Below are 56,445 nucleotides of genomic sequence, written 5' to 3' on the forward strand. Positions count from 1 at the left end.
TTTAAAGAGCATTTCTGCGAGGACCCGGAGGCTTTCTCAGCAGCGCTGCGTTTTCAGCAGCAGAGAAGCGAGATTATGAACCGTCTTTTTCAGTTCGTCAACAACTTTTTAACTACTTCGTTGCGACGGCTGGGGTTCAACTTCCTGCACCGCCGAGGCCGCTACGACCCGCCCGACAGCACCGCTTCCCTTCTTCTCCCGCGCCGCGTTTCCGTTAGCGCGAAAGAGGCGTGATTCTAAGCACCTGCCCTCGTCTGCGCAACCCCCTTTGTGAAAATATTTTGAAAAAGCCCCGTGCGCTGCCGCGCTCGGGGCTTGGGGTGTCACGCTCAATACATACTGCAGCGCGAGAAGTCCACGGCGGATCCGGGACGCCGCCTTCTTTCCTCCTATATATAGGCGGTCGACGACATCCTCTGTTCCACCGCGCTCCGTATTGGCGTCGCGCTCTCGTCATCCTGCTGCGGAACAAACGAGGGGGCGCACGCCGTCGAGTATCATGCCGCGATCGAACAACGCACTCACACCGACGATGGACAGCACCACACAATCCGGCGACGCCGATCTCCGCGATGAATACGCCGCGCTGCGCGAGCGCGCCGTCATGCTCGAAGAACAGGCCCCGCCGCTCCTGCAACGCATCTCGGATGTACTGCCGCGCATCAGCGGCGAGTCCGAACTGGCGGACGAGCATCGTGAACGGCTCGTCGGCGCGCGCAACGCAGCGATGGTCTCGATCGAAAACTATCAACAGGCGATCCCGTTCCTGCAGACCGCCGACTCGATCATCGAGCAGCTCGACAAGACGCCCGAGCGCGACGAGGACATCGAGTGGCGCGAATCGCTGCTGCAGCGGCTCGACGAACTGATCGACGTCGCGGTCGTGATGATCGACGACGCGCAAGGCTACTTCGAGCAGGCAGATGCCTGCGATCTCTCCAGCGTACCGAAGTCCATTCTCGAAGACTGAGCATCACGGCCGTGAGGCATACGGTGCGTCGACTGCCTATGTCGATGCGCACGCCACCTGCGCCGCACATGCCGAACGGCCGTCCCTGCTCGACACCGTGACGTCGGCAGTCCGATGCGCCTCCCGAAAAAGCTCACCCCGCTGCCACGGGTTCACGGGTATCAGCGAACCGCGGCCCGTGACTGGAGCGTATCGAGAACGATCGTCTCGCCGACGACCGGTACACGGATATACCCGCCCTCCGCATCGCCATACGCGTGTGCGCTGCCGTCGATCACGTATTGCGCGGTCAATGCGCACAGCGTGGCGTCCCGCGCGTCGACCGATCGCAGCGTCGAAACATCGATTCCGAGTTGCGCGAGCAATTGCCGCCGCTGGTTGCGTTTCTGCTTCGCCGACGCAATCGACTTGCCGAGCATCGCACAGGTAATCGCGTACGGATAAGTCTCGAAGCTCACGCGCCCGCCGGCATACCGTGCGTCGGTCAGCAGCGGATAGGCGCCGGCCAGCGCGCGGTAGACGCGCTCCCCCATGAACATCCAGTCGAAAAAGCCCGACGTGCTGGCCACGGCCTGCTCGCGCGACGGCGTCGGGAAACATGAGATCCGTTCACGCGCGAGCGCCTGCTCGGCCGCCCGGCGCCCGCTTCCGGTCCACCACAGGCTCGGCGCGTCGACGCCGACCGCCACCACGTCATGCTCGATACACAGCGAAGGCAGCGCTTCGGGCGCGATCCGCGCCTCGCGCCGGACGATCGTCGAGCCGCGCAGGATCACGAGGTCGCACTGCTTCCTGTCGCCGCCCACGTCGACGCCCGCCACCGCAGGCAGTGACCGCGCGACGGATCGGGATCGGGCCGCCCGCATGGCCGCGCGTCAGTCGGCCGGCCGCGCGTCGTACGCGGCGTCGAAGATCCCTTCCAGACCCGGATGTACACCGCGCATCCGGTCGACGACCGACTTCGCCCAGTCGAAGTACGCCTGTTTGCGCTCGAGCGGCCAGTCCGCGGGCGGATGCCGGGCGATGTCGCGCAGGTTGCAGATCTTGTCCGCGAGCTTCACGAGCTTCGCGCGGCGGCTGATCGTCGCCGCATGCTCGACCTGCAGGCGCTTGCGCTCGTCCTTCGACAACGACTTGTCGTCGGTGACTTCCATCACGATGTCCGCGACGTCCTTGCCGAACAGCCGCAGCAGTTCCTGCTCGGTGGTCTCCGTGTCCTCGATCGTGTCGTGCAACACCGCCGCGACGATCACGCGCTCGTCCTCGATGCCGGCTTCGTTGGCCAGCACCGCGGCCAGCGCAATCGGATGATTGATGTATGGCGACGCCTCGTCGTCCTTGCGCCGCTGATTGCGATGCTTGTCCGCCGCGAACGCAATGGCAGCTACCAGCTTGTTCATATCGATCCCTCGTGTGGCCGGACCCGTGACCGGCAGAACCGGTCGCGTGCGTTTCGGAACCGCACATACTACCTGTACGCGATGACCATTCCCACGTATCGGGACATCGGGCCGCCCGGCGTCATGCGCCGGCTGCCTCGCGCTGCAGCGCGACCACGTTGACCTGCGCGCCGAACACGTCCCGCACGAGCGGCAGCAGGTGATCGTGGTGCGTCAGGAACAGCACCTGGGTTCGCGCCGACAGATCGCGCAGCGCCTCGAGCCCCGCCTTCGCACGTGCATCGTCGAAGTTGATGAACAGGTCGTCGGCAACGAACGGCAGCGCGGTCCTGCTGGCGAGCTGCAGTTCGAGCGCCGCGATCCGCAGCGCGAGGAACAACTGGTCGCGCGTCCCTTCGCTCAGGCCGGCGACCTCGACCGACGCGCCCTTCGTGCGCCGCGCATACAGCGCGGGCGGCGTCCGTTCGGTGTCGACGGTCAGCCGCGCGAATTCGCCCAGCGTGAGTCCCGCGAAAATCTCGCCCGCCCGGCGCAGCATCGGCCCCTGCTTCTGGTCGCGATAACGATCGGTCGCCCACTTCAGCAAGCGACTCGCGGTCGCCGCTTCCAGATACTGTTCCGCTGCATCGCCCATCGCCGCGAGCGCTTCCTGCCGCTTTGCTTCGGCCACGGCCGCATTCGCCTGGCCGTCGATCGCGCCGAATGCCTGCCGGGCCACCACCTGCTGCTGCGCGAGCGCGTTCAGGCGCGTGCCGACGTCGCCCAGCGACTGCTTCACCGCTTCGAGATGCGCGGGCACGTCGGCGATGTCCTGTTCAGCGACCTCGGCCTCGACGGCCGGCTGGGACAAGCCGTCGCCGTCGCGCACCAGCGCCTCCTTCGCGGCATCGACGGCCTGTCGAAGCTGGCGCTGCCGATCCGATTGCTCGGCCAGTGGCAGCGCCGCGTCGATCGATGCGACGCCGGCCAGTTGCAGCAACGGCTGAATGCGCGCATCCGCGCCTGCCACCGCGGCGGCGGCATCGGCGACCTTGCCGTCGGCCTGCCGCACCGCGTCGTCGGCACGACCGATCGCACGCGCGGTTTCCCGTGCGGCCGCAACGCGCATCGTCAACCGGCGCGCAACGTCCAGCCAGTCGCCGCTCGCCAGCCACGCGGGCTCGAGCGCTTCGGCCAGTCGCCGTGCGCCGGCCTCGAGCGCGGCCAGCTCCGCGCCGATCGCGGTCATCCGGTTGCGCGGCGCATCGGCGTCGGCCAGTTCGGCGGTCACCGTATTCGCGAGCGCGAGCGCACCTTCCGCGGCAGCCAGCGTCACCGCATGGGCGGACAGCTTCGCGTCGGCAAGCGCGTCGCGCCATTGCACGTGCCACGCATCGTAGGCGGTCTGGGCCTGGTCGGCGCGCGAACGAGCCGTCGCGCATCCGCGTTCGGCTTCGCGCGCCCGGTCCTCCAGGCTGTCCTTTTGCGCGAGCGTCTTCTCCGCCGACTGCACGAACGTCCCGGCGATCGCGATGAGTGCCGTCAGGCCGTCGGCGTCGCCGCCGCGCGATACCATGCGCAGCGCCGAACGCAACGCGGCTTCCGCACCGGCCCGCGCATCGCGGATCGTCGCGAATTCGCGGCGCAGGCGGTCGAGCTCGAGCTGCGCGGCAAACACCGTGTCGCGCTTGGCGAGCCAGTCGCCCATCGCCGCCAGCGGCATGCCGGGCACGCCGGCCGTCGTCGCCAGTTCGGCCCACGCGTCGCGATGTGCCGCCAGCTCGCGTTCGCGCTCGTCCACGGTCGCCTGTCGGCGCGTCAACACGACGCGCGCGGATTCGACCTGCTGACGCAGCGATTGCAGTGTCGCCGCCGCTTGCGTGGCGCCGAGCTGCGCATCGACGAGTTCGTCGGCAAGGCGAATTGCATCGTCGACGGCCGGCGCGCCGGTTGCCAGATCCACCGCGCCGCTGCGAACGTCGCCCCAGGCGCCATCGCGGCGAGCGCGCGCCGCCAGCACCTCGGCGGTCGTGACGACCTTGTGGGTCTGAGCGAAATGCTTCTCCTGCAGTTCGAGCCGCTCGTGTTCTTCCTGCGCGCCGTCCCGTGCATCGCGTGCGGCGGCGGCCGCGCTCGCGCGTTCGCTCGCTTCGGTCAGCAGCACACCGAGCCGAGCCGCTGACGGCACGTCGAGCGCACGCAGCGCGTCGACCGGCTTGCGCCACTGGCCGAGCGCATCGAGCGCGTCGGACAGCGTCTGCTCGGCGGCCGCGATGTCGCGTTCGAGTGCCTGTTCACGCTGCCCGCTATTGCGAAAGCCCTGCGCATCGGCGAGCGCCGCACGAAGCGCTTCAGGCACATCGACGGTCGACAGACGCGCCAGTTGTTCCTGTGCCTGCGCGAGTTCCTGCGTGCGCTCGTCGAGCGACTCGCGCGCGCCGGCCAGCGCCTGATGCAGCGCGCCGTGGTCGCGCAGCAGGTTCGCGACCGTCTTCAGCGACAGCGCGGTCGGCAGGGCCGCGCGCAGCGACGTCTCGTCGGTCGGCCAGCCGAGCTGCGCGGCGGCCGAACCCGCGGCGGACAGATGCCGCTCGACGTCCGCGCCGAGCAACAGCAGATCCTGTGCATGATTCATGCATGCGCCGCGCAGCCGGTCGAGCGCTTCGATATCGGCTTCGAGCGCGAGCGCGTCGGCATCCGGATCGATCGCATCACGCGCCTGCCGTTTCGCGAGCAGGTCCGCGCGCCGTTCCTCGAGCACCTTCTGTTCGGCCGCGAGATCGCCTTGCGCTTTCAGCAAGTCGGCATACGCGGTCGGCGGCAGCTCGACGACGGCCCCCAGTTCGGCCAGCGCCGCTTCCTTGATCGTCAGTTCCTTCAGGTACGGCGCCAGCCGCCGCACGCGCTCGAGCTTCGAGCGCAACGCTTCGAGGCGACGCTGCTCCACGCGCGCCTGCTCGATCTCCTGCTCGACCGCGTCGCGCGCCTCCTTGCGATCGACCCAGTCGCGCGTGCGCACCTGGACTGCCTTCAGTTCGCCAACTGCTTCGTTGAACGAAGTCTCGGCCTGCGCGAATGCGCTGCCGCTGCGCCGCGGCGCCCACAGCTCGGCCGCGCGCGCGTCGAGTTCCTCGCGCACGGGGCCGAGCGTGCCGACACCCGCCGCCGATTCGAACAGCACTTGGCCGAGCTTGTCGGACGCGTCGAGAATGCTCCGGCCGCCGTCGACGAGCCGCCCGTGGTCGAGCCCGAACATCTGCTCGAAGAACTCGCGCGTCGCGCCGTCGAGGATGGCGTCGAGATAGTCGTCCGGCAGCTTGTCGTCGGCGGGCGTGCGCAGCGGACTGCGCCCGCGGGCGCGATGAAAGGCGAGCGCGCCGGCGCCGCCCTCCAGCACGCCGCCGATCCGCAGTTCGGGCGTCGCATGCAGGAAGTCGAGCGGGGTCTGCAGTTTCATCCCGAACAGCAGTTCCGACACGGCCGTCCGGATCGTCGACTTGCCGGCCTCGTTCGGCCCCACGATCACGTGGAAATCCTGGCCGGCCGACGGAAAGCGCAGCGTCTCGTCGGTGAACTTGCCGTACTTGATCAGGTCGAGCTGGCTGATTCGCATCGCTTATTCCCCCCTCGCCAGCCGCGCGAGCAACGCGGGACCGACCTGCTCGACCAGCGCCGTGAGTTCGCCGGCGCGCGCCATCGTCAGCAGCGGCACCTCTTCCTTCACGTCGCTGCGCACCTTGCCGACGAACGGCTTCAGGTCGCGTTCGAGCAGCGCGAGAAAATCCGGATCGTGTGCGGCATCGGCCAGGATCTGCTTCAGATCCTCCAGCGCCTCGAGTTGCTCGCTCTCGCCTTGCGGCTGCACGGGCGCGGACGTCGCGAGCCGGACCTTCTCCAGCCACAGCCGTTCGTTGCCGATGATGCCGATCTGGTTCAGCACCTCCGCACGCAATTGCGGCGCACGGCCGAAGAAGAGACCGTGCGCGGGCGTGCGGCCCGTGACCGTCACGCGCACCGCGCGCGGCACGTGGCCATCGACGCTCAACAGCGTCTCCAGCGACTGGCCGATCTTTCTCGACAGGTCGGCGACCGTCAGGCAATCGGACGCGTCGACCGACAACGCTTCCCAGCGCAGCACGTCGAGGTACAGGCGCTCGACGTGCGTGCGGCCCTGCTCCACCGTCACGAGTACCGCACCACGGCGGCCCGTCTCGCGGATATGGCGCCCCTGCAGGTTGCCGGGAAACACGACGGTCGACGGCCCCGACCAATGCTGGAATTCGTGCACGTGGCCGAGCGCCCAGTAGTCGTAGCCTTTCGCATGCAATTCCGCCAGCGAGCACGGCGCATAGTTTGCATGCGCCGCATAGCCTTCGAGCGCGGTGTGCAGCACGCCGATGTTGTAATGGCCCGGCACGGGATCCGGATAGCCGATCGCGAGATTGTCGACGACGGCCTTGTCCTTGAAGCTCTGCCCGTGCAGCGCCACGTCGAATTCCGGCAGCTTGAAGGTTTCCGGCTTGCGGTGGCCGAACACGGTGACGTTGTCGGGCAAGGTCAGCTTCTTCGTCATCTCGCTTTCGGCATCGTGATTGCCGCCGAGCACGAATGCGCGAATGCCGGCCTTGCGCAGGCGGCCCATTTGCTGGCCGAAGAAAATGCCGGTGTTGTGGTCCTTCCAGTCGCCGTCGTACAGGTCGCCGGCGATCACGAGGAACGCGACTTCCTCTTCGATCGCACGATCCACGAGCTGCCGCAGCGCCTCGCGCGACGCGTTGCGCAACTGCGCGGCCGGCGCATCCGGATACGCGCTCAGGCCGTGCAGCGGGCTGTCAAGGTGAATGTCTGCGGCGTGGATGAACTTCACGAAGATTCCTCTGTTTCATGACGAAGGGGCGATGTCGACCGGCATTGTGCGCCGTCGAACGACGCGCGGCCGCTGGTCGCAGTCCGGACCGCCGCCGGATGCGCCGTCGCGGGTGGCGGCGCTCGCCCGCACCGATCGTGCCGCCCGTCGCCAGCGGGTCGGGATGGTACCTGAAAGCGGGCGCCGCGAATTCGTCCGGCCTCGCGCCCACCGTGCTCACGCCGCACGCGTCACTCGCCGCGCGGCATGGGCGGTGACACGCAAGCCGCGAGCCGCGGCACGCAAGCAAGCGCGAGAAGACGGAGCGGGATGGTCATGGTCGTGGTGCCTCGGAATGTTATCGGACCACGCCGGGCGGGCCGCGGCAGCGCTTTGGAGTCGTCTGTCGTCATGATGCCGATCGGACATGCTTGCCTGCATCGGCCGGTGCCGCGCAAGAACGACCGTCGACCGGGAGCCCCGCTATTTAAGCATGGCGGGCAGGCAATGGGCAGAGGGTGCGCGGCACGCCTGTTCCGGTTCGCGGCACACTGACGCGGCCGCGAAGCGCGGCTCGCGCCAAAAAAAAGACCCGGCCCGCATCGAAGCGGGCCGGGCCTTGGCTGAAAGCGTATCGCTTACAGCGCGCCGCCTTGTGCCGACGCCGAACCCTTCACGCCGACCGATGCGCCGCCCTGCACCGAGTTCGCCGCACCCTCAAGCGCTTCGCCGGCCTTCGCCTTCGCGCCGCCTGCGACATCACCCGCCGTCGACACCGCGCCTTGCGCGTGGCTCTTTGCCGAGGATGCAACGTGCTTCACGTGCGACTTCGTCGTGTGCACGGCCGATGTCGCGGCATCCTTCGCCGAACCTGCAGCCGAGCCGACCGCCTGCGTCGCACCGCCAACCGCATTGCCCGCTGCCGAGCCGACGCCGCCGACCGTCTTGCCCACGCCGTTCAGCGCACCGCCGACCAGGTTGCCTGCGCCCGAACCCGAGCCCGCGGCATTCGCGCCTGCACCCGCCTGCACGCCCACGCCGCCGCCGAGCAGCGGCGTCTGGACTTGTGCGCCGACGCCGGCGGAACCTTCTGCGCCCGTCTGGGCCGTTTGTGCGAAAGCGGCCGACGCGATTGCCGTCAGCGCGGCGCCAAGCAGAATCGTGCGAATCTTGTTCATGGTCATTCTCCCCAAAGACGTTGTTGCTGCGGGCCGCCTTCGTGCGGCTTGTCGCATGCCTCACCGCGACGTGCGGCAGGTGGAGCCAATGTAGCCGCACCCACGCCCGAAACCGTCGAATTGCGGGGACTGTTACTTCCGTTGCAAATGCTGACGATTGACTCACACTGTTTGACAATCATCGCGGCAGGCACGTGATTGGCATCGTCCGATCGCATGCATCGGCGCATCCGGTACGCCGCATCGGCTAGCAGGGAAACCGGCCGTTCCTGTAGGCATCCCAAAGAACGCGTGACGGCCAGCCGTCGGTGCGGCCCGACAGCCGGCTTCGCGCGATCAGCTCGATGTCGTCCGACACGCACGCCGCGATGTCGGCATTCCCCGATGCCCGGAACGCGAGCCTGAACGCCTTTTCCCTCAGGGCATCCACGGCCGGCTTGTCCAGCACGGCGCACGGATCGCCGTCGATTTCGTCGAATGCCGTCATCCAGCCGGCGTCGAACGGCTCCGCCTCGCGGCTGGCCAGCGCGCGATCGCAATCGACGTCGCCGAGAAAATCGAAAAACCCCGGGCCCGACAGGATGGCGTCAATTTCGAGCAGATGCGCGTTCGTCACGGCGCCCCCTTGCCACGATGCGTGGCCGTTCTGTTCATCGATCGTTGCTGCCATGTGCCGCCTTCATGTTTCGCATTGGTGACGTGCAGCACCCTGCCCGCCGCGACCGGCAGACCGGAGCCGCAGGCGAGCGCTGATCGGCGCGGTGCCGCGCGACGGCGCGCAATCAGCCCTATTCGCTCTTGTTCGACTGGATCAGCCGCAGAATCCGGCTGTCGTACGGCGACTGCATGACTTCGGCGATGCGGATCCCGGATGCGGCAGGGTGCAGCGGATTCAACAGGAAGTTGTGCGCGTGCGGCACGACGACGCTCGGTACGCGCAACAAGGCGCTCGGCTGCGTGTGCAGCCACTCGGTGCCGGCGCTGCGGGTCCAGTCGACGTCTTCTCGCCAGTCGGCCGGCGCATCGCCCTCCGCGATCTCGGCAACATCCACCGATTCAGGCACCTCGACCCGAAGCAGCTGGTAGCCGCTCGGCAATTGCGCAACGGTGGCGATTTCGAAGTGAACGAGCGTCTCGAGCAGCGCGAGCGCCGGATGCTCGGCGAGATAGACGACGGGCTGCCCGGCAAAATGCCAGCGCCCGCCGGCCCGCAATCCGCCGATGCCTTTCAGGTCCGCGTAATTGCTGATGCGCCACAGCGTCGTCAAGCGAAGTACCCCTCGTCGATCTGCGTGAGGGCTTCCTCGACGAGCCGCGCGCCATGCTCGGTACTCGCCATGTCGAGCGACGTGCGTCCGCCGAAGCGCTGGAGCCCGTTGCGCAGCCACGCCATCGCCTTGTCCTGGTCGCCGAACGTGGCCGTCGCCTGCGCGACGATGCGCGCCAGCCGGATCGCCTTGTCGGACTCCTCCTGCGACAGCCGTTCGTGCGCCTGGCGGCGATGGCTCAGCGTGCGCCGCGGGATGATGAAGGCGAGTTCGTCCGACTTCAGGCCGCGCTCCGACAGCCGGTCGATCACCGCGACGTCGACACGCGCGCTCGCCAACTCCGCGAGATCGGCGCCCGAGCGCACGCGAATCGCGAGCAGTTGCTCGAGGATCGTGAACTCTGCCTGGCGCGGGTGCGCGACGCCCGAAGGGTGAAACGCGATCGTACTCATGACTCTTCTCCGGCAATTTGCCCAACCATTATAGGCGTTTTGCCGAAGACGGGCGGATTCGGTCGTCAGGCGGTCGACGACCGGTCGACGGCGGGCAATTGCGGGTGTCGGCGAAACGGGGCTTCCCGCTCGCCGCGCCGGCACGCGCGGCCGGAGATGCGCGTCTGAAGCGGGATCGTGAAATTCACGTATATGAAGTCGCTGACTGACGTCATGAAGTTGTCACGTAACAACTTTTCTAATGAATATTCCATCGACGAAACGGCGCCCACCCCGTCTAGGCACCGAATGCGACATGCGTCGCACCGGTTGCCTTCCCCCCGCCCCGCCCGCCACCGACACCGATCAACCGGCCCACGCCGACGCTCGGATCACGCTGCAGAAATTGCCTGCATGGAAATGCGGATCCTTGTCGGCCAGCACATCGGCCTTCACGTTGCCGAACGTCGTGTCCGGCTTGTGCCGGATACCGTCGTAGAACGCCTGGATGATGTCTTCCTTGAAGCGCGGCGTCCTCGGATGCGCGCGGACGACGGCTTCTCGCTCGACGTCGCCGTACTCCGGATACGTGAGGCCCAGCACATCCATCTCGACACCGGCGGTGACGAGCGCGACGACCGGATGCATGTGCTGCGGAATGCCGGGGGTGGTGTGCAGTGCGATCGCGGTCCACACGAGGTCGATGTCCTGCTGCGAAATGCCCCTGCTCTTCAGGAAATCGCGGGCGGCATTGGCGCCGTCCACTTCGAATCGCTCACATGCGCTGCTGTGTCGATGCGTGAGCCCCATGTCATGGAACATGCAGCCGCAATAGAGCAGTTCGGGATCGTAGCTCAGCCCGCGGCGCTGGCCCGCGAGCGCACCGAAGTAGTACACGCGGCTGGAGTGATGAAACAGCAGCTCGGACTCGGTATCCCGTACGAGTTCGGTGATCTCGCGCGCGAGTTGGCTATCGGGAAGGGTGATGCCGGCGACGTTCACAGTCATGATCGATCTCCTTGGAAGACAGCATTCATTCTGCGGAGACCGTCGTTTGGCATCAATCGGCGTATTACGCCAAATCCTGCCATTTTGCTCGATCGACGGCCACCACTGCCGGAACCATCGAATCGCACCCGCGTAATGCGCCGATGCCCCGCCCGTCGCATCGCACCGCGCGTCTATACTGCTACGCGTCACATTCGACACATCGACACATCACGCAACCGAACATGCCGAAGGTCGTGGGTATTTTCGCGGTACCGGGCGTACAACTGCTCGACGTCTCCGCGCCGCTCGACGTATTCGCACAGGCAAACGCCGAAAGCGGCAAACCGTTCTATACGCTGCGGATCATCGCGAGCGAGTCCGGCCCGATCCGCACGTCATCGGGCGCGCAATTGCTGGCCGACTGGATCGCTCCCGACATTCCCGATCGCATCGATACGCTGCTCGTTGCCGGTGCACCGAGTGCCGGCCGGATCGCGCTGCGCACCGACGTGCTCGCGTGGCTTCGATCGGCCGCCGTGCAAAGCAAACGGTACGGCTCGATCTGCACCGGCGCATTCATCCTCGCGGCGACCGGCCTGCTGAAAGGACGACGCCTGACGACGCACTGGGCCGCGGCCGATGCGATCGCCGCCGCCTATCCGTCGCTCACCGTCGAAGCGGACGCGCTGTACGTACGCGACGGCAAGCTGCGCACCGGTGCCGGCGTCACGGCCGGCCTCGATCTCGCGCTCGCGCTGGTCGAGGAGGATCTCGGCCGGGAAATCGCGCGGCGCGTCGCCGCGCAACTCGTCATGTTCTTCAAGCGCCCGGGCGGGCAGCTCCAGTTCAGCCGCAGCGGCGCGGCGCGCCCGGCGGGGCGTTCGGTGCTGCAGGAAGTCCAGCGCTGGATCGCCAGTCATCCGGAACTCGAGCACTCGGTGGCGGAACTCGCGAAGCATGCGGGCATGAGCCCGCGCCACTTCGCACGGCTCTTTCGCGCGGAGGTCGGCATGACGCCGGCCGCGTGGGTCGAAGCGACCCGCGTCGCGGCGGCTCGCCAGTTGCTCGAAAACGGACATGACACGCCGAAGCAGGTCGCCGCGAAATGCGGCTTCGCGAATGTCGATACGCTCAGACGGTCGTTCGCACGGCATGTCGGGATCACGCCTGCCGAATACCGGAAACGGCAGGCGATCGTCGACGCGTGATGTGGTACGCGCGACGAGACGGCACGGGCATTCCGGTCGATGCGCGAAGGAAGGCTGGTCTCGATTTCAACGCGATGGGGCGTGCGGATTTTCCATGCCAACCATCAATACTTCGTTATCCGATTCAATTGAGCTTTCTATCGGTCAAGGCCGGCGTTCGGTCGCCATACGCTCCTGTCCTGTAGCGCGCCGGCCCGTCGTTCTTGCGTCGACATGCCATGCTCGACTCACCGCCGCCGCGACGATCCTGCCCCACCGCAACCCGTGACCGCCATCAGACACGCCAACAATCGTCCGACAAAACCCGTTTTTCCCGCGAATCGTTTACCCAGTTGCAATAATTATTCGCTGGAACGCCTATTTCCGACCGGTATCGCGATCGCTACGATGCAAATCAACCGCTCAACGCAACCAAGCGAAGCGCGAAATCTACGAAAACCGGAGGTCATCATGAAGTCGTTCATCTACGCAGTCACCGCTGCCAGCGCCCTGTCCGCATCGTTTGGCGCATTCGCTCAGTCGAACCCGTCGGACCAACTGACGCGTGCCCAGGTCCGCGCAGAGCTCGTCCAGCTCGAACAGGCCGGGTACAAGCCGGAAGTCTCCGATGTCCACTACCCGAACGCGCTGCAGACCGCGCAGGCGCGCGTGACGAACGGCGACGCAACGGGTTACGGCGCACAGTCCGCCGGCGGCGTGCGTGCCGGCCGCGCGATCGCGGTCAAGCAGAACGCTCGCGACTCGGTCTATTTCGGTCAGTAAGACTGCCGCACGCGACGCATTCCGCGATACGCCCGTTGCCGACGCAACACCCCGCTCCCGTCCATCGGGGCGGGGTGTTGTGTTTTCGGCGCACGCGACATGCGCGCCGCACGACGCCCGATCGATGCGCGCACGCGAATCGGCCGCCGCATCGCGCCGTTCACGCAGACCGCCGGCGTTTGCGCATAGAATGGCCGCGTGGTCGGCGCCGGCCGAAGCGAACGCGAGCGAGACCTCGACTCACCGGGCATACCGCACTCGCTGGCCGACCCGATGCCGCACTCATCGCATTTTTCGAAAAGGAGCGGTTTCATGTCTCAAACATCCGGTTCCATGATCACGTTTCGCCGTCCGGACGGCCAGGAACTGCAGGGCTACCTCGCCACGCCGGAAAAGACCGAAGGCGCACCCGCGGTCGTCGTCATCCAGGAGTGGTGGGGCCTGAATGACCAGATCCGCGGCGTCGCCGATCGCCTCGCGCGCTGCGGCTACTTCGCGCTCGTGCCCGACCTGTATCGCGGCAAGTCGACGGTCGAGGAGGAAGAAGCGCACCACCTGATGACGGGCCTCGATTTCGGCGACGCCGCGTCGCAGGACATTCCCGGCGCGGTGCACTACCTGAAGACGCACGCGTCGCGCGTGGCGGTCACCGGCTTCTGCATGGGTGGCGCGCTCACGCTGCTGTCGCTGCAGTTCGCCGAGGCGGACGCCGGCGTCACGTGGTACGGCTTCCCTCCGCTCGACTACCTCGACCCGTCGAAGATCAAGGTGCCGCTGATGGGTCACTGGAGTACGCAGGATGCGTTCTTCGCGATCGACCAGGTCGATGCGCTGGAGAAGAAGCTGACCGATGCAAAGGTCGACGTCGAATTCCACCGCTATCTCGCGCATCACGCGTTCGCGAACGAAACGGCCGTCGGCCCCGGCCGCATCGGCGGCACGCAGTTCGATCCGGTGTGGTCGCAGATCGCGTGGGATCGCACGCTCACGTTCTTCGGGCGCACGCTCTGGGACAAGCAGCAGTAATACCGCAGCAGGCATCCGCCACTGCCGTGCAGCGATGCACGTCAAGCAAAACGCCACGGACTTGCATCCGTGGCGTTGTCGTATGCGGCAAGGATTGCGTTACGCGAGCGGCGGTGGCGCGCGCTCGACGCTTCGCACCGAACCGACGATCTCCGATATCGAAAGCAGGTTTTCCATAACGGCGCGCATCGAGCGATGCAGCCGGTCGGTGAAGTCGTGCCGTGTCTTTTTCACCATCAATTTAGGTATGCAAAGTATATTGCGCAGCTAAACCTGGATTCAAGGACGATGCGTGTGCCGCATCATGCGATCCGGCACACGTCGTCCACCTTCGCTCAGGACTCGCAGGAACCGCGCAGCGCAGCCTCGTCGGCGGACAGCATTTCAGGCACGCATTCACGCAGGAAATCGACGAAGGTACGGATCTTCGCGTCGAGGTACTGGCGCGACGCGTACAACGCGTAGACCGTCAGTTTCTGCAGTCGGTACTCGGGCAACACGCGAACCAGCGCGCCGCTCGCCAGTGCGGGCACCGCGGTCGACATCGGCAACGAACCGATGCCGAGGCCGGCGCGCAACGCGGCGCCGAGCGCGTCGGCGATGTTGACCTGGAAATCCGCCAGCGGCAGTTCGAACGTCTCGCGACCGTCGGGGCCGTCGAGATGCCAGCGGTCGCGCGGAAAGATCGGCGTGACGATCTGCAGGCACGCATGCGCTTCGAGATCGCGCACGGTGCGCGGCGTCCCGCGTTCCTTCAGGTACGCCGGCGACGCGCACAGCACACTGTGCACATCGCCAAGCCGCTGCGACACCAGCCCCGAGTCGGGCAACTCCGTCGCGCTCAGTTGCAGCGACACGTCGTAGCCTTCGTCGATGATGTCGGGCACGTGCTGCGACAGCGTGAGCTCGACGGCCACCGACGGATAGCGCTGCCGGTATCGCACCACTGCGGGCACCAGGTAGGCCTGGCCGAAACTGGTCGTCGCGTGCACATGCAGGCGCCCCGACGGCTTCGCCTGCGCATCAGCCGCCTCGGCTTCCGCTTCGTCGATATAGCCGAGGATGCGCTGGCATCGGTCGAGATAGCGTTGTCCGGCATCGGTCAACGCGATGCGGCGCGTGCTCCGGTTGAGCAGACGGGTGCGCAGGTGCGTTTCGAGTTGCGCGACCGAACGCGATGCGTAGGCGGTGGTGATGTCCAGGCGCTGGGCCGCGCTCGTGAAGCTGCCCTCCTCCGCCACCCGGACGAAAATGCGCATCATCTGTAACGTGTCCATCGACATGTCCCCGGGATTGAAATCGCTTCGCAGCGGCGCCCGCCCCGGCACGGGCCGGTCTGGCGCGAATCGTGCGGAACAGTACCGCAGCGGTGCAGGCGTGTCCAGTTTGCCGTGCGCCGCGGCGGCAGGCCGTCGTTCACGCGACAACCCATGCCCCAGGACAACCGGCGCCGGAGCGATGCAGGCCGCATGGCGGCGGCCTGCCGGGCACGCATTGCGCGTGCCGCGTCGCGCTCAGGCCGCGTCGAAAGGATTGCTCAGCACGATCGTGTCGTCGCGCTCGGCGCCCGTCGTGATCATCGATACGGGCGCGCCCGCGACCGCCTCGACGCGTGCAATGAAATCCTGTGCGGCACGCGGCAGCGCCGCACGCTCGCGCACGCCCTTCACGGTCCCGTCCCACCCGGCGAACGTTTCATAGACGGGCGTTGCGCGTGCCTGCGCATCGAGGCTCGCGGGCAGATGGTCGACGCGTGCGCCGTCGAGTTCGTAGCCGACACACAGCTCGAGCGACGCAAAGCCGTCGAGCACGTCGAGCTTGGTGAGCGCGAGCGAATCGATACCCGAGATCCGCACGGCCTGCCGCAACTGCGCGGCATCGAGCCATCCGCAGCGGCGCGGCCGGCCCGTGTTGACGCCGAATTCCTGTCCGCGTGCGCGCAGCGTTTCGCCGGTGCCATCGTTCAGTTCGGTGAGGAAAGGGCCGCCGCCGACGCGCGTCGCGTACGCCTTGGTCACGCCCAGCACGTGGCCGAGTTTCGACGCGCCGAGGCCGGTGCCGGCCGCCGCGGCCGATGCAACGGTGCCCGACGACGTCACGAACGGATACGTGCCCCAGTCGATGTCGAGCATCACGGCCTGCGAGCCCTCGAACAGGATGCGCTCGCCGCGCTCGTTCGCATCGTTGAGATCGGCCCACACGGGACGCACGAACGGCAGGATCTTCGGTGCGATGTCGACCAGCATTGCCAGCATCGCGTCGCGCGAGCACGGCTCGAGCCCCAGGCCGCGGAACCATGCATTGTGGTGATCGACCAGCACGTCGAGCTTGCCGGCAAGCCGGTCCGGCTCCGCCAGATCGGCAACCCGCAGCCCGCGGCGCCCCACCTTGTCCTCGTAGGCCGGCCCGATCCCGCGCAGCGTGGTGCCGATGGGCTCACGACGCAGACGCTCCTGCGCCTGGTCGATCGCACGGTGAATCGGCAGGACCAGCGTGGCGTTCTCCGCGATCGACAGATTGTCCGGCGTCACCGACAGCCCGAGCTCGGCCATCCGCCCGATCTCGGCCAGCAGCGCCTCCGGATCGAGCGCCACGCCGTTGCCGATCACGCCGCGCTTGCCGCGCACGATGCCGCTCGGCAACAGCGCGAGCTTGTACGTCTTGTCGCCGACGACCAGCGTATGGCCCGCGTTGTGGCCGCCGTTGTAGCGTGCGACGAGATCGGCCTGCGCCGCCAGCCAGTCCACGACGCGCCCCTTGCCTTCGTCACCCCATTGGGCGCCCACCACCACCACGTTCGGCATGCTCCATACTCCATGTGAGAAATTCAGACACATATTCCGGCCGCGTAGGCCGTTTGTGTGCCATATTGGCGAAGCATGATCGCCCGATCAAACGATTAAATCTGAGCATTCACGTGAGTAAAACTCACGCGAAACGATGAATGGCCCGACGACTCCCTCCGTTGAATTCGCTGCGCGCATTCGAAGCCGCGGCCCGGCTCGGCAGTTTCACGCTCGCCGCCGACGAGCTGTGCGTGACGCATGGCGCGATCAGCCGGCATGTCCAGCAACTGGAGGCGTGGCTTGGCCGGCCGCTGTTCGAGCGGCACAACCGGCGGGTCGACCTGACCGATGCCGGTCGCGCGTACCTCGCCGAGGTCGGTGCATCGTTCGACCGGATTGCGCTGGCCACCGCGCAGCATTTCGGCCAGGGGCAGCAGCGCGTGCTGCGCGTCAGCGCGCCCGCGACGTTTTCGCTGCGCTGGCTCGTGCCGAAGCTGTCGTCGTTCCAGGTCGCCCATCCGGCCGTCGAAGTGCGGCTGTCGACATCGAACGAGCCGATCGAGAAGTTGCGCGACAAGGTCGACCTGATCGTCCGCGGCGGCCCGCAGGCAATCGACGGCTATGTCGCCGAGGAATTCCTGTCCGAAGTCAGGCTACCCGTATGCGCGCCGAAGCTGCTCGAGGGCAGGCCGTTGCGTACGCCGGCCGATCTCGCGGGCTTCACGCTGCTGCATGCGGCGACCTATCCCGGCATGTGGCCCGAGTGGCTCGCGGCAGCGGGGCACGCGAATCTGGTGCCGCGGCATTCGCTCACGCTCGAGCATTTCTATCTGACGCTGCAAGGCGCACTCGACGGTCTCGGCGTCGCGATGGGGCCGATCGCGCTCGTCGCGGACGACATCGCCGAAGGCCGGCTGGTGCAGCCGTTCAGCGAACCGGCACTGCCGCCGTGGCGCTACTTCACTTATGTGGCGGCTGCGCGCGCGGAGGACGAAGCCGTGCGGGCATTCAAGGACTGGCTGAAAGTGACGGGGAATGCGGCGACAGCGAACGCGCGGCGCTGACCAGGTCCTGATGGCGACGATCGCTCGGTCGGTGTGGGTTTCGGGCGCCGTTGCGACGCCGCGTATTGCTCATGCTCGAACGTCTTTCGCCTCGCCCTTCATCCAACGTTTTTTCATTCAGTAGGATTACTACTAGTCTGAACAGGACGGACAGAGCAGAAAGAGTCAACGCATCGAGATGGTTTCCACTTCATCTAAAAACAAAGGACATCGAATCATTTGATGCGAATGTGATACCCGCATGCGTGCCCGGACACGTATCGCGTTTCCGCAGCACAAACGACAAACCCCGGCTCGAGCCGGGGCTTTTCACGCGAGGGACGCTTATTGGCTGGCGCCCGCGGCTTCGCCCGCCTTCTTCTCAGCGTTCTGCAGATTCTGCGGGTAGTTCGGATCGTTGGCCGCCGGCTTGTAACCCGCGTCTTCGAGCTTCTTCAGTTCGGCGTTGTTCTTCGCGCGCGCTGCCTTGTGTTCGGCTTTGCGTTTTGCCCGTGCTGCCTTGCGTGCTTCACGCTTCGCAGCTTTCGCATCCGAAGCGGCGGATGCGGCCGGTGCGCTGGCGTCGGTCTGCGCGAACACCGGAGCAGCCGAGCCGAAGAGGAACGCCGCTGCCGTAGCAGCCAGCGTCAGTTTTTTGATCTGGATTCGCATCGCTGAACTCTCTTTTCTGATTGGTCACGGAGTGAAAGTACATCGAGATACCGCCCCTGCCCCTGGCCGGTCTTCATCTCGCGATCAGGGCCTTTGCATCATAACCGCGTTGCAAAAAATGTGGCGCTATCGTGCGCACATTCTTGGGGATATACGTATGGGAAACGTCGCATCGTCACGTCTCCCGCGTGTCCGCCGGACCCTCGTTTCGCAGGGACACGGCAATACATCACGCGACGCGTGCGACCGCCGCAAACATGTGACGAAGCGGATTGTTCCGTCGATACGATGCAGGTTGCCGATGAGGATGAGATCCGCTTCGGCGCACCGCGCCCGCGTACGACGCCGACTGTTTCATCCGTGGAATTTGCTGCTCCCGCAACGCGATCGTTGCCTCATGAGCGGAACATGCGACGAAATCGCGGACCTGTGCGCCATGTTGCGATTTGCGGCCGCGCGAACGACGGCTCCTCCCATAAATGACCACGAATCGTTCCATGCCGAGTCCGCCCCGTTCCTCCACTACACGTCGGCCCGATACGATGCGAACGATCGGGTAACCGGTGGCCGCTTGCATGGTTACCTGTTCGGCGCGATTCGTCGCCACTTTTGGGAGATGACATCTGCAGCACAAGGTGAGCGCTTCGATCGGCATTCGTTCACGATCGCGCATCTGCATCGTACGATGCAGTCGCATGAGCGCCTGCGCTGCGCGCGTCATCGTATCTGCGTCACGAAGCGTTTTGCGCCTGTGCGACAAGCACGCCGGCGCGTCTGGCGCTGCGCGCATACGCCACAGCTTTTCCATCGGGTGCCCGCATCTCGTGCGGACGCGTCGCACGGATGGTCCATCAACCTGCGAGGAGCTAGTCGGTGAGCCTTTACAGGATCCGACAACTTCCGACGGTGAGCATTTTCGGGATTCGAGTATGTATCCAGTGAGGGGGAGCCTGGTTGATGGCGCTTGCCTCACGTTCGGAACCATGCCGGGATCGCCGTGACCGAAGCGCGTTTGATTGTCGTGTCGACCGGCACAGGGATGCAATTCTTGTCCCGGCTGTCGGGATCCTGTACCGATTCCGATACAGGCCCAAAGGTAGAAAGCTATGAGGCCAAATGAACGGAGCAAGGGCCGGGGGTTTCGTCCGCGCACGGGTTACTGACTGAAAAGTGTCGGACGAGCCGGCGCGCGATAGCCGGAGACTTATCCACGGAAGCGCGGGCACAGACGCAAAAATAACCGCTTGCGGATGAATTCCGGTCATTTCTCACTGCCCTGAGGCGTACCCGCAGTATTCCTGTGCGGGTGTGATGGCCGTCGTCTACGGGTAATCCCGGACGGAGAAACCTCCCGCTGTGGGCATTTTCCGATCCCATAGATGGGAACCTATGTCCTGAAAACGCGGATTCCATCCCATAGGTTTCTACGTTTGAGCGCTTGTTAGTAGGTACTCACCCTCTTGCGAAGCCTTGTCAGGCCTGGGAGGCTCGCAGAATGAGGCCACATATCGGGGGATCCACAGGCTGGAGACCCGGATTGCTGTGCCAGTCGAGCCCGCTGGAGTCCCTTTGGTAGCGGTTTATGGGGGTTGTTTTTCTGCACAGGCACACGTGTGTTTACATCTTTGGTAAACAACGTTTACTTCTTTAACTACTTTTAGACGGCTCACAGCCTTGTCTGGCAAGGGTTTGACAGGTGTTCGGTACCCATTTATGGGAGCACAGGCGGAAGAGTATGGGGTTTCAGGTCTGTGGATTTGGGGAATCGGGTACCGCGTTGTGGGAAATGGGGGTTGTGGATATGGGGCACGCGTAGCCTGTTATGGGAATTCGGCCCAAAAACACTTCAGGTAGCCCTCTATGGGGGAATCCATTGGTAGCCATTTATGGTGCGTTCCAGCTGATCGGTTCGTGCCGCCGGGCACAGCATTTTATGTGGGGTAGCCGGTTATGGGGCGGACTTCAGGTAGCCGTTTATGGGTGCCTGTATTGACCGCGTGATCTCGTTTGGCTCGTCCCTATGGTTGTGGCGTCCCATAAACAGGATCAGGCCGGTAGAAAGGTTACCTTCTGTGGGGGAGTCTGAAGGTAGTCATCCATGGGGAGCATTTTCGCCTGTCGGACACAGTTGAAGACACAACGCCACGCCGGTGGATTTCGACAGGTACCCATTCATGGGGCGTGTCGAAGGTAGCGCGTTATGGGAGGAACGCAGATCGTGTTGCAGGGCACCACGAATCGGGTTCGCCAATCCAGTTCGAGTCGATTGTTTCCCATGAATGGGTACCTTTGATAGGGCAAGTCCCATGCCGGATCCTGGCGACAAACCACACAGGTAGAAGGTTTTGGGAGCTACTTTTGACCCAAAGGTATATGGATATGGGGCTCCGAACAAATAGGAAAACCTAGGTTTTTCCTTTTGTGACTGGAACTTAGCATCGATAGTGAAAGTGATACCGTAGAAAGAGACGTTGCTCGGTGGCTGGAAAAGGTATAAAGTCCGCCATCAACACGGTCACCTTCTCCGGACATCACGATGCCGCGCAAGCCCGCAATCAAAGGCTCCGACAAGCAGGTTTCGCTATTTCAGACGCCCGAGCCTCCCGATCTGCTGCGCAAGGCGGTCCAGGCCATTCATATCGCTCCGAAGTCCGGAAAGATCGGGCTGCAGCAGCGCAAGATGTTCAGCTCGTTGATCAAGAATGCCCTTCGTCAGGAAGCGTTCGAGCCCGGCCGGACGAGCTTCTCGATCTCGATCGCCGCGCTCTCGCACGAAAGCGGGTTGAACAGCAACAACACGAAGTACGTGAAGGACACGGTCAACTCGCTGATCAGTACCGTCGTCAACTGGGACTACCTTGCGGCCGACCGCTCGACGGTGTGGAAGGCGTCGGGCCTGCTCGCCGGCGCCGAACTCGAGCAATCGGTGCTGAAGTACAGCTTCTCCGACCAGATTCGCAGCGAGCTGCTCAATCCGGAGATCTACGCGCTCATCGATATGCGGATCGCGCGCGAGTTTCGGCGCTCGCACTCGCTTGCCCTGTGGGAAAACACGGTGCGCTACGAGGGGATCGGCATCACGGCGAAGATTCCGCTGCCAAAATTCCGCGATCTCATCCTCGGTCAGGACAAGGCATCGCAATCGTACAAGGAGTACAAGCTCTTCAAGAGCAAGGTCCTGGTGCCGTGCATTCAGGAGGTGAACGAAGTTTCCGACCATACGCTCGAGCTGATCGAACACAAGTCAGGTCGCAGCGTGGAGGCCGTCCAGTTCAAGGTGACGCGCAAGCAGAGCGCAGATATGGTCGAGGAAGGCGACGTCAAGAACGAAGCACTCGTCGACGAAGTCGCCAAGTTCGGCATCCCGCGTTCGGAAGCGCGCCGGCTGATCACGCAGTACGGTGTGCAGCGCATCAAGGCGGCAATTGCCTATACGCTCAATCGGACTACGAAGAAGAATGCCGCCCCTGTCGACAACGTGGCCGCGTATTTCCGCAAGGCGCTGACACACGGCTATACGTTGGCCGACGGTCAGGGGACCGAAACGGCCGCGCCGGCAAAGGAATCCGCGCAGAGCAAGCAGGAACAGATTCGCGACAAATACCTGGCGGCGAAGGTCGACGAAGCTGGCGCGTATTTCCGCGAGCTGGAGATCGACGACCAGACCAAGCTGATCGAGCGCTACAACGAGACGGTGGCCGGTTCGAAGGATCTCACGCTGTCGCCGAAGAAGAAGGCGAGCAAGCTGGCGCAAACCAGTTTCTTCCGTTGGCTGGCGATCGACACCTGGGGCGAACCGACCTCGGACGACCTGCTGGAATTCCTGCTGAAAAGCGGTCTCGCGACCAACTGATCAAGGCCTCGCAGCCTGGCATGCGCCGCGCGCCGGACTTCATCCGGTTGCGCGGTGCCGTGCAGGCGCGGGGCCTTTGTCTTGGCGCACCTACTTTTGCGCGGCTTCAGCCAGTTCGGCGACGTACGCGTCGATTACGGTCTTGAGCCGGTCGGCGAGTGCTTCCTGGTGAGACGCATCGACTCCCTTCAGTTGCAGATCCAGACGCCCGTCCGGATAGGTCTTCAGCTGACCGATCGCGCGTGATTCGAGCGCGAAATCGTGACGGACGCTGTAGCGCGTGCGCCCCGCCTTCTTGTTGCCGTCGCTCTGCGCGCGCAGGAAATTCTCGAGGTCGCGCACCGACTTTTTCCGGTCGATCACCGCGGTGAGCAGCCGGTCGGCAGCCGGTTCGCCCAAGCGCTCGAAAATCAGCTTCAGGAAGTACGCCGCCTGCAGGCCGACCACATCGTTCGCGCTGGCCATCCGTTCGAGCAGCGTGTTGGGCAGTGCGTTCAGCGACAGCGTCTTGCTGATCGATGCCTTGTCCTTGCCGATCTTTTCCGCGAGCGTGTTCTGGTCGGGGAAGACCTTTTCGTCGAGAAGACGCTTCCACGCGACCGCATCGTCGAAGATCGTCTGGCGCTCGTGGTCGTGGTTGGCGCGATACGCGATCGTATAGAGCTGCTCGGGCGTGTGGTCCGTGCGAAACGTCGCGTTGATCGTCTCGTCGCCGTTGATGCTCGTCGCGCGCAGGCGGCGTTGCCCGTCGATCACGACGAGCTTGCCGGGAAATTCCGGGAGCCGCGTGACCTTGATCGGCTCGATCTGCCCTTCCCGCTTCAGTGTCAGTGCGAGTTCGTGCAGGCTCGATTCCGAATAGAACACGCGCGGGTTGAACGGGTTCGGGATGCAGTCCTTGACCGCGACTTTCTGCGGCGCACCGAGGTCGATCGCGTCGGCGGACGTGCTCGAGGTGGGGGCGACGGGGGGAGCGGCTTCGACGGCGGGATTCGACGCGGGCACCGGCTCCGGCAGGCGCGTTTCGAGCGCCGCGTTTTCCTGCGCGAGCCCGCGCAGCAGGCCGGCCGCGAGATGCAGGTTGCCGGTTGGCTTCTTCTCTTTTGAGGTGTCCTTAGCCATGAGCGGCTCCGGTAGCGCGCGTCGACGCGATGTATTGGGCCATTTCGGTGACCAGCCGCTCGATTTCCGCGCGGGCTTCCTTCAGCCCCTTCAGGTATCGATTGTGATGGTGGATCGTGGTGCCGAGGGCGAACGTCTGCCGGTAGACCTCTCGCTGCGCGATCTGGCTGTCGAGCAGATGCTCCCCTATTTCTTCAGCCCTTAGAATTTTTAAAATTTCTTCACGCATTTTAGTTTTTCCATTGACGCTATTCAGCATCAGCGCGGAAGACAAATTCGGGTTCCGAACGGCACGCATCGACTCGATCATCCGAATCATCGCGACGGTGCTGTAGAGGTCGGCCGGCGACGGGGACAGCGGGACGAGGCAGAAATCGGCGACTTCCAGCACGGACGCGATGCGCGGGTCTTCGAGGTTGCCCGGGCAATCGACGACGATCACATCGAAATTTGCATCCTGCTTCTTGATCTCGCCGCCGATGCCGCGACCGGCGGGGGCCAAAGACAGAACCGTCATCGGGAGCGTATTTTCCCCGCTCGTGACCCATCTGACCGACGTGCCTTGAGGGTCGGCATCGATCAAGGCGACCTTGTTGCCGCCAGCCTCGAAGGCCGCCGCGATATTGACGGAGATGGTCGTCTTTCCAGTACCACCTTTTTGATTACTAACGGCGATCTTGAAAGCCATTAAATTCCTCCAAGGAGTTTTGCGTAATATATGCAGTTGTTGTTGAAAAGTCCAGAAAAGTGTTAGATGGGCAGAGAAATTTTATGATCACTGTGGTTGTCACGTGACAAGCAGGCCAAATGGCTAGCAGATTGTTTCTTGAGTTGAAATCGACTGAAAAATAAAAACGGCAACATTTCATTCGAGATGGAAAGTGCTAATGGAGTGCTGAGGAATTCAGCGGCGGACGCGACAAGAATCGCGATGCGGTTTCCAAGGGTGATTTCGTTTTCGCCCTGGAAATGCTGGGGCAGGTTTTCCATCTACTTGCGATCTTGAACGGCGTCGGAATCTGCAGTTGTCACGTGACAAGTCGATGCGGATGACTGGACCGAAAATGCCCGCCGACGGGGAGTATGCAGATTCGACGCGCAGTGGACTCGTTGGGAATTCTTTCTTCCTCTTTCCTCGTTGCAGCTGTTGCACTCAAATATGCTGGTGCTGGTGCTGGTGCTGGTGCTGGTGCTGGTGCTGGTGCTGGTGCTGGTGCTGGTGCTGGTGCTGGTGCTGCGACTGCGACTGCGACTGCGACTGCGACTGATGCGGTTGTTACGTGACAACCCGCCTCAGTGGCGATTCCGGGCGGATTCGCTTGCCTCAATGCAGCCACTACAGAAGTCGCTGGCGTGAAGAAATCCGTGCGATATCCGAAGTGGGCGTGATCGATCGGGCCAGGTCACGGATGGGCAAGCCGTTCGAGTCGCACGGTTGTCACGTGACAACCGCTAGGTCTCATGTCGATATGACCTGCTTGATACCGATGCGACGTCTCCATTGGTGGGCCAAACGAACATATTGTGCGAGCTGGAATGTGCGAGTGAGCGGTACTGGCCGGGCGGCTCGGCACATCCTCTAGCATTCTTGAACTGCGCGGGCTCTCAATCTCCGCACGGCATGTCAGACGGGAGTCTTGGTGGCTATGATATGGCCCCAATAAATCCGGCCGATCAGCATTCACCATTACCACGACGATGCGGCAAGGGAGGGGAGGGTTGATATTCGGAGCCTTGTTGTGTCAACGAGGGATTCAATGGCGGCGGACATCGGCGTCGTTTCACGTATCCGTATCGCGCGACGGCTTTTGGGGGCGAATTCATGCGTGTCGGCGAGGCGAGATGACGCTAATCGGCGGGGTCGTGAAACATTTCTCCAAAAAGGTCCGCCTCCGTAAACCCTTGTCTAGCAACCAGTTGCGCCGCTTTCTTCATGTTGTTTCACGCAAATTGGACGTGATTGATGGGTAAAATGGGGGCGCATGGATCTCGGGGGTGCTATTGGGATCAAGCGATGGAAAACGAGGCAAAATCGTATCAATAAAGACGTATTGTGTAGTGGTAAATACGTTTCGCTCTGAGAAGGCGATCGGCATGCTGTCGACCTGCGACGTCGCGCCGAACAGACCGACGGGGATTCAAGAGATGCGACTCCCCTCTTCATCGCCAGTTGTCACGTGACAACGCGCTGCCCCGGCGGTGCCGGATTGCGAATCTGCGGGTGGCGGGAGAAATCGAAGCGGGCGCCTGGCCGATGTTGAATTTACGGAGCGCCCCAAGACTGCGTCGAGCTAATACTGATTCTGTAGACGGCCTCGGATGACCGTCTCCGATGGACTCGGCCAATGTCTATCGCAGCGCATACGAAAACGGGGATCTGCAGAATCTGCGTCAAGAAGGTAAAGCACATTGCCAACATCGGGCCGGCCGTGTCTATCTCGGATAGCGCCGGAGGTCAGATTTCCGGCCTCACAGATCATCGTCACCGACCATCAACAACGCGTTCGCTACCAAGCCCCGTATCGCGACGAAAATTCACCGCCGCGACGTTTCCGCCCAGAAACCGTCGCGGTCATCGAACCTACTTCGTCGCTTGCGATGCGCACGGTTGCCACCGGCGTGTCTTCGTTGCGGGAGTCTTTGCCGGTTCATCGACCGATCGCCACCAGCGCTCGCCGCGATGCGGCTTATTCAGATCGAGTCGCTCGCCCATCCTGGGCGTTGACAGCTCGACCCCACGCACCATGGCCAGCGCGGTGACGCGCTCGAACGGTTCTTGCCAACGGTGCATCGCGAGATCGAACGTGCCATTGTGAATCGGCATCAGCGTGCGACCGCGCAGGTCGATGTGCGCCTGCACGGTTTCTTCCGGCTGCATGTGCACGTACGGCCATTGCGGGTCGTATGCCCCGGTCTCGATCAGCGTCACGTCGAAGGGCCCAAGACGTTCGCCGATTGTCCGGAAACCGTCGAAATAGCCGGTGTCGCCGCTGAAGAATACGCGCAGATCGTCGTCGACGACGACCCACGACGCCCACAGCGTGCTGTTGCCGTCAAACAGGCTGCGCCCGGAGAAGTGCTGCGCCGGTGTCGCGATCAGCGTCAGGCCGTCGACGTCGATGCTCTGCCACCAGTCGAGCTGGCGTACCTTCTGCGAGTCGATACCCCATTCGATCAGGCGGTCGCCGACGCCCAATGTCGTGACGAACACGCCAGTGGTGGCCGCAAGCGCGAGCACCGTGTCACGGTCGAGGTGATCGTAGTGATCGTGAGACAGGATCACGCCGCGCAACGGCGGGAGGTCTTCGAGCGCAATCGGCGGCGCATGGAAGCGCTTGGGGCCGACGCGCCGGAACGGCGATGCACGTTCGGCAAATACGGGATCGGTCAGCCAGAACTCACCGCGCAGTTTCAACAGTAGCGTGGAATGCCCCAGCCGATACAGGCTGCGGTCGGGGGCCGCGTCGAGTTGTTCGCGGGTCAGTGAATCGATGGGCAATGCGCCTGTCGGAACCGTGTTGCGCGGCTTGTTGACCAGCATGTTCCATGCGATACCGAGCGTCTTGCCGAAGCCTTCGACCGGTCGCGGTGCGACGTTGCTGAAGCGTTCGCCGTTGTGCTGCGGCGACTCGCCGGACAGCGTGCGGCCACGCCTGGCGGCGGCGAAACCCAGTACGCGATGAAGAAAAACGAGAGGCGAAGCCATGTCGATTCGTCCGGAAATGAAAGTACACCGAGCAGTGTAGTTTATCCCTGGGAAAAGTAAACTCAGCGGTGTAAAATTTTTGTATGGATACGAGCACTTTTCCCCAGCGCCTGACCGACCGAAAGCGTGCGGCAATACTCGCCGCGGCGATCGAGGAATTTCTCGCGGCCGGCTATGACGCAACCAGTATGGACCGCATTGCCGCGCGCGCCGACGTGTCGAAGCGCACCGTCTACAACCACTTCCCGGGCAAGGAAGCATTGTTCGCGGCGATCCTGCATCAGCTGTGGGACGCGACGCTCACCGCCGGCGCGCCGGCCTACTGCGCCGACGTGCCGCTGCGCGATCAACTGCTCGCGCTGCTGGGCCGCAAATTGCGGTTGCTGAACGACGAAGCGTTTCTCGCACTCGCACGCGTCGCGATCGGTGCGGCCATCCACTCGCCGGAACGCGCGCGCGACATGGTCGAACGCATGGGCGAGCGCGAAGAAGACGTGACGGTCTGGATTCGTGCGGCGGCAGCGGCCGGCCGGCTGACGGTGACCGATCCGGTATTCGCCGCGCATCAGCTGCACGGAATCGTGAAAGCGTTCGCGTTCTGGCCGCAGGTGACGATGGGCCAGCCGCCGCTCGGGGTGCGGGAGCAGAAGAAGGTCGCGGAAACGGCTACCGACATGTTTCTTGCGTACTACGCGCGTGCGGACCACGCTGGTGCGAGTACCGGGCAGGACTGACCGCGCGTCGTGCGAAGCGCGCAGTGGAACAGGCGCGTCGATATACTCGATGTGCGCTGCGTCTGCCACCTTGAAGAATGTGCCATTCGACAACGGACGAACGCAGTCCCGGGCACACACGTCGACGTAGCCCGTTTGAGCCGTACCGACGTGTGCGGCGGACGCATTTGAAACCGAACGCGAGCGAACCCCGATGAAGACGCTGTTGATCGTCTATCACACGATGACCGGAGGCACGCAGCAGATGGCCGAGGCGGCCGCGGATGCCGCGCGCCAGCAACCGGGCGTCGACGTCAGGTTGCAGCGTGCGGATGCGACGAGCGCGGATGACGTGCTCGCCGCCGACGCCTACCTCTTCGCGACGCCGGAAAATCTCGCCGCGATGTCCGGGCTGATGAAGGATTTCTTCGATCGCTGCTACTACGCGGCACTCGATCGCGTGAACGGCCGTCCGTATGCGGCGATGATCTGCGCAGGCAGCGACGGACAGAACGCGCTGCGCCAGATCGACCGGATCGCGACCGGATGGCGGCTCAGGAATGTGGCGCCGGGCCTGATCGTCTGCACCCATGCGCAGACGCCGGAGCGCATCCTCGCGCGGAAGACGATCGGCAGCGAGGATCTCGCGCGCTGCGCGGAGATCGGCGCGGGTCTCGCCGCAGGGCTTGCGCTCGGCGTGTTCTGATTGGCGACGATCAAGCCGGCCGACGCGGAGCCGCAACTGCGCGCAACGACCGGAGCGCGACGCCTCGTGTGCCGCGTTCGATGGCCGCGAGTACTGGCGACACGCACGATTTGCGGGACACCGCTCCTGCGAACCGCATTGCCGTTCGCGGCAGCGACACCCAGCGACACCAATAGCTTGTCGATGCCCTGGTCAGCCTTTGCCGATACTGGCGGCCGATGATGTTCGGTCCCAGGCTTTTCACGTGAAGCGCACTGAAGCGAGAAAGTGCAGAAAGCGACACTACGTAACGCGTGTGTCGATACCTGTCGAAAACGCCGCCATAATGCGCATCACGACTGCGCGGACGCCTTGCCTGCTACCCGGATCTGTCAAATCCGAACCGGTGAGTCAACCGACTGCCGCGCGTACCGGTATACTTCCACTCCTGCCTTTGTCCGGCATCGTGGCCGGGTGCCTGAAACAGTGGTGGTGGCGATGCGGCCCCGCAATGATCCGCATCGGTGGTAGACGAGCCGCAGGCGATGCGGCGAACGCCGATGTGCGGAATGGCCGCACGAACCACACCTTATATTCCTGGTGGATTGAATTTATGGGTTTTGAACAACTTGCCGAATTGCGGGCGCAGCTCGCAGCCAAGGCCAAGCAGGAGCGCAACGCGAAGCGACCGGCTACGCAACCGGACGCAGGCGCGAAGCCGAAGTCCGGCGACCGGCCCGCTCGTGGGGCCAAATCGGGTGCCGGGGCCAAAGCGCCGTCCGGCGCGAAGCCCGCGTCGGCGAAGCCGTCGACGCCGGTCGATCCGGTCATCGTCGCGATCGGCAAACTGCAGCGCCGGTTCCCGCGCGCGTTCCCGAAGAATCCGGCTCCCAAGGTGCCGCTGAAAGTCGGTATCTGGGACGATCTCGCCCGCGAGGCGCAAGCCGTCGGCCTGAGCGAAGCCGAACTGCGCGAGGCGATGTCCACGTGGTGCCGCGGCAATCGTTACTGGTCGTGTCTCGTCGAAGACGCGGTGCGGGTCGATCTGCAAGGTAACGAAGCCGGACGCGTGACGCATGACGATGCGGCGCGTGCGCGCCGGCTGAAGTCGCGTCGTCCGGGCAACAAGGGCGGCGCACAAGCAGCGAAGGGCGCACCGCAGCAGCCGAAGGCGGATGCACCGGCCGACGCGGATGCACCGGCCGTCGCGGATGCACCGGCCGTCGCGGATGCACCGGCCGTCGCGGAAGCACCGGCCGTCGCAGCACCGCAGGCCGAGCAGCAAACGGCCGCGAGCGAGTAACACGCGATGCGTCGCCGCGCGATATGCGCGGTGACGGCCGGCCTTCACCACGCATATCGCGCATCACATGACAGACCGACCTGTCCTTGCCCGGGCAGGTCGGGACTGCCTCCGCTGGCCGCACAGCCAGTCAGTCTCACCCGATCAGCATCGAACTGCCAATCGAACCGACGACGAAAGCACGTCGGCGGACGCCGCTTGTGCAACGTGTCGCTCACGTCGGGCGCGCGCGGCGACCAGGCATCGGGGAGCGTCGGCGCGCATCATGACTGCACGGTGCCGTCCCATCCGGCGAACGTTTCGCAGGCGGGCGTCCCGCGCGACTGCGTAGCCACGCTTGCGCGCAGATGGTCGACGCGTGCGCCATCGAGTGAGTGACCAACGCACATCCGTTTGCGTTCAATCACAATAATTCGTGTTCCTAATGTAATCGGATGTAATCGGATCGGAGATGAAACCCGGATTCGCACCCGCGCGAAGATGTCTCAGGTGAACAGTTGTCAGGCGCGAAGTGCGGCCGTATTCGAGAGACGGACGTGGAGATGTCCGGACGCGTCGCCACGGCCGCCCGCTCGTCAGTTGGCGACCCGTAACACAAGCGCGATAATCTCCCCGGCACGAATCGTCGGGCCGGCCAGCATTGCCGACCGCGCATGACGCGACAGGTACCTGAAAGTCTGCGCCGTTCGCCCGACATTCCCCGACACTGAAAGGCACCGGCAAACCGCAAGCGCCACCGCATCGCACGCAACCGGCCGATTCCATACTTCCAACGCCCAACGCCCAACGCCAAGACCGCATCATGAACCCGAGACATTCCGCGATTCTCGTCGCGCTCACCGCCGCCGCGCTGTTCGGCGCCGCGACGCCGCTCGCCAAGGCACTGATCGGCGCGATGTCGCCGTTCATGGTCGCGGGCCTGTTCTATCTCGGCAGCGGGATCGGCCTGGGCGTCGGGATCCTGCTGCGCGGGTTGCGCCACCGCCGCGCGCCTGCCGAGGACGCAGCGCCGCTGCAGCGCGCGGACCTGCCGTGGCTCGCCGGCGCGGTCGCGGCCGGCGGCGTCGCGGGTCCGGCGCTGCTGATGCTGGGGCTGTCGAGCACGCCGGCCGCAACGAGTGCGCTGCTGCTCAATCTCGAAGGCGTGCTGACGGCGGTCATCGCGTGGGTCGTGTTTCGCGAGAACGTGGATCTCCAGGTGTTTCTCGGCATGGTCGCGATCGTCGCCGGCGGCACGCTGCTGTCGTGGGTGCCGGGGCGCGCGGGCGTGCCGGTCGGCGCGCTGCTGATTGCCGGCGCATGCCTGTGCTGGGCGATCGACAACAACCTGACCCGCAAGGTCGCCGCGAACGATGCGATGGTCATCGCGTGCGTGAAAGGCCTGGTCGCCGGGCCCGTGAACATCGGCATCGCGCTCGCGACGGGTGCGTCGCTGCCCGCCGTTCCGGCCGCGGCCGCCGCGATGCTGACCGGCCTCGGCGGCTACGGGATCAGTCTCGTGTTGTTCGTCGTCGCGCTGCGCCATCTCGGCAGTGCACGCACGGGCGCGTATTTTTCGGTGGCGCCGCTGTTCGGCGTCGTGCTGTCGTTGCTCATCTGGCCTGCGCTGCCGTCGGTCACGTTCTGGCTCGCGGCCGCGCTGATGGCGCTCGGCATCTGGCTGCACGTGCGCGAACGGCACGAACACGAGCACGCGCATGAGCGGCTCGAACATACGCACCGGCATCGGCACGACGAACATCATCAGCACGCGCACGACTTTCCGTACGACGGCGATGAACCGCATACGCATCCGCACGTGCATCTGCCGATCACGCACAGTCACGCGCATTTCCCGGACATTCACCACCGCCATCGACACTGATCGCGCGGCACGGGCGCACGACCCGCGCTGCATGCCACGCGCATCGCAAGGTAACCGTTTATGGGGCCGTCGTTCGGGTCCGCTGCGCGGCTTCGGCGTCGATCGATGGGCGAACCGTAGCGAGTCAGTCGTCCGTCTGAATCAACCGGATCAACGATCCGTCCGGGTCGATCAGCGCGCCGACGGTGCCGCCCCATGCCTCGCGTTTCGGCCGATGCGCGCGCGGCCTGCCGGTCGTTTGCTCGGGAATGCCGGCGGCGAGCACCTCATCGAAAAACGCACCGACGTCGGCGAGCCGGAAGCAGCAGCTGAACCAGCTCGTGGCCGGATCGAGACCGGGATGCGGAAAGAATTCCAGCAGCAGGTCGCCACGCCGCAGGATCATCCAGCCGTCGTCGCGCCAGGTTTCGACGAAGCCGAGCTTCGCGTAGAAAAGCGACGTGGCGTCGAAATCGCGCGACGGCAGATTGGGACTCGCAAAGTCGGTCAAGGCTGTTCCTCCGGTGGGCGTAGCGATCGAACGAACGCGCGGGAAAACGTGCGGACGGATGTCGCGCATGATCGGTCAATCGATGCGCACCGGCCTCCCGCGCAGGCCGCCGCCGCGACTATCGTCCCGGGGGAAAGCAGAATCCGAAATCCTCGCAGCCCGGGCATCCGGGGGCGGGCCCGGGCGGCAGGCCGAGCGATGCCGCCGCTTCCTGCGCGAGGAATTTCTTCCAGCGCAGGTTCGCGACATTGCGTGCGGCGAGCGCGGGGAAATAGCGGTCGAGCAGCGCGGATACCGCGGCGCGTCCGTCGAGGCCGAGATCGCGCCACAGGTGATCGGGGCGCAGGCACGCATGCGCGATGATGGTCGCGACGCAGTCGGCATCGTCGCGTGCGACGGCGCAATGCGCATCCTGCATCAGCCGCGCGTGCAGTGTCGCGACGAACTGCGCGTGCGCGGCCGGCAGCGGCGCGATGGTGGCCGCCGGCACGAGCGCGGCGGCATCGGCCGAACCCAGGCGCGGAAACTGGCGGGCAAGCAGGCCGCTCAGCCGCGCGGGAGACAGGCCGAGCAGCGCGAGCTCGTTGCGGCATGCGCGTGCCGCAACGAGGGTGCCGAACAGACGTGCATCCGGAGAATCGGCGTCGGCCGCCCCGGATAGCAGCGATTGCAATACGTGCTCATGCGCGTGCTCGAGCATGGACGTCATCGTGTGCGCCCGCGCGCCGGTCGTGCGTCGCACGCCGCTTGCGGGCGCGGCGCACGACGGATCGTCAGTGCGGTCGACACGGCGCTCACTCGACCCCGACGATCACGCTCGACGCCTTGAAGATGGCGGACGCGGCCTTGCCGCTCGCGAGGCCGAGACGATCGACGCTGTCGTTGGTGACGATCGCGACGATCTCGGCGCCGCCTGCCGCCTTGATCACGACTTCCGAATTGACCGCGCCTTTCGCGATCGACGACACGGTGCCCGCGACGCAGTTGCGGGCCGACACCTTGCTGCTGTCGACGTCGACCATCACGATCACCGACGATGCCTTGACGAGCGCGAACGCCTTCGTGCCGGCCGCGAGGCCCAGCGATGCGACGCTGCCATGCGTGATCACCGCGACGATGTCGAGGCCGTCCTGGGTACGCAGCGTGATTTCGTCGTTGACCGCACCGGGCTTGACGGCGCCGATCTGGCCGGCGAATTGATTACGGGCGCTGGTTCGCATGATGACTCTCCGGGAAATGGGCAGCCCGACGGGCGGCCGGCGAATGATGGAAACTGCGGACGAGTTTACCGGCAATGCAGGCGACGCGCGACGTCGGCATCGACATACCGGACATGCGAAACCGCGCACGATGGCGCGGGACGGCAGACGTGTCGTGCACGCCGGCTGCCGCCCCGCGCGCGCTTACTTTGCGGCGGCCGGCGCAGTAGCCAGCGTACCCGCTGCCGACGTCTGCTGCGCCGCAGCGGGCGCAGCATCGCCTTCCCATCCGCCGCCGAGCGCGAGGAACAGCTTGACCTGGTCGGCGGCGACCTGGCCCTCGGCCGCGGCGAGCTGCGCGCGCACGCTCGTCAGCGTGCGCGTCGCATCGAGATCGGAGATGAACGACTCGCGGCCGGCCGTATAGAGCCGGTGCGTTTCGTCAGCGGAACTGCGCGCCGATTCGTAGGCCGTGCGCAGCGCATCGGTGCGCTGCACGTCGGCAGCATAGGTCGCGAGGCTCGACTGCGTTTCGCGCAGTGCGTTCAGCACGACGCCGTCGAAATGCGCGAGCGCGCCACCGGTCGCGGCTTCGGCCTCGCGCACGCGCGCGCGCTGGCCGTTGACCGGGAACGACCAGCTGATCAGTGGTCCGAACGACCAGCGATTGGTGGTGGACGAGAACAGGTCGGCGGCGACGCCGACCGAGCCGGCCGACGCGCCGATGCTGACCGACGGATACAGCGCGGCGGTCGCGACGCCGATCCGCGCGGTCGCGGCGGCCAGCTGACGTTCGGCTTCGCGCACGTCGGGGCGGCGGCGCAGCAGCGCGGCGCCGTCGCCGATCGGAATCGGCTGGCGCAGCTTCGGCAGCCGCTCGCATTCGGCGACCGCCTTCGGCAGGTCGGCCGGCGAGCGCGCGAGCAGCGCGGCGAGCTGGTATTGCGCGATCTTGCGGCGGCCTTCGAAACGCGGGATGTCGGCCGCGAGCGTGCGCACCTGCGTGACGCCGCGCGTGACGTCGGTCTGGTTGCCGCGCCCCGCGTCGCGCAGCCGTTGCGACAGCTTCACGCGCTGCTGCTGCAGCGCGAGCGACTGCTTCGCGATCGCGAGCTCGTCGCCGGCGGAGCACGATTCGACGTATGCGCGCACGACGTCCGCGACGACCGTGATGCGCGCGAGGTCGGCGGCCGCCTGCACGGCTTCGCTGTCCGCGCGCGCAGCCTCGACGCCGCGCCGCAGCTTGCCGAACAGGTCGAGCTCGTACGACACGCTGATGCCGACCGCGCCCTCGTTCACGACCGGCAGCTTGTTTTCGAGCAGATACTGTTCGGCCGATTCCTGCGCGCGCTGCACGGCGGCTTCCGCGCGGCCGGAGAAGCCGCCCTGTTCGTTCGCGACTTCCAGCGCCGCGCGCGAACGCGCGAGGTTGGCCGCGGCGACGCGCAGGTCGGTGTTCGATTTCAGCGCGCTGCGCACGAGTTCGTCGAGCACGGGATCGTCGTACAGCTGCCACCAGTTGCCGGGCACCGCGTCGCGCGACACGAGCGTGCCGTTCGCGTCGTCGAGCGCATGGTTCGCGAGCGGCGCATTCACGTACGCCTGCTGCGGCAGCCTGTAGTCGGGGCCGACGGATTTGCACGCGCCGAGTGCGAGCGCGAGCGGCGCGAGTGCCGCCGCGAGGCGCAGGCCGTGCCGCTTCATTGCGAGGCTCCCGTCGCGCTGACGGCCGCGGGCGCGGATGCCGCGGAGGCGCCGGCGGTCGACCTGGCGCCAGCGTCGCGGCGCGTGTCGGTGCGCATCGCGACGGTCGCGGTGCGCCCTGCGATCATCCGGAAGTCGTCGGGCACCTCGTCGAGCACGACGCGCACCGGCACGCGCTGTGCGAGCCGCACCCAGCTGAATGCCGGGTTCACGTTCGGCAGCAGGTTCGCGCCCTGCGTGCGGTCGCGATCCTCGATCGCGGCGACGATGCTCTGCACGTGGCCGCGCAGCGGCCGCGGCTCGCCCATCACGACGATGTCGACCGGCTGGCCGATGTGGATGCCGCGCAGCTTGGTTTCCTCGAAGTAGCCGTCGACGCGGAACGAATTGCGGTCGACGACCGACAGCACCGCGCGGCCGGCCGGCACGTATTCGCCGACGCGCGGCGCGCGATCGTTCAGGTAGCCGTCGACGGGACTCACGATCGTCGTGCGCTGCAGGTTCAGCTTCGCGGTGTCGAGCGACACCTGCGCGTCGGCGACGGCGGCTTCGCCCTGCTCGACGCGCGTGCGGCTTTCCTCGACCTGTTCGCTGGCGACCAGGTTGCCGAGCTGCTGGTTGCGCGCATATTCGCGCTTCGCCTGGGCGAGAGTCGCGCGGCGCTGCGCGAGCGTCGCTTCGGCCAGCCGTTGCGCGAGCGCGTAGCGGGCCTGGTCGATCACGAACAGCACCTGGCCGCGCTTCACCTCCTGGTTGTCGGCGACCTGCACCGCGGTGATGAGCCCCGCCACGTCGGGTGCGACCTGGATCACGTCGGCGCGCACGTGGCCGTCGCGTGTCCACGGCGAGAACATGTAGTAGTTGATGATCCGCCACAGCACGAGGGCGGCCACGACGACGACGATCAGGGTGAGCAGGATCTGCCCTGCCGAGAGCCAGGTTTTTTTCACGGTTAGCTAGCCACGAGATGGTGAGACACGATGACGACCGCGGCAAGCACGAACACGTAGATGCCGAGGTCGAAGATCGAACGGTGCCAGACGAGGCGGTAAAAGCCGACGCGTTCGAGCAGCGCGCGCACGACGATGTTGATCAGGTAGGCGATCAGCATCAGCACGAGCGGAGCCGGCACGAATACGCCGAAGATGTCGATTTCGCCGATCATGGTCGCGGTCGGAAAGACGGGTTGGAAAGCGGGATCATGCGTGTGCTCCGTCCGGTGCGGTTTGCGGCGGCTGCGCGGATGCGGCCGGGTACAGCGACAGGCGCAGGCCGACGAGCGCGTGCAGCGTATCGCGCAGCCGGCGGTGCGTCGCGGGCGTGACCGGCGCCGCGGGCGCGCCGGGCGTCGTGCCGCCGTCCGCCGGCGCGACGGAAGTGCCGGGCAGGTTGCGCCCGGCCACGCGCTGCAGCGCGTCGTCGATCGATGCGAGCAGCGCGGGCGGTGCAGGCTGGCGTGCATTCGCGGCCGCGCAGCGCGTGTAGTGATCGTTGACGCCGGCGAGCACTCGGTCGATCGCATCGGGCACGTCGCCCGTCAGCTTGCGGCGCGAGCGGCGCAGGTCGAGCGCGTTCAGCGCGATGCGCAGGTCGCGGAAGCTCTCGATCGACGGATGGCGGTGGTCGTCCGACGCGCCGAGGCGCGGCAGCAACTGCGTGACGCGATCGAGCATGCGCGACGCATGGTTGCGCTGGTCGTCGAGCGGCTGCGTCGACGCGGAGCGCGCGACGTCCTCCCAGCCCGAGCGCAGCAGGCGCCGCACCGCGAGCTCCGCGCCGAACGGCCGCGTCGCGCGCGTCCATACGTACGCGAACAGCAGCCCGGCGACACCCGCGAGGTTGCTGTTCAGGAACACGAAGAAGTCGGCGTCGTATGCGCTCTGGATGCTGATGAAGGTGGCGGTGTTCACCGCGACGAGCATCGTCACCATGTTGAATTGCGGGCGCGGCAGCAGCGTGCCGATCAGGATGAACGGCCCCGCGAACATCAGCACGAGCATCGGGAAGTCGTGCACGTGCGGCAGCACGACGAACAGGTACAGCCCGGCGAACACGACGCTCGCGGCCGTCGACAGGAAGAACTTGAACACCAGCGGCGCCGGTTCGTCGAGCGCGGCGAAGAAGCTGCACGACACGGCCACGAGCGTGACGGCCGCGGCACCGTCGTGCCAGCCGGACGAGATCCACAGCGAGCACGCGAACACGATCGCGAGCACGACGGTCAGCGTCGAGAACAGCATCATCCCGCGATCGAAGAAGCGTTCGGTGCCGCCGAGCCGCCAGTGCCGGTAGCGCGGCTGCCAGACGCCCGACTCGTTCGCGATCAGCGCGCGCAGCGAGCGGCAGTCCTGCCAGATGTCGATGACCTGGCGCAGCCGCCACAGCGCGTTCGACAGCAGCGCGCCGTCCCAGCTCGCCAGCGCGCCGTCGGCCGGCTGCAGCGCGGCGATGCGTTCGCGCAGGTCGTCCGCGACCGGGTCGTGCGCCATGTCGCCGTCGCTGCCGGCCTTCACGGCCGGCAACGGCGCGTCGAACCACTTCGCTGCGTCGGCGAGCAGCGCGTCGAGCGCCGGCGGCCGCACGTGCAGGTCGCGCATCAGCGCGATCAGCGGATCGGCGAGCGACGACATCAGCGGCAGGAACAGCTGCATCCGGCCGGCGAGCGCCTGCGCGCGGGCGAGCACGCGCGGGTGCGCATGGTCGTAGCTCAGCTGGCTCAGCAGGAATTCGAGGCCGGTGATGGTCGCGGCGAGGCGTTGCCGGCACGCGGACAGCGCCTTGCCCGCGATATGCCCGGACAACGTCTCGCGGCCGTAGAACGCGGCGTCCTTGAACCATGCGTCGGTGCGCTCGATCAGCGTCGGCGCGAGCCGGTTCGGGAACACGGCGCTGCCGACCACGCTCGCGCACACGATGCCGAGCACGATTTCCTCGGTCCGCGCGATCGCGACGTCGAAGATCGTCGACGGATCGGTCACCGTCGGCAGCGCGACCAGCGGCATCGTGTAGCCGGCCAGCATGAACACGTAGCTACGCGCGGTGCGGTCGGAGATGGCGAGATAGAGCAGCGTGCCGCACCATGTCGCGACGATGACGCTGAACAGGAACGGCGTCTCGACGAACGGCGGCACGAACAGGATCGCGGCGGCCGCGCCGAGCGCGGTGCCGAGCGCGCGATAAAGCGCCTTCGAGCGCGTCGCGCCGACGAACGGGTTCGACACGATGTAGACGCTCGCCATCGCCCAGTAAGGGCGCGGCAGCTGGAAATACAGGCCGAGGTACAGCGCCAGCATCGACGCGGCGAACGTCTTGCCCGAGAACAGCCAGTCGCGAAGGCTCGGATAGGTCATGACGCGGAATCGGCTGGGTGGGACGCACGCGACGCCGGATGCTGCGCATCGGCCGCGTTGAACGCGTTCAGCACGCGCAGCGTGGCTTCGAGATCGGCGCGCGTGACGCCCTTGAGCACCCGGGCGCGGAGCACGCGCAGGTCTTCTTCCATCTTCGCGGTGACCGCGCGGCCGGCGGCCGTCAGCGAGATCGTCTTCGCGCGGCGGTCGTGCGGATCCTCGTCGCGGCGTGCGAGGCCGGCCGCGCACAGCTGGTCGAGCAGACGCACGAGCGACGGCCCCTCGATGCCGACGTGTTCGGCGAGCGTACCCTGGCGCACGCCTTCGCCGAGGCGGCCGGCGATCAGCAGCGGCGTCGCGCAGGCTTCGGATACGTTGTACGCGGTCAGCACGCCGTCGCTCGTGCGGCGCCACTTGCGCGCGGTGAGCACCAGCAGGCTGCTGACGGCGAGGCGGAGGTCGTGCAGATTGGTCATGGGCGAGATGATAGGAGCAAAAACATTCGATAGCAAACTATCGGTTTTGTCACCCGGGTGTCATGCCGCATGCCGGGGCGCCGACCTGCAATGCGCAATTCGGGCGTCCGGCCGAGAGCGGGTCAACCTGTAAGGTCGCAAGCGCGCGGTGCGCCGTGATGCCGCGCGGCAAGCCGATGGATCGACCGGATCGCGCCGTCTGGTCCGACCGGGAGATCGCGCCCGGCGAACGCCGGCTCGCGAGGCCGACGCGTCGCCCGGATCCCCGTCTACCGCACGTACGGCAGCAACGCGCGCAGCCAGTACGCGACCGCCACCGCGCCGCCGTCCGGCGTGCCGATCGCGCGTTCGCCGAGATAGCTCGCCCGTCCCGCACGGGGTGTCATGCCGGCCGTCTGCTGCGCGCCGCGTTGCGCGGCGTCCACGGCGGCCGCCCATGCGCTCGCGGGGTCGCGGTCATGGTCGAGTGCGTGGTCGAACGCATCGGCGGCGGGCAGCAGCGCGTCGAGCATCGTCCGGTCGCCGGCGCGTGCGCCGCCCAGTTCGGCGATTGCATCGGCTGCGCTGCGCAACGCCGCGGCCCAGTCGCGTGCCGACGGCTCGGCGGTATCGGCCGCCGCGGCGAGGCGCCGCGACGCGCGCAGCAGCGCGGTCGCGTAGAACGGTCCCGAACTGCCGGCGATCGCGCGGCGCAATGCGGCGCCGAGCGCCGCGAGCGTGCCGGCCGGCGAGCCGTGCGCGGCGTCAGGCAACGCGAGGATCGCCTGCGCGGCGCGCCGCATGCTCGCGCCGAGATCGCCGTCGCCGGCGGCCGTGTCGAGTTCCGTCAGGGTCGCCTCGTGGTCGATCAACGCCTGCGCGACCGCACGCAGCGCCGGCTGCAGCCGGGCGGCCCACGCATGACCGGCCGCATCGAGCGGCGGCAGCGGCTCGTCGTGCGCGGCGGCCGCGGCCACGCGAATCTGCGCGTTGACGGCGCCGCCGCCGGGCCATGCGCGCGCCTGCGTCGGCGCGTCGAGCAGGGCGATCCGCTCGTCGTTCAAGCGCAGCAGCGAGATCGAGCAGCCGGGCATGTCCAGCGCGGACAGGAACGTGCCGGCCCATGCGCGCGCGACGGTGATACCGCGCCGGCTCAGGTTGTCGTACGCGGCGCGCAGCACGATCGCCAGTTCCATGTCCGGGGTCGCGCCGAGACCGTTGACGAACAATGCGACGCGTTCGCCGCGATCGAGCACGAGGTCGGTGACGATACTCGACAGCAGCGTCTCGACGAGCGCGTCGGCCGGCATCGGCGCGGTGCGTTCGACGCCTTTCTCGCCATGGATGCCGAGGCCGAGCTCGATCTCGTGTTCGGCGAGGCTGAAGCCCGACTTGTCGGCGCCGGGGATCGTGCAGCCGTCGAGCGCGACGCCCATCGTGCCGAGGTCGGCGGCCGCGTCGCGTGCGATCGCCGCGACGCGGACAAGCGGCAGCCCGCGCGCGGCCGCCGCGCCCGCCAGCTTGTGGATCAGCACGGTGCCGGCGATCCCGCGCCGCTGCCCGCGCTCGACGCGGCCGCGCAGCGACACGTCGTCGGCGACGATCACCGTCTCCACCGGAATGCCGTCGGCGCGCGCGAGTTCGGCGGCCAGCCCGAAATTGAGGCGGTCGCCTGTGTAGTTCTTCACGACGAGCAACGCGCCGTTCGGGCCGGCGCTCGCGCGGATCGCGGCGAGCACGGCATCGGTCGGCGGCGACGTGAACACTTCGCCGCAAACGGCCGCGCTCAGCATCCCTTCGCCGACGTAGCCGCCGTGCGCGGGCTCGTGACCGCTGCCGCCGCCGGACAGGATCGCGACGGGGCGCCGCGACGGCTCGGGCAGCGGCTGGCGGACGAGCACCTGCTCGTCGCCGAGGATCGCGACATGCGGCGACTGCCGCGCGATGCCTTCGAGCATTTCGCGCACGACGTCGGACGGGTGGTTCACGAGCTTTTTCATGGCGACGGTTTCCTGACGATGGGGCGCAGCCCGGCGGCACGCGTGCGGTGCCGCCGGGGCTGCGTACTGTGGATGGTAGGCGGTGAATGGCAGGCGGCGCGCGCCGAATGCAATGCGCCGCGCTTAGCGTTACGTAACATCGAAGCATTCGTAGCACGAATGTAACGATACCAGCGCCGCTCATGGGCATGAAACGCATCGATCGCGATCGCGTGCAGGCGCTTGTCCGGGCCCGCGGGCGCCGGCACGGCGGCGGGAATGCCCGTGCGCTCGCACCAATGGCATGGAAAATGCTGTTTCTTCCTCCGGTCCTCAATCGAACCTTCCATCGCCCGGACCGCGAGGAGACCACCATGTATCGCACCCGCATTGTCACGTCCGCGGCGTTGCTCGCCGCCGCCGGCGTGCTGGCCGCCTGCGGCGGCAACGACGTCGCCGCGCCGTCGAGCGCCGCCGCGAGCACCAGTGGCGCAACCATCGCGGGCGACGCGCCCGGCAGCAACACGCCGGACGGAGGCTGGGGCACCAGCGGCGCCCCCGGCACGCGCGGCGTCGTGAGTACCGCCGGCGCGCTCGCGGTCGGCGTCGGCTCGACCGTCAGCGCGGCGTCGTTGCCGGTACTCGGCAACGCCGTGACGCGCAGCGCAGGCGACACGATCTCGAGCGTCAGCACGATTTCGCGCGCCGCGACCAATGCGCTCAGCGACGGGCTCGGCAGGATCGGCTCGACGTCCGATCCGGTCGGCACGACGGTTGCCGGCCTCGGCGACGTGGTCGGCGCAACGGCGAATCCGGTCGCGGGCCTCGCGCAGACCGTCCGCGCGCTCGGCTCGGGGCCGCTGGCGCCGCTCGCGCCGGTGACCACCCCCGTCGGCGCGGCGCTCGACACCGTGGCCGGCGGCCTCGGCACGGCGGGCAAGACGGTCGGCGCGACGCTGGCGTCGGGCGCCGTGCAGCAGGTCACGCAGCCGCTCAGCTCGGCCGTCACGCCGCTCGTCATCACGGCCGGCCAGGCGACGCAGCAGATCGGCGCGACCACGGGCCTCGGGCAGCCGGTGGCCGGCCTGCTCGGGCAGGTCGGCGGCGTGCTGGCGACGACAGGGGGGCGGATGGGCTCCGTTTCGTCGCAACCGGCGGTCGGGGCGGTGGGCGAAGTCGTCGGCGCGCTCGGCAATACCGTCACGAACGCAGGTGGACTCGTGAACGCCAACGGCCCGAACGGCGTCGCGCCGATTCCCGGCCTGATCGTGAGTCTCGCGGGCGCTTCCATCACCACCGTGCAGAACGGTCCGTCGAACGGCGCGCCGGGCGGTTCGAGCGCGTCCGGCCCGCTCGGCGGCTTGCTGTCGGGGGCCGGCTCGACGCCGCTCGGGTCGCTGACCGGTGCGCTCGGCAGCGCGGCCGGTGCCGGCGCGGCGAGTCCGCTTGCTCCGGTGACCAATCTCGTGTCGACGGTCACCGGTGTGGTCGATAGTGGCGCGGGCGGCGCCGGTGCCGCGGCGAATCCGCTCGCGCCCGTGACGTCGTTGCTCGGCGGTGTGACGGGCGGCGTCGGGAAATAGCGGCGTACCGCGCGGCGAGCGGCCGGACGACGCGCGGCTCGCCGCTGCGGGACCCCGCGCCGCATCGTATTCGCCGAGCTACGCCGTCGACGATGCGCGACGCGCCGACGCGGCCGTCACCCGCAGCACCTGACGCGCGGCGCCGCGTGCCGCCGCGCGATCGCGCCTACTTGGCTGCCGCGATCGCCTTCGCGCGAATCAAGCGCGCGCGCAGCACATTGCGGCTGATGCCGAGCAGGCGCGCGGCCTGGATCTGGTTGCGGTGACTGAAGTCGAACGCGACCCGCATCACGGTGTCCTCGATATACTCGAACAGGTTCTCGTGCGCCTCGTCGAACAGCGCGCACAGCGCCAGCTCGAGCGCTTCCCGGGCAGGCACCCGGCTCGCCGCTTCCCCCGCGGCCGTGACCGGCACGCACGACGATGCCAGGTTCAGGTCGGTGTCCTGCAGTGCATCGTGACGGCTCACCAGCAGCGCGTGATGCATCACGTTCTCCAGTTCGCGGATATTGCCGGGCCACGAATGCGCTTCGAGGCAGCGTGCCGCGCGCGGATCGATGCTGCGCGGCCCGTGGCCGAGGCGGCCGCGGTATGCGTCGAAGAAGTGGCGCGCGAGCGGCAGGATGTCGCCGGGCCGTTCGCGCAGCGATGGCACGTCGAGCCGCACGACGTTGAGCCGGTAGAACAGGTCGCCGCGAAACCGTCCGTCCGCCACCGCCTGCTGCAGGTCGACGTTGGTCGCGGCCACCACGCGCACGTCGATCGGGATGCCCGTGCGCGAGCCGAGCCGCACGACCTCGCGTTCCTGCAATACACGCAGCAGCTTGACCTGCATCGATAGCGGCAGGTCGCCGATCTCGTCGAGAAACAGCGTGCCGCCGTTCGCGGCCTCGAACCAGCCCGGCTTCGTGCCGGCCGCTCCCGTGAATGCGCCTTTCTCGTGACCGAACAGTTCGCTGTCGACGAGCGTGTCGGAGAGCGCGCCGCAATTCACGGCGACGAACGGCCCGCCGCCGCGATGGCTGACGTCGTGCACGTGGCGCGCGATCAGCTCCTTGCCGGTGCCGGTTTCGCCGACGATCAGCACGTTCGCGTCGCTCGGCGCGACGCACCGCACGCGCTCGAGTAGCGCGAGCGAACGTGGATCGACGAAGACGTGCGTACGTGGGCGGGCCGGTGCGTGGTGCGCCGGACGGGCGGGAGCGGGCGCGCTATGCGATTCGTCCGGCTGCGCGGTGACGACACGAAGATTGACCGGACGTGGCGTGGCAAACAGTGAAGTCATGGCGATGAAGGCGTAAGTCGATCGAACGGGCCGGACCCGCGCCGACGGGCGCCGCGGTCCGGTTGCTGCCTGGTCAGCAGAGTGTTCAGTGTTTTGCGCCGCACGGGAAACATCGATTTCTGATAACGAAAGCGGGATTGCTGCGCAGGATGCAACGGCGCGGGAACGTGCTGCCGTGACAGCGGATTCGACGGCATTGCGCTCGGCACGACGCGCGCAGGGCGTTGCGATCGGACGGCTGGAGCGCGCGGCACTGCTGATTGAGCAGCAGCGCATCAGCACGGCTGTTTCCGCCGGTTCATCGCCGTGCGGAATATCGATGTGACGTGATTTCCGGAACGCTTGCCGCGGCCGGTCATATGGCTGCGGAAGCCATGCCAGGCGGGCGCTCGGACGATATTTCGTGATGCAGAGGATCGACGCGATCGCGCCTGCGTCGACAATGGCACGCTCCTTGCGGACCCGACACGGTATCGGCGCGGCAACGCGCAGCTCGACAACGGGAACGCATGGCATGAGCAATACTCTCAACGTCGTCGCCATCTCGGGCGGCCTGCAGCGGCCGTCACGCACGCTGGCGCTGACGAACGCGATCGTCAGCGCGCTCGGCGATGCCGTGCCGATCTACGCACGGTCGATCGAACTCGGCGAAATCGGCAGCCGGCTGGCCGGCGCGCTGAAGCGCGCGCAGGTACCGCCCGATCTCGACGCGCTGATCCGCGCGATCGAGACGGCCGATGCGCTCGTCGTCGCGAGCCCGGTGTATCGCGCGTCGTACACCGGCCTCTTCAAGCACCTGTTCGACCTCGTGCATCACGAGTCGCTGGTCGATGTGCCGGTGCTGCTCGCGGCCACCGGCGGCAGCGAGCGGCATGCGCTCGTGATCGACCATCAGCTGCGGCCGCTCTTCAGCTTCTTCCAGGCGCGCACGCTGCCGATCGGCGTGTATGCGGCCGAAAGCGATTTCGACCGCTACGAGATCGCGAACCCCGCACTGCGCGCACGCATCGCGCTCGCGGTCGAGCGCGCGGTGCCGCAGCTGCGTCCGCGCGCGCTTGCCGCCGTGGCCGCGTAGCCCGTCTCTCGTTTTTCCATTCGATCAGGACTTCTCATGAGCATTCAAGAACCTTCGGACGACGGCGTCAAATTCGCATACTGGGTGCCGAACGTCAGCGGCGGCCTCGTCGTCAGCACGATCGAGCAGCGTACCGACTGGAGCCTCGAATACAACCAGAAACTCGCTCGCACGGCCGAAGCGGCCGGCTTCGACTACGCGTTGAGCCAGATCCGCTTCACGGCCGGCTACGGCGCCGAATACCAGCACGAGTCGGTGTCGTTCAGCCAGGCGCTGCTGCACGCGACGACGAAGCTCAAAGTGCTCGCGGCGATCCTGCCGGGGCCGTGGCATCCGGCCGTGGTCGCGAAGCAGCTTGCCACGATCGACCACATTTCGAACGGACGCATTGCGATCAACGTGGTGAGCGGCTGGTTCAAGGGCGAGTTCACCGCGATCGGCGAGCCGTGGCTCGAGCACGACGAACGCTATCGGCGCTCGAAGGAATTCATCCAGGCACTCAAGGGCATCTGGACGCAGGACAATTTCACGTTCAAGGGCGACTTCTACCGCTTCAACGACTACACGCTGAGCCCGAAGCCCGTGCAGAAACCGCACCCGGAGATCTTCCAGGGCGGCAGCTCGCGCGCGGCACGCGACAACGCGGCCAGCGTGTCGGACTGGTACTTCACGAACGGCAATACACCGGAGAACCTGAAGGCGCAGATCGACGACATCCGCGCGAAGGCCGCCGCGAACAACCATCGCGTGCGGATCGGCGTCAACGCGTTCGTGATCGCGCGCGACACCGAGGAAGAGGCGAAGGCCGTGCTCGACGACATCATCCGGCACGCGCATGTCGAGGCGGTGAATGCGTTCGGCGATGCGGTGAAGGAGGCCGGCAAGGCGTCGCCGGAAGGCGAGGGCAACTGGGCGAAATCGACGTTCGAGGATCTCGTGCAGTACAACGACGGCTTCCGCACGAACCTGATCGGCACGCCGCAGCAGATCGCCGAGCGGATCGTCGCGCTGAAGGCGATCGGCGTCGATCTCGTGCTCGCCGGGTTCCTGCATTTCATCGAGGAAGTCGAGTACTTCGGCAAGCGCGTGCTGCCGCTCGTGCGCGAACTGGAAGCGCAGCGGCAGGCGGTTGCCGCGTGATGCGCGGCGCCTGCGCGCTGAGGCGCTGAGACGCTGAGACGCTGACGCAGGCCGCACACCGGGCGGGCGAACGGACTGCCTGCGAGGAGCATCGCAGGTGACTGACGCTTCCCCTATCGAAACAGGCGGTCGACGGATGCCTGCGCGGCGCCGTCGATCCATGCAGATTTTTGCCGGAAACTCCATGTCCACGGAAATCATCCAAGAACACACGCGGCCGCAAGCAGACGCTGCGCCGGTTCCCGTCATCGGCTCCGATGCCGAAGCGCTCGACGTCGCGCATCAGGTCGCGGCGCGACTCGCCGAACATGCGGCGCTGCGCGATCGCGAACGGAAGCTGCCGTACGACGAAATCGAGTTGTTCTCGTCGAGCGGACTGTGGGGGATCACCGTGCCGCGCGAATACGGCGGCGCGGAAGTGTCGAACGTCACGCTCGCGGAAGTGATTGCGATCGTCTCGCAGGCGGACCCGTCGATCGGGCAGATTCCGCAGAATCACTACTGCCTGATCGAGGATATTCGTCTCGAAGGCAACGATGCGCAAAAACGCTTCTTCTTCGATCTCGTGCTGAAGGGCGCGCGCTACGGCAACGCGTTTTCGGAAGCGGGCGGCAAGAACGTGCTCGACATCCGGACCCGCGTGCGCCGCGACGGCGACGGATTCGTGCTGAACGGCCGCAAGTTCTACTCGACCGGTACGCTGTTCGCGCATTGGATTCCGGTGCTGGCCCTCGACGAGGCGGACCAGGCGGTACTTGCATTCGTGCGGCAGGGCGCGCCGGGGCTTACCGTGGTCGACGACTGGAGCGGCTTCGGCCAGCGCACCACCGCGAGCGGCACGGTGATCGCCGAGAACGTGCGCGTGAGCGCGTTCGAGATCTTCCACACGCAGCGTTCGTACGATCGCCCGACCTTCGCGGGCCCGTTCGCGCAGATCACGACGGCCGCGATCGATCTCGGCATCGCGCGCGCCGCGCTGCAGGACACGATCGCATTCGTGCAGCAGCATGCGCGGCCCTGGATCGACAGCGGTGTCGAGCGCGCAAGCGAGGACCCGCTGACGATCGCGCAGATCGGCGACATCGCGTACCGCGTGCATGCGGCCGAAGCGCTGCTCGCGCGCGCGGGGCGCTTCGTCGACGTCGCGAAGCGCGAGCCTGACGAGGACACGGTCGCGCAGGCCGCGATCGCCGTCGGCGAGGCGAAGATCGCGACGACCGAGGTATCGCTGCTCGCGGCGAGCAAGCTGTTCGAACTGGGCGGCAGCAAGTCCACGCTCGCGAAATACAACTTCGACCGCCACTGGCGCAACGCGCGCGTGCATACGCTGCACGATCCCGTGCGCTGGAAATACCACGCGATCGGCAACTACTACCTCAACGGCGCGAAGCCCGCGCGCCATTCGTGGAACTGACGAACCCGAGCCGGCGTCGTTGCCGTGACGTCGTTCCGATGCGCGCCGCGATGCGCATTTTCGTACGGGCGCACGCAGCGGCCCGCGTCGAGGCGATGCCACGGACGCGGCACACGCCGCGCCGCCTCAAACATGACAAGGTGAATCGATGAGCCATCCAGCCACACCCGCGCAGGCGCTGCCCGCGCCGGGCACCGCGCCGCAGGCAGGCGGCCTGCGGCGCAATTACCTGAGCCTGCCCGAGCTGATCGCGCAGTCGATCGGCCTCGTCGGCGTGTCGGGCGGTATCGGCGTGCTGATTCCCGCCGTGTTCGCGACGGCCGGCAACGGCACCTGGCTCGCGTACCTGTTCGCGATCGTCGCGCTGCTGTTCTCGTCGTGGAGCATCTCGGTGTTCGCGCGCGATTCGGCGTCGCCGGGCGCGCTGTATGCATACGTGTCGGCCGGCATCGGGCCGACCTGGGGCGCCATCTGCGGCTGGTCGCTGCTGATCGCCTATGCGGTGGCCGCGGCGGGCATCCTGCAGGGCACGATCAACACGTTTCTCGTGCTCGGCCGCGAAACGGGGCTGCTCGGCGGCGCCACGCCGCTCGGCACGGTGCTCGGCCTCACGGTCGTCACCGCGTTTGCCGCGTGGTACATCGCGTTTCGCGACATCCGGCTGTCCACGCGCTTCACGCTGTTCGTCGAGCTCGCGACGCTGCTGCTGATCGCCGCCGTCGTGATCGGAACGATCGCATTCGGCGGTCATCCCGTCGATCGCGCGCAGCTCACGCTCGAAGGCGTGAAGCCGACGCAGCTGCAGCTCGGGATGGTGCTGGCGTTCTTCAGCTTCACCGGGTTCGAGAGCGCGACCGTGCTCGGCGCCGAGGCGCGCGACCCGTTCCGCGCGATTCCGCGTGCGGTGCTGATCAGCGTGGTCGGGCCGGCGCTGCTGTTCGTGGTGGGCGCGTACGGGATGGTCGGCGCGTTCCACGGGCAGACGCCGCCGCTCGATCGCGTCGACGGGCCGCTCGCGGTGCTCGCGCATCGGCTGGGCGCCGGGTGGGTCGGGGTGCTGATCGACGCAGGGGTGGCGCTCAGCTTCTTCGCGGCGTTCTTCTCGTCGATCAACGCGGCGGCGCGCATCGTCTATACGTTCGGGCGACAGGGCGTGCTGCATGCGTCGACCGGGCGCGCGCACGAGACGAACGCGACGCCGCACGTCGCGGTCGCGCTGATCGCGGTGCTCGCGCTGGCGACGGCGCTGGTGCTGACCGCACGCGGCACGGCGCTGCTCGATTCGTACGGCTATCTCAGCTCGATCGCCACCTACGGCTGGCTGCTCGCCTACGTGCTGGTCGCGATCGGTGCGCCGCTCTATCTGCGTCGGCAACGCAGGCTTCGCGCGCGGCACGTCGCGATCAGCGTCGTCGCGGTCGTGCTGCTCGCGATTCCGCTCGCCGGCAGCGTGTATCCGGTGCCGGACGGCGTCTATGCATGGCTGCCATACGTGTTCGTCGCGTTGCTGGCGGTCGGGCTCGCGTGGTTCGTGGTGCTGCGCGTGCGGTTTCCGGAGCAACTGCGCGACCTGGAGGCCGAATTGCTGACGAAGTGAACGCGCGGCGGCGCGATGTACCTCGATACGTGCGTCGCGGCCGTCACGCCGCACCCGCCATGCTCGACGCCTCGACGAGCATCTGCACGCCGAGGCCGCCGAGCACCGCGCCCATCGCCCAGCGTTGCGCGAGCAGCAGCGCCGGCCGCCCGTGCAGGAACGTCGCGATGCGGCTCGAGCCGATCGCGACCAGTCCGTTCGCCGACACGAACGCCGCGATCAGCAATGAGCCGAGAAAGAGCGACTGGCCGAACACGCTGCCTTGCCGGTAATCGATGAACTGCGGCAGCAGCGACACGAACAGCATCGCGAGCTTCGGATTCAGCACGCTGGTCGTCGCGCCCATTGCGAGCAGCCGCAGCGGCTGCTCGTTCGGCAGCGTCTTCACCTCGAACGGTGAACGGCCGCCGGGCCGGACGGCCTGCCACGCGAGGTAGAGCAGATATGCGGCGCCCACCACGCCGAGCACGGTGCCCGCGTACGGCACGCTCAGGAACAGCGTCGTGATCCCGAACGCGGCGCCGAACATGTAGAACAGATAGCCCACCGTCACGCCCGCCAGCGAAATCATCCCGGCGGTGCGCCCTTGCGCGATCGAGCGCGACATCACGTAGACCATGTTCGGCCCCGGCGTGATCGCGAGCATGCCGCCGATGACCAGGAATCCGTAGAGCGAGCCGGAGGTATGCATGGTTACAGTTTCCCGCGATGAATGTCGATGACGTCCATTGTCCGGCGTTGGAGGAGGACAGTAAAACGGGATAAACTGAATCGATTGATCAGATTTTCTGAATGACATGAAAAAGCTCGACCTCGATGTGCTGGCGATGGTGGTGGCCGTGACGGAGTCCGGCTCGTTCGCGCAGGGCGCGCAGGCGGTGCACCGGTCGCCGTCGGCGGTGAGCATGCAGATCAAGGCGCTGGAGGATGCACTCGGCAAGCCGCTGTTCATCCGCGACACGCGCAACGTCACGGCCACCGACGACGGCCGCATGCTCGCCGAATACGGCCGCCGGATGCTGGCGCTGCGCGACGAGGCGTGGGCGTCGGTCGTGCGGCCGGAGATCCGCGGGCGCGTGACGATCGGCGTGCCGGACGACTACATCTCGTCGCTGCTGCCGCAGGTGCTCGGCAAGTTCGCCGCGATGCATCCGCGCGTCGAAGTGCGCGTGATCGGCCAGCCGAGCAGCGCGCTGGTGCCGATGCTGAAGGACAACACCATCGATCTTGCCTGCCTCACGCGCATCAAGGGCGTGACCGGCGAGCTGGTGCGGCGCGAGCCGATCGTGTGGACCGGCTCGGCGAAACGGAACGTATGGGAAGAGCGGCCGCTGCCGGTCGCGCTCTTCACGCACGGCAGCATGGCGCGCGATCACGCGCTCAAGGCGCTGAACCGGCAGAAGATTCCGTTCCGGATGTCATACGAAAGCCCGAGCTTCCTCGGCTTGCTCAGCATGGTCGAGGCCGGCCTCGCGATCGCGCCGCTCGCGCGCTGCAGCATTCCCGCGCATCTCGTCCGGCTGTCGCAGAACGAAGGGCTGCCGCCGCTCGACGCGGTCGAGGTCGTGCTCGCGCGCAGCGCGCAATCGGCGCGCCCGCTGTGCGACTACCTCGCCGAACAGATTCTCGACGAATGGCGCGCGTGAGCGCGCCGCGCGGCTGCCTGCACGTCAGCACGATTTCAGCAGCCATTCCCGAAACGCGACCAGCGACGGCAGTGTGTCGTTTTCCGGCGGATACACGAGGTAGTAGCTGCGCTGGCTGGTGATCGCGTCGCCGATCGACACGAGCTCGTTGCGGCTCAGCTCGTCTTCCACCAGCACCTTCGGCACGAGGCCGATCCCCATTCCCGCCCGCACGGCCTGGATCAGGTGCGACGTCAGCTCGAAACTGGGACCGATGCGCATCTCGCGATGATCGAGCCCGAAATGCGAGAACCATTCGGCCCACGCGTGCTGATTGCTCGTCACGCCCAGCAGCGTCTGCCCGGCCGCCCATGCCGGCGCACGCGGAGCCGCCTTGCGGCGCGCGGCTGACTCGGGGCTCGCGATCGCGATCAGGAACTCGTTGTACAGCCGGTGCGCGTGCAGGCCGGGCCAGTCGCCCGCGCCGACGGTGATGGCCGCGTCGAGATCGTCGGTATGGAAGTCGATGCCGCCGATCCGCGAATGCAGGTGCACGGTCACGCCCGGATGCGCGGCATAGAAATCGTGCAGGTGCGGCAGCAGCCATTTCGAGCCGAAGGTCGGCAAGGTCGCGAGCCGCAGCGTGCCGGCGCCGGCCTGGTGCGACATCGCCTGCAGCGTCGCGCCGCGGATGCGCCCGAGCGCGCCGCTCAGCTCGACGAAGTAGCGCCGCCCGACGTCCGTCAGCTTCACGGAGCGGCCTTCACGCCGGAACAGCGGCACGCCGAGCTGATCCTCGAGCGTCTGGACCTGCCGGCTGATCGCGCTCTGGCTCAGCGACAGCTCGTCGGCCGCACGCGTGTAGCTTTCGTGGCGCGCGGCGGCCTCGAACACCAGCAGCAGCGACATGGACGGGGTCAGGCGACGGTAATTCATGAGTTTTATGCAAGTTTTGCCGGGGGAGAATTCGTTTGTTTCTCGCGCTGATTCGCACGATACTGGATTTCCGGGCTGCGTGGAATCTTGCTCAAAACTCATGTTTTCGATCGAGGCCGCGCACCGGCTCCCTCCACATTGCGCTTTCATCCCATGCCGATCGCTCCGTTGCCCCGTCCCGCCAGCCCGCCCGAGGCTCGTTACCGCGACTTTCTCGCCGCCCTCCAGGCGGCCGGATTCGCCGGCGAAATCCGCGCGGACCATGCGAACCGGACCGTGCAGGCGACCGACAACTCGATCTACCAGCGCCTGCCGCAGGCGGTGATCTGTCCCGCGCATGCGGACGACGTGCGGCTGCTCGCGCGCCTGCTCGCCGAACCCGCGCACCGCGACGTCGCGGTGGCGGCGCGCGGCGGCGGCACGGGCACCAACGGGCAGTCGCTGACCGACGGCGTGGTCGTGGACCTGTCGCGCAACCTGAACCGGATCCTGGAGATCAACGCCGGCGAGCGCTGGGTGCGCGTGCAGGCGGGCGTCGTCAAGGACCAGCTCAACGCCGCGCTGAAGCCGCATGGCCTGTTTTTCGCGCCCGAGCTGTCGACGTCGAACCGCGCGACGGTCGGCGGGATGATCAACACCGACGCGAGCGGGCAGGGCAGCTGCACGTACGGCAAGACACGCGACCACGTGCTCGCGCTCGACTTCGTGCTGATGGGCGGCGAGCAGCTGCACAGCGACGCGCTCGCGGACGACGAACTGGAACGCCGCTGCGCACGGCAGGACCGGGTCGGCAAGGTCTATCGCACCGCGCGCCGCATCAGCGACGACAAGGCCGCGCTGATCGACGCGAAGTTTCCGAAGCTCAATCGCTGCCTGACCGGCTACGATCTCGCGCACCTGCGCGAACCGGACGGCCGCTTCAACCTGAACAGCGTGCTGTGCGGCGCCGAAGGCTCGCTCGGTTTCGTAGTCGAGGCGAAGCTGAACGTGCTGCCGATCCCGAAGTATTCGGTGCTGGTCAACGTGCGCTACGCCGGCTTCATGGACGCGCTGCGCGATGCGCGCGCGCTGCTCGAACTCAAGCCGTTGTCGATCGAGACGGTCGACTCGAAGGTGCTGATGCTCGCGATGAAGGACTTCGTGTGGAGCAGCGTGGCCGAGTATTTCCCGCAGGACGATGCGCGTCCGACGCTCGGCATCAACCTGATCGAATTCTGCGGCGACGACGCCGGCGACGTCGATGCGCGCGTGCGTGCGTTCGTCGAGCATTTGCGCACCGACACGAGCGTCGAGCGCCTCGGCCACACGCTCGCGACCGGCGACGACGCGGTGAAGCGCGTGTACGCGATGCGCAAGCGCGCGGTCGGCCTGCTCGGTAACGTGCAGGGCGAGGCGCGCCCGCAGCCGTTCGTCGAGGACACCGCGGTGCCGCCCGAGAATCTCGCCGCGTACATCGCCGAATTCCGCGCGCTGCTCGACGGCCACGGGCTGCAGTACGGGATGTTCGGCCACGTCGACGCGGGCGTGCTGCACGTGCGTCCGGCGCTCGACATGAAGGACCCGAAGCAGGCCGCGCTGGTGCGGCCGGTGTCGGACGCGGTGGCCGAACTCACGCAGCGGCATGGTGGCCTTCTATGGGGCGAGCACGGCAAGGGCGTGCGCTCCGAATATGCGCCGGCGTTCTTCGGCGAGCTGTATCCGTCGCTGCAGCAGCTGAAGGCCGCGTTCGATCCGCACAACCAGTTCAACCCGGGCAAGATCGCGACGCCGCCGGCGCCGACGCTGCGGCTCTTGAAGATCGACGAGGTGCCCACGCGCGGCGATCACGACCGGCAGATCGACGAGCGCGTGTGGCAGAGCTACGGCACGGCGATGCACTGCAACGGCAACGGCGCGTGCTACAACTTCGATCCGGACGACGCGATGTGCCCGTCGTGGAAGGCGACGCGTGAACGCGTGCAGTCGCCGAAGGGGCGCGCGTCGCTGATGCGCGAATGGTTGCGTCTGCAAGGACATGCCGGCGTCGACGTCGTCGCGGCGGCGCGCGCGCGGCAGCCGTTCCTGCGCGGTTTCGCGCAACGCTGGCGCAACAGCCGCGCGGCGCGCAACGGCGAAGCCGACTTTTCGCACGAGGTGTACGACGCGATGGCCGGCTGCCTCGCGTGCAAGTCGTGCGCGGGGCAGTGCCCGGTCAAGGTCAACGTGCCCGAGTTCCGCTCGCGCTTTCTCGAGCTGTATCACCAGCGCTACTTGCGGCCGCTGCGCGACTACCTGATCGGCTCGCTCGAATTCACGATGCCGTGGATGGCGCGCGTGCCCGCGCTGTACAACGGCCTGATGCGCGCCGGCTGGGTGCGCACGCTGCTCGAGCGGCACGTCGGCATGGTCGATAGTCCGCTCCTGAGCCGCTTCGACCTCGCGGCCGTGATCCGGCAATGGAAGGTGCGGCCGGCCGAGCCGCAGGCGCTCGCCGCGTTGAGCGATGCGCAGCGCGCACGCAGCGTCGTCATCGTGCAGGACACGTTCACGCGTTATTTCGACACCGAGCAACTGGCGACGCTGATCGAACTGGCCGCGCGTATCGGCTTCCAGGTGTGGCTCGCGCCGCTCGCGCCGAACGGCAAGGCGCTGCACGTACAGGGCTTTCTTCGCGCGTTCGGGCAGGCGGCGATTCGCAATGCGACGCAACTGGCCGCGCTCGCGCGCTCGGGTGTCGCGCTCGTCGGCCTCGATCCGGCGATGACGCTCACGTATCGGCAGGAATACCTGAAGGTGACGGGGCTCGCCGACGTGCCGAAGGTCGCGCTGCCGCAGGAGTGGTTGCTGGATGCGATGCCGGAGGCCGGGGCGGGCGCGCACGGCGTATCGGCAGCGTACCGGCTGCTGCCGCATTGCACCGAGAAGACCAACGCGCCCGACAGCGGCAGGCAGTGGGCGCAGGTGTTCGCGCGTCGCGGGTTGCGCCTGGCGGTTCAGGCGGCAGGGTGCTGCGGGATGTCGGGGACCTACGGGCACGAGGCGCGCAACCTGCAGACGTCGCGCACGATCTATGCGCAATCGTGGGCCGCGCATGTCGATGCGCCGGACGTGGAGGGTGAAGCGCTGGCGACCGGGTATTCGTGCCGCAGCCAGGTGAAGCGCATGTCCGCGCGGCAGGTGCGTCATCCGCTGCAGGCGCTGCTCGAGCACGTGCGTGCGGCAGCGTGACGGGCGGGCCGCGAGCGCGGCGCGGCAGCGCGCGTGACGGTGTCGAGCGGCACCGGCGATGCCGCTACCGACCGCTGCGGCTCAGGAGCCGGCTTTCGCGGTCTTTCGCGTGCGCGGCTTGTCCGCGACCGGAAACGCGCCGACGCCGCGCGGCCGTTTCGGCTCGATGCCCGTCTTGCCGATCACGTGCCGGAAATCGATCTCGTGCGCGGCGAGCGCGCCGATGAGTGTCGCGATGACCGCGAGGTGGGAAGGGACGGTGCCCTTGCTCGAATAGTTCGTGATGGAACTTTCGTTCATCCGGATCAGCCGGGCGAACTCGCGCGCCGTCAACTGCGCTTTCTTCAACTCCCGTTGAAATTCCGCATACGCCATTGCACACATGTCGCCTCGTCTCCGCAAAACTTGAATCGGCCCCGCGCGACGCCGGCGCAAACGGGTGGCGTTCCCGTCGTGCCGGCGTCGCGAGGCGTTACATCTTCACCTGGTCGAGGAAGGTCTTCTTGCCGCTCTTGTAGCCGTAGATCGAGATGATCCCGTGCGTCAGGTCGCCCTTCGCGTCGAACGTCGTCGTGCCGATCACGCCTTCATATTTCGTCGACGGCATCGCGGCGAGGATCTTCGCCGGGTCCGTCGAGTTCGCGCGCTTCATCGCGTCGACGGCGATGTAGACCGCGTCGTACGCGAACGGCGCATCGAACTTGATGCCCTGGTTGAAGCGCTTCTGGTACTTGGCGAGGAACGCCGCGCCGCCCGGCATCTTCTCGAGCGCCGCACCCGCCTGCGAGCACAGCACGTTGTCGGCGGCCGGGCCGGCCAGCTGGGCGAGCGAGTCGGTGCACACGCCGTCGCCGGACAGGATCTTCGCGCGCAGGCCGAGCTGCTTCGCCTGCTTCGCGAGCGGGCCGCCGGTGGCGTCCATGCCGCCGTACATGATCGCGTCCGGGTTCTCGCCCTTGACCTTGGTGAGAATCGCGCGGAAGTCGACGGCCTTGTCGTTGGTCGCGTCGTGCGACAGCACCTTCAGGCCGAGCGCCTTCGCCTTCTTCTCGAATTCGTTCGCGAGGCCCTGGCCGTATGCGGTCGAATCGTCGATCACCGCGACGCTCTTCACGCCCTTCGACTGCGCGTAGCTCGCGAGTGCCGGACCTTGCTGCGCGTCGGTCGCGACCACGCGATACGTGGTCTTGAAGCCCTGCAGCGTGTAGGTCGGGTTCGTGGCGGACGGCGAGATCTGCACGATGCCCGCGTCGCTGTAGATCTTCGACGCCGGGATCGACGTGCCCGAGTTCAGGTGGCCGATGACGGCGACGACCTTGTCGTCGACGAGCTTCTGCGCGACCTGCGTGGCCTGGCGCGGGTCGGCCGCGTCATCCTGCGCGTCGAGCTGCAGCGTGATCTTCTGGCCGCTGATCGTCAGGCCCTTCGCATTGATTTCTTCCACCGCGAGGCGCGCACCGTTCTCGTTGTCCTTGCCGAGGTGCGAAATGCCGCCCGTCGTCGGTTCGACGCTGCCGATCTTCACGACCTGGTCGGCCATCGCGCCCGACGCGGCCGCAAATGCGGCGGCCGCCAGTGCGACGGTGATCAGGGGTTTGCAG

General features: G+C 66.6%; 53 protein-coding genes (1 of these 53 only partly in view). 20 read left to right on the forward strand and 33 right to left on the reverse strand.

The genetic code is table 11. The features are described 5' to 3' along the window. Both DIE17_RS37590 and DIE17_RS30410 read left to right on the forward strand, forming a co-directional pair. Positions 1-234 (forward strand): hypothetical protein (locus DIE17_RS37590; RefSeq protein ID WP_185735402.1); only part of this gene is annotated, 234 nt, incomplete at its 5' end. A 265-nt stretch (positions 235-499) separates the two neighbouring features. Next, positions 500-970, forward strand: coding sequence for an ATPase (locus DIE17_RS30410; RefSeq protein ID WP_124921533.1), 471 nt, complete (start codon positions 500-502; stop codon positions 968-970). Positions 971-1,131: 161 nt separating this feature from the next. Here DIE17_RS30410 and DIE17_RS30415 read toward each other — a convergent pair whose 3' ends face one another. The 9 genes from DIE17_RS30415 to DIE17_RS30455 form a co-directional block, all read right to left on the reverse strand. Beyond that, entirely contained in the window at positions 1,132-1,836 is a 705-nt protein-coding gene (locus DIE17_RS30415) for a DUF429 domain-containing protein (RefSeq protein WP_124921495.1), read from the reverse strand. A 9-nt stretch (positions 1,837-1,845) separates the two neighbouring features. Next, entirely contained in the window at positions 1,846-2,370 is a 525-nt protein-coding gene (locus DIE17_RS30420) for an HD domain-containing protein (RefSeq protein WP_124921496.1), read from the reverse strand. Positions 2,371-2,491: 121 nt separating this feature from the next. Continuing rightward, positions 2,492-5,962 carry an ATP-binding protein gene (locus tag DIE17_RS30425; RefSeq protein ID WP_124921497.1) on the reverse strand — a complete coding sequence of 1,157 codons (3,471 nt, stop codon included), beginning with the start codon at positions 5,960-5,962 and terminating at the stop codon, positions 2,492-2,494. Between the two features lie 3 nt (positions 5,963-5,965). Beyond that, on the reverse strand, positions 5,966-7,216 hold the full coding sequence (locus tag DIE17_RS30430; RefSeq protein WP_124489712.1) for an exonuclease SbcCD subunit D: 1,251 nt from the start codon (positions 7,214-7,216) through the stop codon (positions 5,966-5,968). 617 nt (positions 7,217-7,833) lie between these two features. Beyond that, entirely contained in the window at positions 7,834-8,373 is a 540-nt protein-coding gene (locus tag DIE17_RS30435; protein WP_044848832.1) for a hypothetical protein, read from the reverse strand. A gap of 247 nt (positions 8,374-8,620) precedes the next feature. After that, positions 8,621-9,043: a hypothetical protein gene (locus DIE17_RS30440; protein ID WP_124571910.1), complete on the reverse strand. Its 423-nt coding sequence runs from the start codon at positions 9,041-9,043 to the stop codon at positions 8,621-8,623. A 118-nt stretch (positions 9,044-9,161) separates the two neighbouring features. Beyond that, positions 9,162-9,641: an RES family NAD+ phosphorylase gene (locus DIE17_RS30445; protein ID WP_044848830.1), complete on the reverse strand. Its 480-nt coding sequence runs from the start codon at positions 9,639-9,641 to the stop codon at positions 9,162-9,164. Then, positions 9,638-10,093, reverse strand: a complete 456-nt coding sequence (locus tag DIE17_RS30450; protein ID WP_044848829.1) for an antitoxin Xre/MbcA/ParS toxin-binding domain-containing protein — start codon at positions 10,091-10,093, stop codon at positions 9,638-9,640. The genes DIE17_RS30445 and DIE17_RS30450 overlap by 4 nt, the downstream gene beginning before the upstream one ends. Before the next feature lie 345 nt (positions 10,094-10,438). Further along, positions 10,439-11,080, reverse strand: coding sequence for an HD domain-containing protein (locus tag DIE17_RS30455; protein ID WP_124921498.1), 642 nt, complete (start codon positions 11,078-11,080; stop codon positions 10,439-10,441). Between the two features lie 224 nt (positions 11,081-11,304). Between DIE17_RS30455 and DIE17_RS30460 the strand changes: the two genes are divergently transcribed. The 3 genes from DIE17_RS30460 to DIE17_RS30470 all read left to right on the forward strand — a co-directional run bounded on the left by DIE17_RS30460 (position 11,305) and on the right by DIE17_RS30470 (position 14,058). Beyond that, complete coding sequence (locus DIE17_RS30460) at positions 11,305-12,270, forward strand: GlxA family transcriptional regulator (RefSeq protein WP_124921499.1); 966 nt, start codon at positions 11,305-11,307, stop codon at positions 12,268-12,270. A 450-nt stretch (positions 12,271-12,720) separates the two neighbouring features. After that, positions 12,721-13,032 (forward strand): DUF4148 domain-containing protein, encoded by a 312-nt coding sequence (locus DIE17_RS30465; RefSeq protein ID WP_124921500.1) that lies wholly within the window; start codon positions 12,721-12,723, stop codon positions 13,030-13,032. 312 nt (positions 13,033-13,344) lie between these two features. Then, positions 13,345-14,058 (forward strand): dienelactone hydrolase family protein, encoded by a 714-nt coding sequence (locus DIE17_RS30470; protein ID WP_124489718.1) that lies wholly within the window; start codon positions 13,345-13,347, stop codon positions 14,056-14,058. Between the two features lie 99 nt (positions 14,059-14,157). On the opposite strand, the gene DIE17_RS37595 is transcribed toward DIE17_RS30470, so the two are convergent. From DIE17_RS37595 to DIE17_RS30480, 3 genes are all read right to left on the reverse strand, one after another. After that, a complete protein-coding gene (locus DIE17_RS37595) occupies positions 14,158-14,298 on the reverse strand; it encodes a hypothetical protein (protein WP_185735403.1) in 141 nt (46 codons plus the stop codon). 95 nt (positions 14,299-14,393) lie between these two features. Further along, positions 14,394-15,335: a LysR family transcriptional regulator gene (locus tag DIE17_RS30475; protein WP_044848839.1), complete on the reverse strand. Its 942-nt coding sequence runs from the start codon at positions 15,333-15,335 to the stop codon at positions 14,394-14,396. A gap of 237 nt (positions 15,336-15,572) precedes the next feature. Continuing rightward, a complete protein-coding gene (locus DIE17_RS30480; protein WP_124921501.1) occupies positions 15,573-16,862 on the reverse strand; it encodes an adenylosuccinate synthase in 1,290 nt (429 codons plus the stop codon). A 140-nt stretch (positions 16,863-17,002) separates the two neighbouring features. Between DIE17_RS30480 and gcvA the strand changes: the two genes are divergently transcribed. Beyond that, positions 17,003-17,908, forward strand: coding sequence for a transcriptional regulator GcvA (gene gcvA, locus DIE17_RS30485; protein ID WP_124921502.1), 906 nt, complete (start codon positions 17,003-17,005; stop codon positions 17,906-17,908). A gap of 324 nt (positions 17,909-18,232) precedes the next feature. Here the strand turns inward: gcvA and DIE17_RS30490 are convergent, their stop codons facing one another. Then, positions 18,233-18,559 carry a hypothetical protein gene (locus tag DIE17_RS30490; RefSeq protein ID WP_044848822.1) on the reverse strand — a complete coding sequence of 109 codons (327 nt, stop codon included), beginning with the start codon at positions 18,557-18,559 and terminating at the stop codon, positions 18,233-18,235. Positions 18,560-18,788: 229 nt separating this feature from the next. Next, a complete protein-coding gene (locus tag DIE17_RS30495) occupies positions 18,789-19,367 on the reverse strand; it encodes a hypothetical protein (RefSeq protein ID WP_124571906.1) in 579 nt (192 codons plus the stop codon). A gap of 1,728 nt (positions 19,368-21,095) precedes the next feature. Between DIE17_RS30495 and DIE17_RS30500 the strand changes: the two genes are divergently transcribed. Continuing rightward, positions 21,096-22,412 carry a replication initiation protein gene (locus tag DIE17_RS30500; RefSeq protein WP_124921503.1) on the forward strand — a complete coding sequence of 439 codons (1,317 nt, stop codon included), beginning with the start codon at positions 21,096-21,098 and terminating at the stop codon, positions 22,410-22,412. Positions 22,413-22,502: 90 nt separating this feature from the next. Here the strand turns inward: DIE17_RS30500 and DIE17_RS30505 are convergent, their stop codons facing one another. From DIE17_RS30505 to DIE17_RS30515, 3 genes are all read right to left on the reverse strand, one after another. Further along, positions 22,503-23,534 (reverse strand): ParB/RepB/Spo0J family partition protein, encoded by a 1,032-nt coding sequence (locus DIE17_RS30505; protein WP_124921504.1) that lies wholly within the window; start codon positions 23,532-23,534, stop codon positions 22,503-22,505. Then, positions 23,527-24,222 (reverse strand): ParA family protein, encoded by a 696-nt coding sequence (locus DIE17_RS30510; RefSeq protein ID WP_006759638.1) that lies wholly within the window; start codon positions 24,220-24,222, stop codon positions 23,527-23,529. Before DIE17_RS30510 ends, DIE17_RS30505 begins: the two co-directional genes overlap by 8 nt. 62 nt (positions 24,223-24,284) lie before the next feature. Beyond that, entirely contained in the window at positions 24,285-24,524 is a 240-nt protein-coding gene (locus DIE17_RS30515; protein WP_124921505.1) for a hypothetical protein, read from the reverse strand. A gap of 169 nt (positions 24,525-24,693) precedes the next feature. Between DIE17_RS30515 and DIE17_RS37600 the strand changes: the two genes are divergently transcribed. Continuing rightward, a complete protein-coding gene (locus DIE17_RS37600) occupies positions 24,694-24,891 on the forward strand; it encodes a hypothetical protein (protein ID WP_185735404.1) in 198 nt (65 codons plus the stop codon). 1,224 nt (positions 24,892-26,115) lie between these two features. On the opposite strand, the gene DIE17_RS30525 is transcribed toward DIE17_RS37600, so the two are convergent. Continuing rightward, positions 26,116-27,240 (reverse strand): MBL fold metallo-hydrolase, encoded by a 1,125-nt coding sequence (locus DIE17_RS30525; RefSeq protein WP_124921507.1) that lies wholly within the window; start codon positions 27,238-27,240, stop codon positions 26,116-26,118. Between the two features lie 83 nt (positions 27,241-27,323). On the opposite strand from DIE17_RS30525, the gene DIE17_RS30530 reads away from it, so the two are divergent. The 4 genes from DIE17_RS30530 to DIE17_RS30545 all read left to right on the forward strand — a co-directional run bounded on the left by DIE17_RS30530 (position 27,324) and on the right by DIE17_RS30545 (position 31,805). After that, positions 27,324-27,974, forward strand: coding sequence for a TetR/AcrR family transcriptional regulator (locus tag DIE17_RS30530; RefSeq protein ID WP_124921508.1), 651 nt, complete (start codon positions 27,324-27,326; stop codon positions 27,972-27,974). A 193-nt stretch (positions 27,975-28,167) separates the two neighbouring features. After that, positions 28,168-28,659: a flavodoxin family protein gene (locus tag DIE17_RS30535; protein ID WP_124921509.1), complete on the forward strand. Its 492-nt coding sequence runs from the start codon at positions 28,168-28,170 to the stop codon at positions 28,657-28,659. A 592-nt stretch (positions 28,660-29,251) separates the two neighbouring features. Next, entirely contained in the window at positions 29,252-29,941 is a 690-nt protein-coding gene (locus DIE17_RS30540; RefSeq protein WP_124921534.1) for a ProQ/FinO family protein, read from the forward strand. A gap of 802 nt (positions 29,942-30,743) precedes the next feature. Further along, positions 30,744-31,805, forward strand: a complete 1,062-nt coding sequence (locus tag DIE17_RS30545; protein WP_124921510.1) for a DMT family transporter — start codon at positions 30,744-30,746, stop codon at positions 31,803-31,805. Positions 31,806-31,929: 124 nt separating this feature from the next. Here DIE17_RS30545 and DIE17_RS30550 read toward each other — a convergent pair whose 3' ends face one another. The 10 genes from DIE17_RS30550 to DIE17_RS30595 form a co-directional block, all read right to left on the reverse strand. Next, positions 31,930-32,295 (reverse strand): bleomycin resistance protein, encoded by a 366-nt coding sequence (locus DIE17_RS30550; RefSeq protein ID WP_124921511.1) that lies wholly within the window; start codon positions 32,293-32,295, stop codon positions 31,930-31,932. A 118-nt stretch (positions 32,296-32,413) separates the two neighbouring features. Continuing rightward, positions 32,414-33,004 (reverse strand): nitrogen fixation protein NifQ, encoded by a 591-nt coding sequence (locus DIE17_RS30555; RefSeq protein ID WP_124921512.1) that lies wholly within the window; start codon positions 33,002-33,004, stop codon positions 32,414-32,416. Between the two features lie 85 nt (positions 33,005-33,089). Continuing rightward, entirely contained in the window at positions 33,090-33,515 is a 426-nt protein-coding gene (locus DIE17_RS30560; protein ID WP_124921513.1) for a molybdopterin-binding protein, read from the reverse strand. A 183-nt stretch (positions 33,516-33,698) separates the two neighbouring features. Then, positions 33,699-35,198 (reverse strand): efflux transporter outer membrane subunit, encoded by a 1,500-nt coding sequence (locus tag DIE17_RS30565; RefSeq protein WP_124921514.1) that lies wholly within the window; start codon positions 35,196-35,198, stop codon positions 33,699-33,701. After that, entirely contained in the window at positions 35,195-36,148 is a 954-nt protein-coding gene (locus DIE17_RS30570; RefSeq protein ID WP_124921515.1) for an HlyD family secretion protein, read from the reverse strand. Before DIE17_RS30570 ends, DIE17_RS30565 begins: the two co-directional genes overlap by 4 nt. A 2-nt stretch (positions 36,149-36,150) precedes the next feature. Next, positions 36,151-36,363, reverse strand: a complete 213-nt coding sequence (locus DIE17_RS30575) for a DUF1656 domain-containing protein (RefSeq protein WP_044849171.1) — start codon at positions 36,361-36,363, stop codon at positions 36,151-36,153. A gap of 34 nt (positions 36,364-36,397) precedes the next feature. Beyond that, positions 36,398-38,548 carry an FUSC family protein gene (locus tag DIE17_RS30580; protein ID WP_124921516.1) on the reverse strand — a complete coding sequence of 717 codons (2,151 nt, stop codon included), beginning with the start codon at positions 38,546-38,548 and terminating at the stop codon, positions 36,398-36,400. Next, positions 38,545-39,024 (reverse strand): MarR family winged helix-turn-helix transcriptional regulator, encoded by a 480-nt coding sequence (locus DIE17_RS30585; protein ID WP_124921517.1) that lies wholly within the window; start codon positions 39,022-39,024, stop codon positions 38,545-38,547. The genes DIE17_RS30580 and DIE17_RS30585 overlap by 4 nt, the downstream gene beginning before the upstream one ends. Positions 39,025-39,293: 269 nt before the next feature. Continuing rightward, entirely contained in the window at positions 39,294-41,003 is a 1,710-nt protein-coding gene (locus DIE17_RS30590; RefSeq protein WP_124921518.1) for a dihydroxyacetone kinase family protein, read from the reverse strand. Next, positions 41,000-41,332: a hypothetical protein gene (locus DIE17_RS30595; RefSeq protein WP_124523100.1), complete on the reverse strand. Its 333-nt coding sequence runs from the start codon at positions 41,330-41,332 to the stop codon at positions 41,000-41,002. Before DIE17_RS30595 ends, DIE17_RS30590 begins: the two co-directional genes overlap by 4 nt. Positions 41,333-41,356: 24 nt before the next feature. Here DIE17_RS30595 and DIE17_RS30600 point away from each other — a divergent pair, with 24 nt between their 5' ends. Then, positions 41,357-42,565, forward strand: a complete 1,209-nt coding sequence (locus DIE17_RS30600) for a collagen-like triple helix repeat-containing protein (RefSeq protein WP_124523102.1) — start codon at positions 41,357-41,359, stop codon at positions 42,563-42,565. Positions 42,566-42,731: 166 nt separating this feature from the next. Here DIE17_RS30600 and DIE17_RS30605 read toward each other — a convergent pair whose 3' ends face one another. Then, entirely contained in the window at positions 42,732-43,850 is a 1,119-nt protein-coding gene (locus DIE17_RS30605) for a sigma-54-dependent Fis family transcriptional regulator (RefSeq protein ID WP_124921519.1), read from the reverse strand. A gap of 88 nt (positions 43,851-43,938) precedes the next feature. Here DIE17_RS30605 and DIE17_RS30610 point away from each other — a divergent pair, with 88 nt between their 5' ends. The 5 genes from DIE17_RS30610 (at position 43,939) to DIE17_RS30630 (ending at position 49,076) form a co-directional block, all read left to right on the forward strand. Continuing rightward, a complete protein-coding gene (locus tag DIE17_RS30610; RefSeq protein ID WP_124523106.1) occupies positions 43,939-44,175 on the forward strand; it encodes a hypothetical protein in 237 nt (78 codons plus the stop codon). A gap of 189 nt (positions 44,176-44,364) precedes the next feature. Next, complete coding sequence (msuE, locus tag DIE17_RS30615) at positions 44,365-44,925, forward strand: FMN reductase (protein ID WP_124489323.1); 561 nt, start codon at positions 44,365-44,367, stop codon at positions 44,923-44,925. Positions 44,926-44,961: 36 nt separating this feature from the next. Beyond that, positions 44,962-46,065: a dimethylsulfone monooxygenase SfnG gene (gene sfnG, locus DIE17_RS30620; protein WP_124489322.1), complete on the forward strand. Its 1,104-nt coding sequence runs from the start codon at positions 44,962-44,964 to the stop codon at positions 46,063-46,065. Positions 46,066-46,249: 184 nt separating this feature from the next. Next, a complete protein-coding gene (locus tag DIE17_RS30625; protein WP_124523967.1) occupies positions 46,250-47,479 on the forward strand; it encodes an SfnB family sulfur acquisition oxidoreductase in 1,230 nt (409 codons plus the stop codon). Positions 47,480-47,627: 148 nt separating this feature from the next. Then, complete coding sequence (locus tag DIE17_RS30630; protein WP_124489320.1) at positions 47,628-49,076, forward strand: APC family permease; 1,449 nt, start codon at positions 47,628-47,630, stop codon at positions 49,074-49,076. Between the two features lie 43 nt (positions 49,077-49,119). Here DIE17_RS30630 and DIE17_RS30635 read toward each other — a convergent pair whose 3' ends face one another. Next, complete coding sequence (locus DIE17_RS30635) at positions 49,120-49,767, reverse strand: LysE family translocator (protein WP_124921520.1); 648 nt, start codon at positions 49,765-49,767, stop codon at positions 49,120-49,122. 106 nt (positions 49,768-49,873) lie between these two features. On the opposite strand from DIE17_RS30635, the gene DIE17_RS30640 reads away from it, so the two are divergent. After that, positions 49,874-50,722 carry a LysR substrate-binding domain-containing protein gene (locus tag DIE17_RS30640; RefSeq protein ID WP_124530024.1) on the forward strand — a complete coding sequence of 283 codons (849 nt, stop codon included), beginning with the start codon at positions 49,874-49,876 and terminating at the stop codon, positions 50,720-50,722. A gap of 24 nt (positions 50,723-50,746) precedes the next feature. Here the strand turns inward: DIE17_RS30640 and DIE17_RS30645 are convergent, their stop codons facing one another. Continuing rightward, the gene (locus DIE17_RS30645; protein ID WP_124571893.1) at positions 50,747-51,637 is read right to left on the reverse strand and encodes a LysR substrate-binding domain-containing protein; all 891 of its coding nucleotides are present in this window, start codon (positions 51,635-51,637) and stop codon (positions 50,747-50,749) included. A 153-nt stretch (positions 51,638-51,790) separates the two neighbouring features. Between DIE17_RS30645 and DIE17_RS30650 the strand changes: the two genes are divergently transcribed. After that, complete coding sequence (locus DIE17_RS30650) at positions 51,791-54,844, forward strand: FAD-binding and (Fe-S)-binding domain-containing protein (RefSeq protein WP_124921521.1); 3,054 nt, start codon at positions 51,791-51,793, stop codon at positions 54,842-54,844. A gap of 81 nt (positions 54,845-54,925) precedes the next feature. Here the strand turns inward: DIE17_RS30650 and DIE17_RS30655 are convergent, their stop codons facing one another. After that, positions 54,926-55,228 carry an XRE family transcriptional regulator gene (locus DIE17_RS30655; protein WP_124921522.1) on the reverse strand — a complete coding sequence of 101 codons (303 nt, stop codon included), beginning with the start codon at positions 55,226-55,228 and terminating at the stop codon, positions 54,926-54,928. An 88-nt stretch (positions 55,229-55,316) separates the two neighbouring features. Then, positions 55,317-56,445: the 3' portion of a branched-chain amino acid ABC transporter substrate-binding protein gene (locus DIE17_RS30660; protein ID WP_124667923.1), read on the reverse strand. 26 nt of this gene lie beyond the right edge of the window; only the last 1,129 of its 1,155 coding nucleotides appear in the window; its start codon lies off the right edge, out of view; it ends in the stop codon at positions 55,317-55,319.

Source organism: Burkholderia sp. Bp9099 (assembly GCF_003857805.1).
Taxonomy (GTDB): Bacteria; Pseudomonadota; Gammaproteobacteria; order Burkholderiales; family Burkholderiaceae; genus Burkholderia.

Excerpts from the sequence above, each read along its gene's own strand:
- DIE17_RS37600 (WP_185735404.1), top strand. The coding sequence starts at position 24,694 with ATGCTGGTGCTGGTGCTGGTGCTGGTGCTGGTGCTGGTGCTGGTGCTG.
- DIE17_RS30545 (WP_124921510.1), top strand. The coding sequence starts at position 30,744 with ATGAACCCGAGACATTCCGCGATTCTCGTCGCGCTCACCGCCGCCGCG.
- DIE17_RS30635 (WP_124921520.1), bottom strand. The coding sequence starts at position 49,767 with ATGCATACCTCCGGCTCGCTCTACGGATTCCTGGTCATCGGCGGCATG.
- DIE17_RS30535 (WP_124921509.1), top strand. The coding sequence starts at position 28,168 with ATGAAGACGCTGTTGATCGTCTATCACACGATGACCGGAGGCACGCAG.
- DIE17_RS30420 (WP_124921496.1), bottom strand. The coding sequence starts at position 2,370 with ATGAACAAGCTGGTAGCTGCCATTGCGTTCGCGGCGGACAAGCATCGC.
- DIE17_RS30590 (WP_124921518.1), bottom strand. The coding sequence starts at position 41,003 with ATGAAAAAGCTCGTGAACCACCCGTCCGACGTCGTGCGCGAAATGCTC.
- DIE17_RS30605 (WP_124921519.1), bottom strand. The coding sequence starts at position 43,850 with ATGACTTCACTGTTTGCCACGCCACGTCCGGTCAATCTTCGTGTCGTC.
- DIE17_RS30600 (WP_124523102.1), top strand. The coding sequence starts at position 41,357 with ATGTATCGCACCCGCATTGTCACGTCCGCGGCGTTGCTCGCCGCCGCC.
- DIE17_RS30475 (WP_044848839.1), bottom strand. The coding sequence starts at position 15,335 with ATGGACACGTTACAGATGATGCGCATTTTCGTCCGGGTGGCGGAGGAG.
- DIE17_RS30595 (WP_124523100.1), bottom strand. The coding sequence starts at position 41,332 with ATGGAAGGTTCGATTGAGGACCGGAGGAAGAAACAGCATTTTCCATGC.
- DIE17_RS30640 (WP_124530024.1), top strand. The coding sequence starts at position 49,874 with ATGAAAAAGCTCGACCTCGATGTGCTGGCGATGGTGGTGGCCGTGACG.
- DIE17_RS30650 (WP_124921521.1), top strand. The coding sequence starts at position 51,791 with ATGCCGATCGCTCCGTTGCCCCGTCCCGCCAGCCCGCCCGAGGCTCGT.
- DIE17_RS30505 (WP_124921504.1), bottom strand. The coding sequence starts at position 23,534 with ATGGCTAAGGACACCTCAAAAGAGAAGAAGCCAACCGGCAACCTGCAT.
- sfnG (WP_124489322.1), top strand. The coding sequence starts at position 44,962 with ATGAGCATTCAAGAACCTTCGGACGACGGCGTCAAATTCGCATACTGG.
- DIE17_RS30575 (WP_044849171.1), bottom strand. The coding sequence starts at position 36,363 with ATGATCGGCGAAATCGACATCTTCGGCGTATTCGTGCCGGCTCCGCTC.
- DIE17_RS30435 (WP_044848832.1), bottom strand. The coding sequence starts at position 8,373 with ATGAACAAGATTCGCACGATTCTGCTTGGCGCCGCGCTGACGGCAATC.
- DIE17_RS30560 (WP_124921513.1), bottom strand. The coding sequence starts at position 33,515 with ATGCGAACCAGCGCCCGTAATCAATTCGCCGGCCAGATCGGCGCCGTC.
- DIE17_RS30540 (WP_124921534.1), top strand. The coding sequence starts at position 29,252 with ATGGGTTTTGAACAACTTGCCGAATTGCGGGCGCAGCTCGCAGCCAAG.
- DIE17_RS30490 (WP_044848822.1), bottom strand. The coding sequence starts at position 18,559 with ATGCGAATCCAGATCAAAAAACTGACGCTGGCTGCTACGGCAGCGGCG.
- DIE17_RS30510 (WP_006759638.1), bottom strand. The coding sequence starts at position 24,222 with ATGGCTTTCAAGATCGCCGTTAGTAATCAAAAAGGTGGTACTGGAAAG.
- DIE17_RS30410 (WP_124921533.1), top strand. The coding sequence starts at position 500 with ATGCCGCGATCGAACAACGCACTCACACCGACGATGGACAGCACCACA.
- DIE17_RS30495 (WP_124571906.1), bottom strand. The coding sequence starts at position 19,367 with ATGGAAAAGCTGTGGCGTATGCGCGCAGCGCCAGACGCGCCGGCGTGC.
- DIE17_RS30460 (WP_124921499.1), top strand. The coding sequence starts at position 11,305 with ATGCCGAAGGTCGTGGGTATTTTCGCGGTACCGGGCGTACAACTGCTC.
- DIE17_RS30470 (WP_124489718.1), top strand. The coding sequence starts at position 13,345 with ATGTCTCAAACATCCGGTTCCATGATCACGTTTCGCCGTCCGGACGGC.
- msuE (WP_124489323.1), top strand. The coding sequence starts at position 44,365 with ATGAGCAATACTCTCAACGTCGTCGCCATCTCGGGCGGCCTGCAGCGG.
- DIE17_RS30585 (WP_124921517.1), bottom strand. The coding sequence starts at position 39,024 with ATGACCAATCTGCACGACCTCCGCCTCGCCGTCAGCAGCCTGCTGGTG.
- DIE17_RS30515 (WP_124921505.1), bottom strand. The coding sequence starts at position 24,524 with ATGGAAAACCTGCCCCAGCATTTCCAGGGCGAAAACGAAATCACCCTT.
- DIE17_RS30415 (WP_124921495.1), bottom strand. The coding sequence starts at position 1,836 with ATGCGGGCGGCCCGATCCCGATCCGTCGCGCGGTCACTGCCTGCGGTG.
- DIE17_RS30625 (WP_124523967.1), top strand. The coding sequence starts at position 46,250 with ATGTCCACGGAAATCATCCAAGAACACACGCGGCCGCAAGCAGACGCT.
- DIE17_RS30450 (WP_044848829.1), bottom strand. The coding sequence starts at position 10,093 with ATGAGTACGATCGCGTTTCACCCTTCGGGCGTCGCGCACCCGCGCCAG.
- DIE17_RS30455 (WP_124921498.1), bottom strand. The coding sequence starts at position 11,080 with ATGACTGTGAACGTCGCCGGCATCACCCTTCCCGATAGCCAACTCGCG.
- gcvA (WP_124921502.1), top strand. The coding sequence starts at position 17,003 with ATGGCCCGACGACTCCCTCCGTTGAATTCGCTGCGCGCATTCGAAGCC.
- DIE17_RS30655 (WP_124921522.1), bottom strand. The coding sequence starts at position 55,228 with ATGTGTGCAATGGCGTATGCGGAATTTCAACGGGAGTTGAAGAAAGCG.
- DIE17_RS30440 (WP_124571910.1), bottom strand. The coding sequence starts at position 9,043 with ATGGCAGCAACGATCGATGAACAGAACGGCCACGCATCGTGGCAAGGG.
- DIE17_RS30525 (WP_124921507.1), bottom strand. The coding sequence starts at position 27,240 with ATGGCTTCGCCTCTCGTTTTTCTTCATCGCGTACTGGGTTTCGCCGCC.
- DIE17_RS30465 (WP_124921500.1), top strand. The coding sequence starts at position 12,721 with ATGAAGTCGTTCATCTACGCAGTCACCGCTGCCAGCGCCCTGTCCGCA.
- DIE17_RS30425 (WP_124921497.1), bottom strand. The coding sequence starts at position 5,962 with ATGCGAATCAGCCAGCTCGACCTGATCAAGTACGGCAAGTTCACCGAC.
- DIE17_RS30645 (WP_124571893.1), bottom strand. The coding sequence starts at position 51,637 with ATGAATTACCGTCGCCTGACCCCGTCCATGTCGCTGCTGCTGGTGTTC.
- DIE17_RS30580 (WP_124921516.1), bottom strand. The coding sequence starts at position 38,548 with ATGACCTATCCGAGCCTTCGCGACTGGCTGTTCTCGGGCAAGACGTTC.
- DIE17_RS30565 (WP_124921514.1), bottom strand. The coding sequence starts at position 35,198 with ATGAAGCGGCACGGCCTGCGCCTCGCGGCGGCACTCGCGCCGCTCGCG.
- DIE17_RS30500 (WP_124921503.1), top strand. The coding sequence starts at position 21,096 with ATGCCGCGCAAGCCCGCAATCAAAGGCTCCGACAAGCAGGTTTCGCTA.
- DIE17_RS30555 (WP_124921512.1), bottom strand. The coding sequence starts at position 33,004 with ATGACGTCCATGCTCGAGCACGCGCATGAGCACGTATTGCAATCGCTG.
- DIE17_RS30480 (WP_124921501.1), bottom strand. The coding sequence starts at position 16,862 with ATGCCGAACGTGGTGGTGGTGGGCGCCCAATGGGGTGACGAAGGCAAG.
- DIE17_RS30630 (WP_124489320.1), top strand. The coding sequence starts at position 47,628 with ATGAGCCATCCAGCCACACCCGCGCAGGCGCTGCCCGCGCCGGGCACC.
- DIE17_RS30530 (WP_124921508.1), top strand. The coding sequence starts at position 27,324 with ATGGATACGAGCACTTTTCCCCAGCGCCTGACCGACCGAAAGCGTGCG.